The 56772-nt window shown below is 60.8% G+C and carries 56 protein-coding genes (1 of these 56 only partly in view); 36 read left to right on the top strand and 20 right to left on the bottom strand.

Annotated features, from left to right (window positions below):
* The 10 genes from rlmN to SOP85_RS09515 all read left to right on the top strand — a co-directional run.
* Positions 1-273: the 3' portion of a 23S rRNA (adenine(2503)-C(2))-methyltransferase RlmN gene (gene rlmN, locus SOP85_RS09560; protein ID WP_274077264.1), read on the top strand. 870 nt of this gene lie to the left of the window's left edge; the window shows 273 of its 1143 coding nt (coding positions 871-1143); its start codon lies beyond the left edge, outside the window; the stop codon is at positions 271-273.
* 16 nt (positions 274-289) lie between these two features.
* Complete coding sequence (gene pilW, locus SOP85_RS09555; protein ID WP_323605702.1) at positions 290-1048, top strand: type IV pilus biogenesis/stability protein PilW; 759 nt, start codon at positions 290-292, stop codon at positions 1046-1048.
* Positions 1048-2037, top strand: a complete 990-nt coding sequence (locus tag SOP85_RS09550; RefSeq protein WP_274077262.1) for a RodZ domain-containing protein — start codon at positions 1048-1050, stop codon at positions 2035-2037. Before pilW ends, SOP85_RS09550 begins: the two co-directional genes overlap by 1 nt.
* 3 nt (positions 2038-2040) lie before the next feature.
* Entirely contained in the window at positions 2041-3150 is a 1110-nt protein-coding gene (gene ispG / locus SOP85_RS09545) for a flavodoxin-dependent (E)-4-hydroxy-3-methylbut-2-enyl-diphosphate synthase (RefSeq protein WP_003185136.1), read from the top strand.
* A 34-nt stretch (positions 3151-3184) separates the two neighbouring features.
* Positions 3185-4474: a histidine--tRNA ligase gene (gene hisS / locus SOP85_RS09540; protein ID WP_110660895.1), complete on the top strand. Its 1290-nt coding sequence runs from the start codon at positions 3185-3187 to the stop codon at positions 4472-4474.
* Between the two features lie 41 nt (positions 4475-4515).
* Complete coding sequence (locus SOP85_RS09535) at positions 4516-5157, top strand: tetratricopeptide repeat protein (RefSeq protein ID WP_274077261.1); 642 nt, start codon at positions 4516-4518, stop codon at positions 5155-5157.
* Positions 5150-6301 carry an outer membrane protein assembly factor BamB gene (gene bamB / locus SOP85_RS09530; RefSeq protein ID WP_274077260.1) on the top strand — a complete coding sequence of 384 codons (1152 nt, stop codon included), beginning with the start codon at positions 5150-5152 and terminating at the stop codon, positions 6299-6301. Before SOP85_RS09535 ends, bamB begins: the two co-directional genes overlap by 8 nt.
* Before the next feature lie 241 nt (positions 6302-6542).
* The gene (gene der, locus SOP85_RS09525; RefSeq protein ID WP_274077259.1) at positions 6543-8012 is read left to right on the top strand and encodes a ribosome biogenesis GTPase Der; all 1470 of its coding nucleotides are present in this window, start codon (positions 6543-6545) and stop codon (positions 8010-8012) included.
* A gap of 123 nt (positions 8013-8135) precedes the next feature.
* On the top strand, positions 8136-9284 hold the full coding sequence (locus tag SOP85_RS09520) for a pyridoxal phosphate-dependent aminotransferase (RefSeq protein ID WP_323626777.1): 1149 nt from the start codon (positions 8136-8138) through the stop codon (positions 9282-9284).
* The gene (locus SOP85_RS09515; RefSeq protein ID WP_323626776.1) at positions 9272-10063 is read left to right on the top strand and encodes an amidohydrolase; all 792 of its coding nucleotides are present in this window, start codon (positions 9272-9274) and stop codon (positions 10061-10063) included. Before SOP85_RS09520 ends, SOP85_RS09515 begins: the two co-directional genes overlap by 13 nt.
* Positions 10064-10249: 186 nt before the next feature.
* Here SOP85_RS09515 and leuA read toward each other — a convergent pair whose 3' ends face one another.
* The gene (gene leuA, locus SOP85_RS09510; protein WP_274077256.1) at positions 10250-11929 is read right to left on the bottom strand and encodes a 2-isopropylmalate synthase; all 1680 of its coding nucleotides are present in this window, start codon (positions 11927-11929) and stop codon (positions 10250-10252) included.
* 389 nt (positions 11930-12318) lie between these two features.
* Here leuA and SOP85_RS09505 point away from each other — a divergent pair, with 389 nt between their 5' ends.
* Positions 12319-12675: a hypothetical protein gene (locus tag SOP85_RS09505; protein ID WP_274077255.1), complete on the top strand. Its 357-nt coding sequence runs from the start codon at positions 12319-12321 to the stop codon at positions 12673-12675.
* 109 nt (positions 12676-12784) lie between these two features.
* Here the strand turns inward: SOP85_RS09505 and SOP85_RS09500 are convergent, their stop codons facing one another.
* Both SOP85_RS09500 and xseA read right to left on the bottom strand, forming a co-directional pair.
* Positions 12785-13606 (bottom strand): peptidoglycan DD-metalloendopeptidase family protein, encoded by an 822-nt coding sequence (locus tag SOP85_RS09500; protein WP_323626775.1) that lies wholly within the window; start codon positions 13604-13606, stop codon positions 12785-12787.
* A gap of 3 nt (positions 13607-13609) precedes the next feature.
* Positions 13610-14989: an exodeoxyribonuclease VII large subunit gene (xseA, locus tag SOP85_RS09495; RefSeq protein WP_274077253.1), complete on the bottom strand. Its 1380-nt coding sequence runs from the start codon at positions 14987-14989 to the stop codon at positions 13610-13612.
* Positions 14990-15173: 184 nt separating this feature from the next.
* On the opposite strand from xseA, the gene SOP85_RS09490 reads away from it, so the two are divergent.
* From SOP85_RS09490 to tadA, 6 genes are all read left to right on the top strand, one after another.
* On the top strand, positions 15174-15941 hold the full coding sequence (locus SOP85_RS09490; protein WP_323626774.1) for a sulfite exporter TauE/SafE family protein: 768 nt from the start codon (positions 15174-15176) through the stop codon (positions 15939-15941).
* 61 nt (positions 15942-16002) lie between these two features.
* On the top strand, positions 16003-16551 hold the full coding sequence (locus tag SOP85_RS09485) for a sugar ABC transporter ATPase (RefSeq protein ID WP_323605716.1): 549 nt from the start codon (positions 16003-16005) through the stop codon (positions 16549-16551).
* Between the two features lie 207 nt (positions 16552-16758).
* A complete protein-coding gene (gene guaB, locus SOP85_RS09480) occupies positions 16759-18228 on the top strand; it encodes an IMP dehydrogenase (RefSeq protein ID WP_274077250.1) in 1470 nt (489 codons plus the stop codon).
* A 99-nt stretch (positions 18229-18327) separates the two neighbouring features.
* On the top strand, positions 18328-19905 hold the full coding sequence (guaA, locus tag SOP85_RS09475; protein WP_008053207.1) for a glutamine-hydrolyzing GMP synthase: 1578 nt from the start codon (positions 18328-18330) through the stop codon (positions 19903-19905).
* 200 nt (positions 19906-20105) lie between these two features.
* Positions 20106-21482 carry a multicopper oxidase family protein gene (locus SOP85_RS09470; RefSeq protein WP_274077249.1) on the top strand — a complete coding sequence of 459 codons (1377 nt, stop codon included), beginning with the start codon at positions 20106-20108 and terminating at the stop codon, positions 21480-21482.
* Positions 21482-21979: a tRNA adenosine(34) deaminase TadA gene (tadA, locus tag SOP85_RS09465; protein ID WP_103394327.1), complete on the top strand. Its 498-nt coding sequence runs from the start codon at positions 21482-21484 to the stop codon at positions 21977-21979. Before SOP85_RS09470 ends, tadA begins: the two co-directional genes overlap by 1 nt.
* Before the next feature lie 130 nt (positions 21980-22109).
* On the opposite strand, the gene cmoB is transcribed toward tadA, so the two are convergent.
* The 7 genes from cmoB to SOP85_RS09430 all read right to left on the bottom strand — a co-directional run bounded on the left by cmoB (position 22110) and on the right by SOP85_RS09430 (position 29036).
* Positions 22110-23066, bottom strand: coding sequence for a tRNA 5-methoxyuridine(34)/uridine 5-oxyacetic acid(34) synthase CmoB (gene cmoB, locus SOP85_RS09460; RefSeq protein ID WP_274077247.1), 957 nt, complete (start codon positions 23064-23066; stop codon positions 22110-22112).
* Entirely contained in the window at positions 23063-23842 is a 780-nt protein-coding gene (gene cmoA, locus SOP85_RS09455) for a carboxy-S-adenosyl-L-methionine synthase CmoA (protein ID WP_323626772.1), read from the bottom strand. The genes cmoB and cmoA overlap by 4 nt, the downstream gene beginning before the upstream one ends.
* A 165-nt stretch (positions 23843-24007) precedes the next feature.
* Entirely contained in the window at positions 24008-24643 is a 636-nt protein-coding gene (locus SOP85_RS09450) for a lysoplasmalogenase (protein WP_323626771.1), read from the bottom strand.
* 2 nt (positions 24644-24645) lie between these two features.
* Positions 24646-25038, bottom strand: coding sequence for a protease inhibitor I42 family protein (locus tag SOP85_RS09445; RefSeq protein WP_274077244.1), 393 nt, complete (start codon positions 25036-25038; stop codon positions 24646-24648).
* A 216-nt stretch (positions 25039-25254) separates the two neighbouring features.
* Entirely contained in the window at positions 25255-27672 is a 2418-nt protein-coding gene (lon, locus tag SOP85_RS09440) for an endopeptidase La (RefSeq protein ID WP_323626769.1), read from the bottom strand.
* A 184-nt stretch (positions 27673-27856) separates the two neighbouring features.
* Positions 27857-28360 (bottom strand): L,D-transpeptidase family protein, encoded by a 504-nt coding sequence (locus SOP85_RS09435; RefSeq protein ID WP_274077241.1) that lies wholly within the window; start codon positions 28358-28360, stop codon positions 27857-27859.
* Between the two features lie 124 nt (positions 28361-28484).
* Complete coding sequence (locus tag SOP85_RS09430; RefSeq protein WP_323605726.1) at positions 28485-29036, bottom strand: NUDIX hydrolase; 552 nt, start codon at positions 29034-29036, stop codon at positions 28485-28487.
* 147 nt (positions 29037-29183) lie between these two features.
* Here SOP85_RS09430 and SOP85_RS09425 point away from each other — a divergent pair, with 147 nt between their 5' ends.
* From SOP85_RS09425 to purT, 5 genes are all read left to right on the top strand, one after another.
* Positions 29184-29783, top strand: coding sequence for a CoA pyrophosphatase (locus SOP85_RS09425; RefSeq protein WP_274077239.1), 600 nt, complete (start codon positions 29184-29186; stop codon positions 29781-29783).
* 55 nt (positions 29784-29838) lie between these two features.
* The gene (locus SOP85_RS09420) at positions 29839-30363 is read left to right on the top strand and encodes a gamma carbonic anhydrase family protein (protein WP_323626767.1); all 525 of its coding nucleotides are present in this window, start codon (positions 29839-29841) and stop codon (positions 30361-30363) included.
* Complete coding sequence (locus tag SOP85_RS09415; RefSeq protein WP_323626765.1) at positions 30360-30575, top strand: DUF1289 domain-containing protein; 216 nt, start codon at positions 30360-30362, stop codon at positions 30573-30575. The genes SOP85_RS09420 and SOP85_RS09415 overlap by 4 nt, the downstream gene beginning before the upstream one ends.
* Positions 30576-30742: 167 nt before the next feature.
* Positions 30743-31210 carry a preQ0 transporter gene (locus SOP85_RS09410; RefSeq protein ID WP_274077236.1) on the top strand — a complete coding sequence of 156 codons (468 nt, stop codon included), beginning with the start codon at positions 30743-30745 and terminating at the stop codon, positions 31208-31210.
* A gap of 98 nt (positions 31211-31308) precedes the next feature.
* Complete coding sequence (purT, locus tag SOP85_RS09405) at positions 31309-32490, top strand: formate-dependent phosphoribosylglycinamide formyltransferase (RefSeq protein WP_046820365.1); 1182 nt, start codon at positions 31309-31311, stop codon at positions 32488-32490.
* A 119-nt stretch (positions 32491-32609) separates the two neighbouring features.
* Here the strand turns inward: purT and SOP85_RS09400 are convergent, their stop codons facing one another.
* The 3 genes from SOP85_RS09400 to SOP85_RS09390 all read right to left on the bottom strand — a co-directional run bounded on the left by SOP85_RS09400 (position 32610) and on the right by SOP85_RS09390 (position 36308).
* The gene (locus SOP85_RS09400; RefSeq protein WP_323626764.1) at positions 32610-33926 is read right to left on the bottom strand and encodes an MFS transporter; all 1317 of its coding nucleotides are present in this window, start codon (positions 33924-33926) and stop codon (positions 32610-32612) included.
* A gap of 312 nt (positions 33927-34238) precedes the next feature.
* Positions 34239-35483: a transporter associated domain-containing protein gene (locus tag SOP85_RS09395; protein WP_323626763.1), complete on the bottom strand. Its 1245-nt coding sequence runs from the start codon at positions 35481-35483 to the stop codon at positions 34239-34241.
* 12 nt (positions 35484-35495) lie between these two features.
* Positions 35496-36308 carry a cytochrome C assembly family protein gene (locus tag SOP85_RS09390; protein WP_274077232.1) on the bottom strand — a complete coding sequence of 271 codons (813 nt, stop codon included), beginning with the start codon at positions 36306-36308 and terminating at the stop codon, positions 35496-35498.
* Positions 36309-36503: 195 nt separating this feature from the next.
* Here SOP85_RS09390 and ffh point away from each other — a divergent pair, with 195 nt between their 5' ends.
* The 10 genes from ffh to SOP85_RS09340 all read left to right on the top strand — a co-directional run bounded on the left by ffh (position 36504) and on the right by SOP85_RS09340 (position 45547).
* A complete protein-coding gene (gene ffh / locus SOP85_RS09385; protein ID WP_056726162.1) occupies positions 36504-37880 on the top strand; it encodes a signal recognition particle protein in 1377 nt (458 codons plus the stop codon).
* Between the two features lie 250 nt (positions 37881-38130).
* Positions 38131-38382 (top strand): 30S ribosomal protein S16, encoded by a 252-nt coding sequence (gene rpsP / locus SOP85_RS09380; protein ID WP_003198088.1) that lies wholly within the window; start codon positions 38131-38133, stop codon positions 38380-38382.
* A gap of 5 nt (positions 38383-38387) precedes the next feature.
* Complete coding sequence (rimM, locus tag SOP85_RS09375; protein WP_046820360.1) at positions 38388-38924, top strand: ribosome maturation factor RimM; 537 nt, start codon at positions 38388-38390, stop codon at positions 38922-38924.
* Between the two features lie 2 nt (positions 38925-38926).
* Positions 38927-39679 carry a tRNA (guanosine(37)-N1)-methyltransferase TrmD gene (trmD, locus tag SOP85_RS09370; protein ID WP_046820359.1) on the top strand — a complete coding sequence of 251 codons (753 nt, stop codon included), beginning with the start codon at positions 38927-38929 and terminating at the stop codon, positions 39677-39679.
* Positions 39680-39724: 45 nt separating this feature from the next.
* Positions 39725-40075 carry a 50S ribosomal protein L19 gene (gene rplS, locus SOP85_RS09365; protein ID WP_003175895.1) on the top strand — a complete coding sequence of 117 codons (351 nt, stop codon included), beginning with the start codon at positions 39725-39727 and terminating at the stop codon, positions 40073-40075.
* A gap of 99 nt (positions 40076-40174) precedes the next feature.
* Positions 40175-41071: a site-specific tyrosine recombinase XerD gene (xerD, locus tag SOP85_RS09360; RefSeq protein ID WP_323626761.1), complete on the top strand. Its 897-nt coding sequence runs from the start codon at positions 40175-40177 to the stop codon at positions 41069-41071.
* A gap of 237 nt (positions 41072-41308) precedes the next feature.
* On the top strand, positions 41309-42040 hold the full coding sequence (dsbC, locus tag SOP85_RS09355; RefSeq protein WP_008057812.1) for a bifunctional protein-disulfide isomerase/oxidoreductase DsbC: 732 nt from the start codon (positions 41309-41311) through the stop codon (positions 42038-42040).
* Between the two features lie 133 nt (positions 42041-42173).
* Entirely contained in the window at positions 42174-43478 is a 1305-nt protein-coding gene (locus tag SOP85_RS09350) for a homoserine dehydrogenase (protein WP_323609418.1), read from the top strand.
* 104 nt (positions 43479-43582) lie between these two features.
* Complete coding sequence (thrC, locus tag SOP85_RS09345; protein ID WP_274077229.1) at positions 43583-44992, top strand: threonine synthase; 1410 nt, start codon at positions 43583-43585, stop codon at positions 44990-44992.
* Between the two features lie 267 nt (positions 44993-45259).
* A complete protein-coding gene (locus SOP85_RS09340; protein WP_274077228.1) occupies positions 45260-45547 on the top strand; it encodes a DUF3509 domain-containing protein in 288 nt (95 codons plus the stop codon).
* Between the two features lie 169 nt (positions 45548-45716).
* Here SOP85_RS09340 and SOP85_RS09335 read toward each other — a convergent pair whose 3' ends face one another.
* On the bottom strand, positions 45717-46685 hold the full coding sequence (locus tag SOP85_RS09335; protein WP_274077227.1) for a TIGR02285 family protein: 969 nt from the start codon (positions 46683-46685) through the stop codon (positions 45717-45719).
* On the bottom strand, positions 46639-47838 hold the full coding sequence (locus SOP85_RS09330; RefSeq protein ID WP_274077226.1) for a CaiB/BaiF CoA transferase family protein: 1200 nt from the start codon (positions 47836-47838) through the stop codon (positions 46639-46641). The genes SOP85_RS09335 and SOP85_RS09330 overlap by 47 nt, the downstream gene beginning before the upstream one ends.
* A gap of 147 nt (positions 47839-47985) precedes the next feature.
* Between SOP85_RS09330 and SOP85_RS09325 the strand changes: the two genes are divergently transcribed.
* The 3 genes from SOP85_RS09325 (at position 47986) to SOP85_RS09315 (ending at position 51657) form a co-directional block, all read left to right on the top strand.
* Entirely contained in the window at positions 47986-48528 is a 543-nt protein-coding gene (locus SOP85_RS09325) for a YaeQ family protein (protein WP_008057823.1), read from the top strand.
* 57 nt (positions 48529-48585) lie between these two features.
* A complete protein-coding gene (gene recJ, locus SOP85_RS09320) occupies positions 48586-50295 on the top strand; it encodes a single-stranded-DNA-specific exonuclease RecJ (protein ID WP_323626760.1) in 1710 nt (569 codons plus the stop codon).
* Positions 50296-50550: 255 nt separating this feature from the next.
* Positions 50551-51657 (top strand): NADH:flavin oxidoreductase/NADH oxidase, encoded by a 1107-nt coding sequence (locus tag SOP85_RS09315; RefSeq protein WP_274077224.1) that lies wholly within the window; start codon positions 50551-50553, stop codon positions 51655-51657.
* Between the two features lie 102 nt (positions 51658-51759).
* Here the strand turns inward: SOP85_RS09315 and SOP85_RS09310 are convergent, their stop codons facing one another.
* Positions 51760-53385 carry a glucan biosynthesis protein D gene (locus SOP85_RS09310; protein WP_323626759.1) on the bottom strand — a complete coding sequence of 542 codons (1626 nt, stop codon included), beginning with the start codon at positions 53383-53385 and terminating at the stop codon, positions 51760-51762.
* Between the two features lie 412 nt (positions 53386-53797).
* Here SOP85_RS09310 and SOP85_RS09305 point away from each other — a divergent pair, with 412 nt between their 5' ends.
* On the top strand, positions 53798-53983 hold the full coding sequence (locus tag SOP85_RS09305) for a hypothetical protein (RefSeq protein ID WP_274077222.1): 186 nt from the start codon (positions 53798-53800) through the stop codon (positions 53981-53983).
* Positions 53984-54036: 53 nt separating this feature from the next.
* On the opposite strand, the gene SOP85_RS09300 is transcribed toward SOP85_RS09305, so the two are convergent.
* The 4 genes from SOP85_RS09300 to SOP85_RS09285 form a co-directional block, all read right to left on the bottom strand.
* The gene (locus tag SOP85_RS09300; RefSeq protein WP_274077221.1) at positions 54037-54327 is read right to left on the bottom strand and encodes a type II toxin-antitoxin system RelE/ParE family toxin; all 291 of its coding nucleotides are present in this window, start codon (positions 54325-54327) and stop codon (positions 54037-54039) included.
* Positions 54305-54553, bottom strand: coding sequence for a CopG family ribbon-helix-helix protein (locus SOP85_RS09295; RefSeq protein ID WP_274077220.1), 249 nt, complete (start codon positions 54551-54553; stop codon positions 54305-54307). Before SOP85_RS09295 ends, SOP85_RS09300 begins: the two co-directional genes overlap by 23 nt.
* 203 nt (positions 54554-54756) lie before the next feature.
* A complete protein-coding gene (locus SOP85_RS09290; RefSeq protein WP_274077219.1) occupies positions 54757-56241 on the bottom strand; it encodes an APC family permease in 1485 nt (494 codons plus the stop codon).
* Positions 56242-56467: 226 nt separating this feature from the next.
* A partial coding sequence (locus SOP85_RS09285) for an aldehyde dehydrogenase family protein (protein WP_323626758.1) occupies positions 56468-56772 on the bottom strand: 305 nt, incomplete at its 5' end.

Genomic DNA, 56772 nt, shown 5'->3' with positions numbered 1-56772 from the left:
AACATCCCGTGCAAGATCAACCTGATCCCGTTCAACCCGTTCCCGCATTCCGGGTACGAGCGGCCGAGCAACAACGCCATTCGCCGGTTCCAGGATCAGCTTCATCATGCCGGTTTCAACGTCACTGTTCGCACCACCCGTGGTGAAGACATCGACGCGGCCTGTGGTCAATTGGTAGGGCAGGTGCTGGATCGCACCCGTCGCAGCGAACGTTATATCGCCGTGCGTGAACTCAACGCCGACAACGATATGGCGTCGAACGCTGCGAAGTAATCAAGAGAGGATCTCCATGTCCCTGCGCTTTGCGCTGCTTTTGCTACTGGCCAGCCTCTGTGCTGGCTGTGTGCTTTCGGGCGACTACAACCCGATGAAGACGAGCAAAGGCCGTGACGAGGCGCGCGATGCCTACGTGCAACTGGGCATTGGTTATTTGCAACAAGGCATGACTGAGCGCGCCAAGGTGCCCTTGAAAAAGGCACTGGAACTGGACGCCGCCGACCCGGACGCCAATGCGGCGCTGGGGCTGGTATTCCAGGCCGAAATGGAGCCCGACCTGGCTGACCGGCATTTTCGCAAGGCGCTGTCTTCCCGCCCCACCGATGCGCGAATCCTCAACAACTACGGCAGTTTTCTCTTCGAGCAGAAACGTTACAAGGAAGCCTACGAGCGCTTCGAACAGGCCGCCGCCGATACCCTGTATCCTGAGCGTTCACGCGTGTTCGAGAACCTGGGCATGACGGCCTCGATGCTCGGCCAGCGCGAGTTGGCCCAGCAACAACTGGAAAAAGCACTGCGCTTGAATCGACAACAGCCTCGTGCATTGCTGGAAATGGCTGAGTTGTCTTACGAAGACAGGCATTATGTGCCCGCGCGTGACTATTACGATCGTTTTAGCCTGCTTACCGAGCAAAATGCACGTAGTCTATTGCTCGGCATTCGCCTGGCCAAAGTGTTTGATGATCGCGACAAGGCCGCCAGTGCTGGCCTGCAATTAAAACGACTCTATCCCGGTACACCGGAATATCAGCAATACCTGTCGGAGCAATGATGAAAGCGGCGCATCCTGAAGTTGTAGCAGCGAATCGCGTTAACCCCGGTGAGACCTTGCGCCAGGCCCGCGAAAGCAATGGCTGGTCGCTGGCCGAAGTGGCCCTCAAGCTCAACCTGACCGTCAGCTCCCTGAGCAATCTGGAAGCCGGTGCTTTCGACAAGCTGCCGGGGCACACCTTTGCCCGCGGTTACATTCGCGCCTATGCCAAATTGCTCGGCATGGACCAGGCCGTCCTGGTCCAGCAGTTCGACCAGTCCACCGGTACCGATTCCAAGGGCAGCAACGTGCACAGCCTGGGCCGTATCGAAGAGCCGGTGCGTGTGTCCCATACCATTCTGCGCATTGTCAGCCTGTTGCTGCTGGTGGCCGTGGTGGGTGGCGGTTTTGCCTGGTGGCAGGACCAGACTTCGCAGCGCACCAAGGATGTGGTCAGCCTGACCCCGGAACACGTTGAAGTAGAAGGCGCCGACGGCACCACCCAGATTCATCCGCTGGATGAGCCGGAAGACCAGGCTGTCGCGGAAGGTCAGACGGATAATGCAACGGCCCTGGCGTTGCCACAGGCCGAAACCGCGACCCCGGCACCGGCTGAAACGCCAGCGCCTGTTGCGCCAGTTACTGCTCCGATCGTCGCCACACCTGCAACACCAGCGCCGGCTGCTCCTGTCGCTGCAGCACCGGCTGCTCCAGCTGTGCCAGCGCCAACCGCTGCCGCTCCGGCGCCAGCAGCGCCTGCGGTAGCAGGCCAGGGCCAGGTGCAATTGCAGTTCACCGCCGATTGCTGGACCCAGGTGACCGACGGCGCCGGCAAGGTGCTGTTGAGCGGTCTGAAGCGTAAAGGCGATAGCGTTTCCGTCAGTGGCAAGCCGCCGTTTTCCGTACGCCTGGGCTACGCCCGTGGCGCTCAGGTCAGCTACAACGGCCAGGCGGTCAATGTCGCTCCGTTCACCAGTGGCGAGACTGCTCGCCTGAAGTTGGGTCAATAAGTCATGCACGGCGAATCTCCAATCAAACGTCGCGAATCACGCAAGATCTGGGTCGGTAACGTTCCTGTTGGCGGCGATGCGCCCATCGCTGTGCAAAGCATGACCAACAGCGACACCAACGACGTCGCTGCGACCGTTGCCCAGATCAACCGTCTGGAAGCCGCGGGCGTCGATATCGTGCGGGTGTCCGTGCCGGACATGGACGCCGCCGAGGCTTTCGGCAAGATCAAGCAGCTGGTCAAAGTACCTTTGGTTGCCGACATTCACTTCGACTACCGCATCGCGTTGCGCGTAGCCGAACTGGGCGTCGACTGTCTGCGGATCAACCCGGGCAACATTGGTCGCGAAGACCGCGTGCGCGCGGTGGTCGATGCCGCCCGCGATCGCGGCATTCCGATCCGTATCGGCGTGAACGCCGGTTCCCTGGAAAAAGACCTGCAGAAGAAATACGGCGAGCCAACCCCGGCCGCGCTGGTCGAATCGGCTCTGCGTCACGTCGAACACCTTGAACGCCTGAACTTCCAGGACTTCAAGGTCAGCGTGAAGGCCTCCGACGTGTTCATGGCCGTCGAAGCCTACCGCTTGCTGGCCAAGGAAATCGTCCAGCCATTGCACCTGGGGATTACCGAAGCCGGTGGTTTGCGTTCAGGCACAGTGAAATCTGCCGTGGGCCTCGGTATGCTGCTCGCCGAAGGGATTGGCGATACCATTCGCATCTCGTTGGCGGCTGACCCGGTCGAGGAAGTGAAAGTCGGCTACGACATTCTCAAGTCCCTGCACCTGCGTTCCCGTGGCATCAACTTCATCGCCTGCCCGAGCTGCTCGCGGCAGAACTTCGATGTGGTGAAAACCATGAACGAGCTGGAAGGGCGCCTCGAAGACCTGCTGGTGCCGCTGGATGTCGCGGTCATCGGTTGCGTGGTCAACGGCCCCGGCGAAGCCAAGGAAGCCCATATCGGCTTGACCGGCGGCACGCCAAACCTGATTTACATCGACGGCAAGCCGTCGCAGAAACTGACGAATGACAATCTGGTGGATGAGCTTGAACGCTTGATCCGCCAGAAAGCGGCCGAGAAGGTCGAAGCTGACGCAGCGGTTATCGCGCGCGGCTGAGCCCGACTGAGCCGAACGAAATTAAGGATTTAATGTGAGCAAGTCTCTGCAAGCCATTCGTGGCATGAACGATATCCTGCCCGAACAGACCCCCCTGTGGCGTCATTTCGAAGGCACCGTTTCGCGTTTGCTGGATAACTACGGTTACAAGCAGATCCGCATGCCGATCGTCGAGTTCACCGAGCTGTTCAAGCGCTCCATCGGTGAAGTGACCGACATCGTCGAAAAAGAGATGTACACCTTCGACGACCGCAACGGCGACTCCCTGACCCTGCGCCCTGAAGGCACGGCGGCCTGCGTGCGTGCGGTGCTCGAGCACGGCATCACCGGCGGTGGCCAGGTGCAGAAACTCTGGTACATCGGCCCGATGTTCCGCCACGAGCGTCCGCAGAAAGGCCGTTATCGCCAGTTCCACCAGATCGGTGTCGAGGTGTTCAACCTCGACGGTCCGGACATCGACGCCGAGCTGATCGTGCTGACATGGCGCCTGTGGGGCGAGCTGGGCATCCGCGATGCGGTCAAGCTCGAACTCAACAGCCTGGGCACCAGCGAGTCCCGTGGTCGCTACCGTGAAGCGCTGGTCGAGTACCTCTCGGCGCATCTGGACAAGCTCGACGAAGACAGCCAGCGCCGCCTGAAAACCAACCCGCTGCGGGTTCTTGATACCAAGAACGCCGACACTCAAGCGGTACTGGTCGATGCGCCGAAAATGGCCGACTACCTCGACGAAGAATCCCGCGTGCACTTCGAGGGCCTCAAGGCTCGCCTGGACGCCGCCGGCATTCCTTACGTGATCAACCCGAAGCTGGTTCGCGGGCTGGATTACTACAGCAAGACCGTTTTCGAATGGGTCACCGACAAGCTCGGCGCCCAGGGTACCGTGTGTGCCGGTGGTCGTTACGACGGCCTGGTCGAGCAGATGGGCGGCAAGCCTACTGCCGGCGTCGGTTTCGCCATGGGCATCGAGCGCCTGGTGCTGCTGCTGGAAACACTTGAGCAGATCCCTGAAGAAATCTCCCGTCAGGTCGACGTCTATCTCTGCGCCTTTGGTGAGGCCGCCGAACTGGCCGGCCTGACCCTGGCCGAGCGCGTGCGCGACCAGTTGCCCAACCTGCGCCTGCAAGTCAATGCCGGCGCCGGCAGCTTCAAGAGCCAGTTCAAGAAAGCCGACAAGAGCGGTGCGCTGTACGCACTGATCCTCGGTGACGACGAGATGGCCCAGCAAGTGGTAGGTTTCAAACCCCTGCGTGGCCAGGGCGAACAACAAAGCATTGCCTGGGATGCGCTTGCCGCTCACCTGGCCACCTGCGTCGTGCAGGGTTGAAGCTGTCTTAACAGCCGAATTAGCGATTAAGGAGTATTGGGGTGTCGAGTACCGAAGACGAACAGCTGGCGGATTTTAAGGAATGGTGGTCACGCAACGGCAAGCCCCTGGTTACTGGCGGCCTGTTGGCGCTGGTCATCGTGTTCGGTTGGCAGGCGTTCCAGAAGTATCAGAGCAACCAGTCGCAAGGCGCCTCGATGCTCTATCAGCAATTGCTCGAAACCACGCTGACCCCTGACGGCAAGCCCGATGCGGCGCGTGTTTCGGACCTGGCTGGCAAGCTCAACAGCGAGTTCGGCGGCAGTGCCTACGCGCAATACGGCAGCCTGTTCGTGGCGAAAGTCGCGGTCGACAGCGGCAAGCTCGATGACGCAGCCACCGAACTGAAAGCCATCATCGCCAAGCCGGCCAACCCGGCACTGGGCGAAATCGCCCGTCAGCGCCTGGCGCAGGTACTGGCCGCGCAGGACAAGGCCGATGAAGCCCTGAAACTGCTGGAAGGCGATGCCGACAAGGCGTTCCTGGCCACTCGCGAAGAACTCAAGGGTGACCTGCTGGTGCAGCTGGGTCGTCCCGACGAAGCACACGCGGCGTATCAAAAAGCCAAGGCGGCACTGTCGGACGAAGCGGCGGTCGGTGGCCTGCAAATCAAGCTGGACGACCTGGCCAAAGGGGATGCGTGACGTGATTCGTTGGAAGCATGCAGCATTGCTGGCCCTGGCCATTTTGGCCGCGGGTTGCAGCAGCAACAGCAAGAAAGAATTGCCACCGGCCGAGTTGACCGACTTCAAGGAAGAAGTGGTCCTGCAAAAGCAGTGGAGTCGTTCGATCGGTGACGGTCAGGGCGAAACCTACAACATGCTGGTTCCGGCCATCGAAGGCGATACCATCTATGCCGCCGATGTCACCGGTGTGGTGATGGCGCTGGATCGCAGCAACGGCGACGTCAAGTGGAAGAAAGATCTCGAACTGCCTGTTTCCGGCGCCGTTGGCGTGGGTTACGGTCTGCTGCTGATCGGTACGATCAAGGGTGAAATCGTTGCCCTGGACGCCATCAACGGCGAAGAGAAATGGCGCGCTCGCGTGTCCAGCGAAGTCCTCGCTCCGCCGGCCAACAATGGCGATGTGGTCGTGGTCCAGACCCAGGACGACCGTTTGATCGGTCTGGATGCCGCCACCGGCAACCAGCGCTGGTTGTATGACAGCACCCCGGCGGTGCTGACCCTGCGCGGTACCAGCGCACCGATCGTGACCAACCGCCTCGCGGTGGCTGGCTTTTCGACCGGTAAAGTGGTCGCTCTCGACATTTCCAACGGCGTGCCGGTGTGGGAACAGCGTGTAGCAATCCCGCAAGGTCGTTCGGAACTGGAGCGCGTGGTCGACATCGACGGCGGCTTGCTGTTGTCCGGCGAGACCATCTATGTCGCCAGCTATCAGGGTCGCGTTGCGGCACTGGACCTGCAAAGCGGCCGTCAGCTGTGGCAGCGTGATGCTTCCAGCTACGCCGGTGTCGCCCAGGGTTTTGGCAGCGTCTACGTGAGTCTGTCTTCGGGCACCGTTGAAGGCGTCGACGAGCGTTCCACCACAGCCTTGTGGAGCAACGATTCGCTGGCCCGCCGCCAACTGTCGGCTCCGGAAGTGTTCTCCAGCTACGTTGCAGTGGGTGACCTGGAAGGTTACCTGCACCTGTTGAGTCAGGTGGACGGTCGCTTCGTCGGCCGTGAGCGCATCGACAGCGACGGCCTGCGCGCGCGTCCGCTGGTGGTGGGTGACACGATTTATGTGTATGGCAACAGTGGCAAGCTGGAAGCCCTGACCATCAAGTAAAGGTTTGACTATGCTTGGGGTTAATCCCCCAGGCTGCTTCACCGTTTGTAGGGCTGTAGGAGCAAGCTTGCTCGCGATGGACGTCAACGATTACGTTGGCGATCTGGAGAAACGCGGTGTCCTGGCGTTTTTCGCGAGCAGGCTCGCTCCCACAAAAAACACACACGGTGATTGCCCCGAGCACCAGCCGCTGCCTAGCAGCGGCTTTTGTATTTTCTGAAATAACGAAGTGGAGAGCCGCATGGTTCCCGTAATCGCCCTGGTGGGCCGACCGAACGTCGGCAAGTCCACCTTGTTCAACCGCCTGACCAGGACTCGCGACGCCATCGTCGGCGACTTGTCCGGTCTGACCCGTGATCGCCAATACGGTGAGGCCAAGTGGCAAGGGCGTTCCTACATTCTGGTCGACACCGGCGGTATCTCCGGTGACGAGCATGGTATGGACGAAAAAATGGCCGAGCAGTCGCTGCTGGCCATTGAAGAAGCAGATGTCGTTCTATTCCTGGTAGATGCCAAGGCTGGTTTCACCGCCGCCGACCAGATGATCGCCGAGCATTTGCGCAAACGTAACAAGCGTTCCTACGTGGTTGCCAACAAGGTCGACAATATCGACCCTGACATGGCCCGCGCCGAATTCGCCCCGTTGGGCATGGGCCACGCGATCCCGATCGCCGGTGCCCATGGCCGTGGCATCACGCAGATGCTGGAAATCGCCCTGAGCGAATTCCCGAAAGACGAAGAAGAGCCGGAAGAAGGCGAGGAAGAGATCGTTGCCGAAGGCGAGGAAGCCAAGCGCATTCCTGGCCCGAGCGAAAAAGACGGGATCAAGATCGCCATCATCGGCCGTCCGAACGTGGGCAAGTCGACCCTGGTCAACCGCATGCTCGGTGAAGACCGGGTGATCGTGTACGACCAACCCGGCACCACCCGCGACAGCATCTACATCCCGTTCGAGCGTAACGACGAGAAGTACACGCTGATCGACACCGCCGGTGTGCGCAAGCGCGGCAAGATCCACGAAGAAGTCGAAAAGTTCTCCGTGGTCAAGACCCTGCAGGCGATCAAAGACGCCAACGTGGTGATCTTCGTGATGGACGCCCGCGAAGGCGTGGTCGATCACGACCTCAACCTGCTGGGCTTCGCCATTGAATCGGGTCGTGCGCTGGTTATCGCGATCAACAAGTGGGACGGCATGACGCCGAGCGAGCGCGACTTCGTGAAGGTCGAGCTGCAACGTCGGCTGTTCTTCGTCGACTACGCCGACATCCACTTCATCTCGGCATTGCACGGCACTGGCGTGGGCAACCTGTACGCCTCCGTACAGAACTCGTTCAAGTCGGCTGTTACTCGCTGGCCAACCAACCGCCTGACCCAGATCCTGGAAGATGCGGTTGGCGAACACGCGCCGCCGATGGTCAACAACCGCCGGATCAAGCTGCGTTACGCTCACCTGGGTGGCGCGAACCCGCCGATCATCGTGATCCACGGTAACCAGATCGAAAAAGTGCCGAAGTCGTACGTGCGCTATCTGGAGAACACTTACCGCCGTGTGCTGAAGCTGGTCGGTACGCCGATCCGCATCGAGTTCAAGGGCGGCGAGAACCCGTACGAAGGCAACAAGAACTCGCTGACAGACCGCCAGGTCAACAAGAAGCGTCGCTTGATGTCGCACCACAAGAAGGCCGACAAGAAGCGCCGCGACAAGCGTTGATTCAGGTTTTTCCCGTGGGATCGAAAGGGCGCCGATGGCGCCCTTTTTCATGCCTGCCGTTTGGGCTATCCTCGGGCTCTCCCGCGCCGCCGTTAGAGCCGGGTGCAGAGCAGGGATTCCTCGATGATCACCAGTAAGCTGCCGAATGTCGGCATCACCATCTTCACCCAGATGTCTCAGCTCGCGGCGCAAACCGGGGCGCTCAACCTGTCCCAGGGCTTCCCCGATTTCGATGCCCCGCAAGCCCTGTGCGATGCGGTCGGTCGGCATATTGCCAGTGGCCACAACCAGTATTCGCCGATGACCGGCCTGCTGGCGCTGCGTCAGCAGATTTCGGCAAAGATTGCTCGTAGCTATGGCGTGAACGTCGATGCCGACAACGAGATTACGGTCACTCCAGGCGCGACCCAGGCGATCTTCTGCGCGATCCAGGCGGTTATCCGCAGCGGCGACGAAGTGATCGTCTTCGATCCGTGCTACGACAGCTACGAGCCCTCGGTGGAACTGGCCGGCGGTCGTTGCGTGCATGTGCAGCTCGGGCTCAATGATTTCTCCATCGACTTCCAGAAACTGGCCGAGGCGCTTACCCCGCGCACGCGAATGATCGTGCTGAACTCTCCGCACAACCCAAGCGGGGCGCTGATCAGCCGCGCCGAGCTGGATCAGTTGGCGGACCTGATTCGTGATCGCGATATCTACCTGGTCAGCGACGAAGTCTACGAACACCTGGTGTTCGACTGCGTGGCCCACGCCAGCGTACTCAATCACGAAGAGCTGTATCAGCGCGCCTTTGTGGTCAGCTCGTTCGGCAAGACTTATCACGTCACGGGTTGGAAAACCGGCTACGTGGTGGCGCCACCGGCTCTCACGGCTGAGCTGCGCAAGGTGCACCAGTACGTGAGTTTCTGCGGCGTGACGCCGCTGCAATACGCCTTGGCCGACTTCATGGCCGAGCATCCGGAACACGTCGAAGAATTGCCGGCGTTCTACCAGGCCAAGCGCGATCTGTTCTGCGATCTGCTGGCGCCTTCGCGCTTCAGTTTCACCCGGGCTACCGGTACCTATTTCCAGCTGGTTGACTATTCACAGATCCGCCCCGACCTCAATGACGTCGAAATGGCCCTGTGGATGACCCGCGAACATGGCGTGGCGAGTATTCCGATCTCGGTGTTCTACCAGACGCCACCGGTCGGCCAGCGCCTGGTGCGCCTGTGCTTTGCCAAACGTGAGGAGACCCTGCGTGAAGCAGCGGAAAAACTATGCGTGATCTGAGTGCACTGCCGAACCTGACCGTTGCGCTGATCCAGACCACCCTGGCCTGGCACGACCGCCAGGCCAACCTCGAGCATTTCGAGCAGTTGCTGGAGCAGGCCCGCGGTGCTGACCTGATCATCCTGCCGGAGATGTTCACCACCGGTTTCTCCATGGAGTCCGAGACCCTCGCTGAAGCGGAAAACGGCCCCACCAGCAAATGGCTGCGGGCTCAATCAGCGAAGCTCGATGCGGTGATCACCGGCAGCGTGATTGTGCAGGCCGCCGATGGCAGTCATCGCAACCGCCTGTTGTGGGCACGGCCGGACGGCGAAGTGTGGCACTACGACAAACGCCACCTGTTCCGCATGGCCGGTGAACATAACCACTACACCCCCGGCGAGCGCCAGGTGCAGTTCGAGCTCAAGGGCTGGCGAGTACGGCCGCTGATTTGCTACGACCTGCGCTTCCCGGTGTGGAGTCGCGATGCCCAGGACACGGACCTGTTGCTGTACACCGCCAACTGGCCGGGCGCGCGGCGCCAGCACTGGAACCGGTTGCTGCCGGCGCGGGCGATCGAGAACTTGTGTTATGTGGCGGCGGTGAATCGCGTCGGCTCCGACGGCAAGGGCTTTGCTTATACCGGTGACAGCCAGGTGCTGGATTTCCAGGGTGAGACCTTGCTCAGTGCTGGGGAGGCGGATGGGGTGTTCAAGGTGACGCTGGATGCGGCGGAGCTGGCGGCTTATCGCACGCGGTTTCCGGCGAATCTGGATGCCGATACCTTCGAGTTCACCTGATATTTTCGGTGCCTGACAGGACCCTATCGCCAGCAGGCTGGCTCCCACAGTGGACCGTGTTCACAACACAATTCCCCTGTGGGAGCTAGCCTGCTGGCGATGGCGCCAAAACAGGCAACACAAAATCATCAGGCAAAAAAAGGCCCCGAGGTTCTCACCTAGGGGCCTTTTGCTTTTCAGCATCGCTTAGGCAGCTTTCGCTTCCGGCTGGCTCAACGAGCGGTTCAACGCGCTAAACAGGGCCTTGAAGCTGGCAGTAGTGATGTTTTCATCAATACCCACCCCATGAACCGCACGTTCACCATTCACACGCAGCTCGATGTAGGCCGCCGCCTTGGCATTGGTGCCCGCGCCGATGGCGTGTTCGTTGTAGTCCATGATTTCCACCGGAATCGGCAGACCGGCCACCAGTGCTTCCAGGGCGCCGTTGCCCTTGCCGCGCCAGTGCAGGTTGGTTTCGCCTTGGCCCTTGCTCGCCACTTCCACTTCGACGGCGCTGTTGCCGTTTTCTTCCTGCAGGCGATGGCTGACCAGCGCGTACGGGGTGTTGGCTTGCAGGTACTCGCTGATCAACAGCGAGTGGATCTGCTTGGCGGTCATTTCCAGGCCCAGGCGATCGGTTTCACGCTGCACAACCTGGCTGAACTCGATCTGCATGCGACGCGGCAGGCTGATGCCGTATTCCTGCTCCAGCAGGTAGGCGATACCGCCCTTGCCCGACTGGCTGTTGACGCGGATGACCGCCTCATAGCTGCGGCCGATGTCGGCCGGGTCGATCGGCAGGTATGGCACTTCCCACAATGCATCGGATTTCTGCTGGGCGAAGCCCTTGCGGATCGCATCCTGGTGCGAGCCGGAGAACGCGGTGTGCACCAGGTCGCCGACGTACGGGTGACGTGGGTGCACCTGGATCTGGTTGCACTCTTCGACGACCTTGCGCACGCCGTCGATGTCGGAGAAGTCCAGCTGCGGGTCGAGACCCTGGGTGTACATGTTCAGGGCGACGGTCACCAGGTCGACGTTGCCGGTACGCTCGCCGTTGCCGAACAGGCAGCCTTCGACGCGGTCGGCGCCGGCCATCAGGCCCAGTTCGGTGGCTGCAACGCCAGTACCACGGTCGTTGTGGGTGTGCAGGCTGATGATCACGCTGTCACGACGGTTGATGTGACGGCCGAACCATTCAATCTGGTCGGCATAGATGTTCGGGGTCGCGCATTCGACGGTGGCCGGCAGGTTGAGGATCATCTTGTGCTCGGGCGTCGGGTTCCAGACCTCGATCACCGCGTCGCAGACTTCCTTGGCGAACTCCAGTTCGGTGGCGCTGAAGGTTTCCGGCGAGTACTCGAAGGTCCACTCGGTGTCCGGCTGCATGGCCGCGTACTTGACGAACAGCTTGGCCGCGCTGACGGCGATTTCCTTGATCCCGTCCTTGTCCTGGTTGAAGACAATGCGGCGGAAGGAAGGGGAGGTCGCGTTGTACAGGTGAACGATGGCTTTCTTCGCCCCGCGCAGGGATTCGAAGGTGCGCTCGATCAGGTCTTCACGGCCCTGGGTCAGCACCTGGATGGTGGTGTCGTCCGGGATGTGGCCGCCTTCGATCAGGGTGCGCACGAAGTCGAAGTCGGTTTGCGAAGCGGCCGGGAACGACGCTTCGATTTCCTTCACGCCGACCTGCACCAGGGTTTTCCAGAAGCGCAGTTTCTTGACCGCGTCCATCGGCTCGATCAGCGACTGGTTGCCATCACGCAGGTCGGAGCTGCACCAGATCGGCGCGGCGGTGATGGTCTTCGACGGCCAGGTGCGGTCCGGGATATCGATGGTCGGGAACGCGCGGTATTTCGAAGACGGGTCTTTGAGCATGCTCATCGGGAAATCCTTATTGTGTGGGCCGAAAAAAGGCGGCCTGCCGGTGGATCAATATGTTCTTGGAGTAACGCTGGGATGAGGCGCCGCGATTCAGCCCGGCAGTCGTGCGCTGACAAGGCACAAACTGCGATGCTGACGAAGCTGAATGAGGGTGTGAGAGGTTTTCATGCCTTCAACCCTAACCGCGGGGGGGAAGGATGGCAAGCAGTCGAAAAAAATTGAGAGGAATCCTCTTCAGGGCATCTGTAACGAGATTTTATTGCGGTGAATCCGGGTGATCATCAGGTTGCTTGCGCGAGGTTTGAGCGATGCGCAATTGAAGGTTTCAGCGCCGGCTGTTGGTGGCGGGGCTATTCTTAAAGCCTCGACTGGCAAACAAGGAGTCGGCAATGAACGAGTACGATTGGAAGCTATACAGCGTATTGCGACCGCTGGCCCATGAGCGGATGTGCACCCGGATCATGTCCGACGTCGAAAAGATCGTGCTGGACAAGAGCGTCGCACCCTATGAACGGATCGATGCCAGTGAGGAGTTGCTCAAGGCTGGGCAAAAAGAGCTGTATTGGGCGTTTGGTGTGTTCAGGTTTTCACGGCATGAAGCGCGGTCGCATTTGCTGGGGTTGTGCGCGCGGGAGTTGATCACGGCCGAGGAGCTGAGCGGGTTTTCACCGGAAACACAGGAGTGGGTGAGGCACTGCCTGGCGGACCGGGAGGCTCATGGGATTGAGGATCTGGATGCGGAATAAATGGTTGCCTGTGACGCCGCCTTCGCGAGCAAGCCCGCTCCCACATTAGAATGCATTTCAATGTGGGAGCGGGCTTGCTCGCGAAGAGGCCGGTCGCCTCACCGTACTGTTAAGGCTGAAACGCGCCGATAAAGATCGCCGGATCCACCCGCGCATCATTCAAGCTGACATTCCAATGCATGTGCGGCCCAGTCGCCCGGCCAGTCGCTCCGACTTTACCCACCACGCCACCGCGAGCCAGCTGCTGGCCGACCTTCACGTCAATCTTCGACATGTGGCAGAACATGCTGATGAAGCCTTGGCCATGGTCGACAAACACCGTGTTGCCATTAAAGAAGTAGTTACCAATCAGGATCACCTTGCCCGCCGCCGGGGTCTTGATCGGCGTGCCGGCTGGCACGGCAAAATCCAGGCCCGAGTGCGGATTGCGCTCTTCACCGTTGAAGAACCGGCGCACGCCGAACTTGCTCGACAGCGGGCCGTTGACCGGCTTGTCCAGCAGCAGGTTGCTCGGTGTATTCGGGCTAAAGGTGCGGTAGGCCGCGATCTGCTCGGCCAGCTCACGCTCGATGCGTTTGAGGTTGTCCTGGTCAGGATTGACCTGTTGGGTGTTCTTGAGGGTGATGCGCTGTTCCGGGTACTTCTTGTTGCCAACGGTGAAAACCAGGTTGCGCCCGCCGCTGCTGATCGACTGTGCACCCGGCTTGACGGTCAGCGGCACGCCAACGATGGCCAGCCAGTTGTTCTGTTCCTTGACCACCAGCACCGGTTTGCCCTGGTAGCTGGCTTTAGGCGCTTGCGCGGAACTGCCCAGATCGACCACCGCCACACCGCCCGGCACCGGTTTGTTCAACAGGCGGGTGATGTAGCTGTCGGCGTGGGCGTTGAGGGTCAGGCACAGCAACAACAATGGAGCTAAAAAGCGCGGCATGGATCAATCCAGTAGAGAAAGTGTGACGGGCGTCAGGTGATTGTCTTCGACCCGCACGTGCAGTTCGCCTTCACCCAGTTTGGCCTTCAGGCGCTGGCCCGTGTGGGTCTGAGCGGCGCTGCGGATCGCCTGGCCACGCTCGTCGAGCAAAATGCTGTAGCCACGGCCGAGGGTCGCCAGGGGGCTGACCACATGCAGCGTCTGCATCTGGCTCTGCAGTTGCAGGCGACGGCTTTTCAGGCCCTCGCGGATGGCCCGGGGCAGGCGTTCGGCGAGGCTGTCGAGACGTTGGCGCAGCATCGCCAATTGCCGGCCCGGATGCTGCCCGGCCAGGCGGGTTTCCAGGCGGATCAGCCGTTCGCGGCGGGTGTTGAGGCTGCGTTCGAAGGCGCGGCGCATGCGCATGTCGAGGTCATCCAGGCGTTGCGCTTGCTGGCGCAGGCGTTCGCCGGGATGGCGCAGGCGCCGGGAAATACCTTCCAGGCGCAGCCGGTCGCGCATCAGGCGATCGCGCATGCGCATCACCAGGCGTCGATGCAGGCTTTCGACGCGGCGCACCAGGTCGCTGGAGTCCGGTGCGAGCAATTCGGCGGCGGCCGATGGCGTGGGTGCGCGCACGTCAGCGACGAAGTCACTGATGGAGACGTCGGTTTCATGCCCGACGGCGCTGACGATCGGCGTCACGCAGGCATCCACGGCGCGGGCCACGGCTTCTTCGTTGAAGCACCAGAGGTCTTCCAGCGAACCGCCGCCGCGGGCCAGGATCAACGCGTCGAAGCCGCGCGCATCCGCCAGTTTCAGGGCGCGGACAATCTGCGCGGTGGCTTCGCGCCCCTGCACGGCGGTGGGGATCAGGGTCAGTTGCACCTGCGGCGCGCGGCGGCGGAACACGCTGATGATGTCGCGGATGACGGCGCCTGTGGGCGAGCTGATGATGCCGATGCGCTGCGGATGCGCCGGCAGCGGTACTTTGCGCTCGGCGCTGAACAGGCCTTCGGCGCTGAGTTTTTCCTTCAAGGCATCGAAGGCCAGGCGCAACGCGCCATCACCGGCCGGCTCCACGGTATCGAGGATCAGCTGGTAATCGCCGCGTCCTTCGAACAGCGAGACCTTGCCCCGTACCTTGACGGCCAGGCCATCCTTCAAGGCTTGCCGCACCCGCGCGGCGTTTTGCCGGAACAGTGCGCAACGCACTTGGGCGCCGCTGTCCTTGAGGGTGAAATACACATGGCCCGACGCTGGACGGGCGAGGTTGGAGATTTCGCCTTCGACCCAGATGTTGCTGAAGACGTCTTCAAGCAACACCCGCGCGCGGCCGTTGAGCTGGCTGACGGTGAGGACTTCGCGGTCCAGGCCGAGTCTTGCAAAGGGATCTTTAATCATGGGGCGCAGTTTAAAGGCATTCGATGGGCAATCTCCATGACCTGGCATAAATCCCTTGTGGGAGCGGGCTTGCTCGCGAATACGGTTTAACATTCAGCATCTTAATCGACTGACACACCGCTTTCGCGAGCAAGCCCGCTCCCACAGGGTCGGGTTCCGCTCTGAAATTCAAGGAAGATTCGCAATGAATGTATTAGAGCTGTTAAACCAATGGCACTTCGGTGCCACTGACTGGCTGGTAATCGGGTTGGGCATCGCCCTGGCCTACATCGTGTTCGGCATCGCGGGCTTCGGCACCGCGCTGGTGGCCGGGCCGATGCTGATCCTGTTCATGCCGCTGTCGAAGATCGTGCCCTTGCTGGTGCTGCTGGATTTTGTCGCGGCCTTCGGCAATCTGTTGCCTTCACGGCGCGATGTGGCAAAACCGGAGCTGCTGCGATTACTGCCTTGCATGGCTGTGGGCTGCACCCTGGGCGTGATCTTTCTGTTGAACCTCAAGTCCGATCTGTTGCTGCTGTTGATGGGGCTGTTCATCAGTGCCTATGCCATCTACAGCCTGTGGATCAAAGCGCGTCCGGCGCAATTGTCTGCCGCCTGGGCAGTGCCGATGGGCACCGTGGGCGGGATGTTCGGGGCGTTGTTTGGCAGTGGCGGCTTTCTCTACGCGATCTATTTGAACAGCCGCTTGCCCAAGGAAGCGGCCCGTGCGACCCAGAGTGCGCTGATCAGTTGCAGCACGGTGGTGCGTCTGAGCCTGTTCATTGTCGCGGGCGTCTATGCCGAGCTACCCTTGTTGGTGCTGGCGCTGTGTTTGTTGCCGGCCATGGCCCTGGGCCTGTGGATCGGTCGACGGTTGACCATGAAGTTGTCGCGCGAAGCGTTCGTGCGGCTGGTGACCTGGCTGGTGCTGGCCAGTGGCATCGCCTTGATCGGGCGTTACTTGAGTACTTGACCTGTGAATCCCCGGGCTTAAGCTGCCGGGCTTCTTTCAAAGCGTTGCAGCAGGCCGCCCCATGAATTCCCAAAGCATCATTGTCCCGAAAATCTCCACGCTGCCGGTGCACGAGCCCCGGGCCCGGGCGATCGTGCGTTGGCTGGTGCGCAAGAACATCATCAACGAAGAGCTGACCACCTGCGGCCGCACCGGCAATCGCATGGCCCATGCCATCGGCGAGGGTGCCCGGGATGTGGTCCTGCACCCGCAAGCCCTGCCGTTCGGCGAGCCGGTCAATGGCCTGGAGATCGTCACCAAGCGCTGCATCTATACGCCGGCCAAGGGATTTCTTGGCGAGGCCGGTTGTGCCGAGTGTCGCAAGGAGATCGGGGAAGCGCTGTTCGAAAGTCTCGAAGACTGGATGCCCGGGCGTACCGACAACTTCACTTGCCCGGAATGCGGGCACGAAGACGACATCAACGGCTTTCTGTACCTGCAGGAGTGCGGCTTTTCCAACCTGGGCTTCATCTTCAATAACTGGGCCGAGGCGGGGTTCAAGCAGAGCTTTCTTGATGAGTTTGCCGATTGGCTGGATCAACCGGTGAGTTGGGTGAAAGTGGAGTTGTGACAGGTCTGATGGACCGCGTTATCGTTCATCGCTGGCAAGCCAGCTCCTACAGGATCGCGTCGAATTTGTAGGAGCCGGCTTGCTGGCGATGCTCTTCAAATGTCCCGTCGATCACCGTATCGATAATAGACAGAGTTTTACATTGAACCCGAGGGGGTGTCTGACTATAATGGCGCGCTTCCATTTTCCCGCTCGGGAGCCCCCGCGATGCTGCGTATCAGCCAAGAAGCTCTGACATTCGACGACATTCTCCTAGTGCCCGGTTATTCCGAGGTGCTTCCTAACGAAGTCAGTCTCAAGACCCGCCTTACCCGTGGCATCGAGCTGAATATTCCACTGGTTTCCGCCGCCATGGACACCGTCACTGAAGCCCGTCTGGCAATTGCCATGGCTCAGGAAGGTGGTATCGGTATCATCCACAAGAACATGACCATCGAGCAGCAAGCTGCCGAAGTGCGCAAGGTCAAGCGTTACGAAGCCGGTGTGGTCAAGGACCCGATCACCATCGACGCCGACGCCACCGTGCGCGAATTGTTCGAACTGACCCGCATGCACAACATCTCCGGCGTTCCGGTGCTGCACAATGGCGACCTCGTCGGCATCGTGACCTCCCGTGACGTGCGTTTCGAGAACCGTCTGGAAGCCACTGTCCGTGAAGTGATGACGCCTAAAGAGCGTCTGGTCACGGTCAAGGAAGGCGCCGACAAGAACGATGTGCGTGAACTGCTGCACAAGCACCGCATCGAGCGCGTGCTGATCGTCGACGACAAATTTGCCCTCAAAGGCATGATGACCGTCAACGACATCGAAAAAGCCAAGGCTTACCCGCTGGCCAGCAAGGACGATCAAGGTCGTCTGCGCGTGGGTGCTGCGGTCGGTACCGGTAAAGACACCGGTGACCGCGTTACCGCGCTGGTCGCTGCCGGCGTTGACGTGGTGGTGGTCGACACCGCCCACGGTCACTCCAAAGGCGTGATCGACCGCGTTCGCTGGGTCAAGCAGAACTTCCCTGAAGTGCAGGTGATTGGCGGCAACATCGCCACCGGCGCTGCCGCCAAGGCCCTGGCCGAAGCGGGCGCTGACGCAGTCAAGGTCGGTATCGGCCCAGGTTCGATCTGCACCACCCGTATCGTCGCCGGTGTCGGCGTCCCGCAAATCAGTGCCATCGCCAACGTCGCCGCTGCCCTTGAAGGCACTGGCGTACCGTTGATCGCCGACGGCGGCATCCGTTTCTCCGGTGACCTGTCCAAGGCCATCGTAGCCGGTGCCTCCTGCGTGATGATGGGCTCGATGTTCGCCGGTACCGAAGAAGCGCCGGGCGAGATCGAACTGTTCCAGGGTCGTTCGTACAAGGCTTACCGCGGCATGGGTTCGCTGGGCGCCATGTCCCAGGCCCAAGGCTCCTCCGACCGTTACTTCCAGGACTCCTCGGCAGGCGCCGAGAAACTGGTTCCGGAAGGCATCGAAGGCCGTGTGCCGTACAAAGGCACCCTGAGCGCCATCATCCATCAACTGATGGGTGGCCTGCGCTCCTCGATGGGCTACACCGGCAGTGCCGACATCGAAGAGATGCGCACCAAGCCTGAGTTCGTGCGGATCACCGGCGCTGGCATGGCCGAGTCCCACGTCCACGACGTGCAGATCACCAAGGAAGCGCCAAACTACCGCGTAGGTTGAGCCTTCAAGCAATACATCAAGCAACCGGGGCTGTTTTATTCAGCCCCGAGTTGTTTCTGAATCACGACTGTGTCCGAATTTTTTAGACGAGACTGAATCATGGCCCTCGACATTCACGCCCACCGCATCCTGATCCTCGACTTCGGTTCCCAGTACACCCAACTGATCGCCCGCCGCGTGCGTGAAATCGGCGTGTACTGCGAACTGCACCCGTTCGACATGGACGAAGATGCGATCCGCGAATTCGCTCCTAAAGGCGTCATCCTCGCCGGTGGCCCAGAGTCGGTGCACGAAGCCAACAGCCCTCGCTGCCCGCAAGCCGTTTTCGACCTGGGCGTGCCGGTCTTCGGTATCTGCTACGGCATGCAGACCATGGCCGAGCAACTGGGCGGCAAGGTTGAAGGTTCCGAGCTGCGTGAGTTCGGTTACGCCCGCGTCGACGTGGTCGGCAAGAGCCGCCTGCTCGACGGCATCGAAGACCACATCGACGCCGACGGCCTGTTCGGCCTCGACGTGTGGATGAGCCACGGTGACAAAGTTACCCGCATGCCGGAAGACTTCCATATCCTGGCCAGCACCCCGAGCTGCCCGATCGCCGGCATGTTCAGCGACGAGCGTCGTTACTACGGCGTGCAGTTCCACCCGGAAGTGACCCACACCAAGCAGGGCGGTCGCATCCTGTCGCGTTTCATCCTCGACATCTGCGAGTGTGAAGCCCTGTGGACCCCTTCGAAGATCGCTGAAGACGCCATCGCCCAGGTTCGCGCCCAGGTCGGCACCGACAACGTCCTGCTCGGCCTGTCCGGCGGTGTGGACTCGTCCGTGGTTGCCGCGCTGCTGCACAAGGCCATCGGCGACCAGCTGACCTGCGTATTCGTCGACAACGGCCTGCTGCGCCTGCACGAAGGCGAGCAAGTGATGGCCATGTTCGCCGAGAACATGGGCGTCAAGGTGATCCGCGCCAACGCCGAGGAGCAGTTCCTCGGTAACCTGGCCGGCGAAGCCGACCCGGAGAAGAAGCGCAAGATCATCGGCCGTACCTTCATCGACGTGTTCGATGCCGAATCCTGCAAGCTGGACAACATCAAGTACCTGGCCCAGGGCACCATCTACCCGGACGTGATCGAGTCGGCTGGCGCGAAAAGCGGCAAGGCCCACGTGATCAAGTCGCACCACAACGTGGGCGGCCTGCCGGAAGAGATGAACCTGAAGCTGGTCGAGCCACTGCGCGAACTGTTCAAGGACGAAGTCCGTCGTCTGGGCCTGGAACTGGGCCTGCCGTACGACATGGTCTACCGTCACCCGTTCCCGGGCCCGGGCCTGGGCGTGCGCATCCTCGGTGAAGTGAAGAAGGAATACGCCGACCTGCTGCGTCGTGCCGACCACATCTTCATCGAAGAACTGCGCAAGGCCGACTGGTACCACAAGGTCAGCCAGGCGTTCGTGGTGTTCCAGCCGGTGAAATCGGTTGGCGTGGTGGGCGATGGCCGTCGTTACGCCTGGGTCGTGGCCCTGCGTGCCGTGGAAACCATCGACTTCATGACCGCGCGTTGGGCACACCTGCCTTACGAACTGCTGGAAACCGTTTCCGGCCGTATCATCAATGAAATCGAAGGCATCTCCCGCGTCACCTACGACGTGTCGAGCAAGCCGCCGGCGACCATTGAGTGGGAGTGATCCCGCACCAGCCTTGAAGGGTTGATCGCAGGATAAAAAGCCGTGTGAACGAGAGTTCACGCGGCTTTTTGCATTGGAGCCGGCCGTACCTGCGGCCCGTCGTCACGTCCGCTTTGCTGTTTCTTTCGCAACTGCGGGTGTATCGTATTCGCCTTTTGCGGCCCCCGGGCCTGTCGTTGAAACGTGAGGTAGTTGAGTTCATGTCCTTTACCCGTCGTCAAATCCTCGGTGGCCTGGCCGGTCTTGTAGTCGTTGGTGTCGGTGCGGGGGGCGCGTCGCGTTACTGGCTGGGCAAGATGGCTGACGCGGATGCCGGTCACGACTATGAACTGATTGCGGCACCGCTGGACGTCGAGCTGGTGGCCGGGCACAAGACCCCGGCCTGGGCGTTCGGCCCGTCGGCGCCAGGCACCGAATTGCGCGTGCGCCAGGGTGAATGGCTGCGGGTGCGATTCATCAACCATCTGCCGGTTGCCACCACGATTCACTGGCACGGCATCCGCCTGCCGCTGGAAATGGACGGCGTGCCTTACGTGTCGCAGTTGCCAGTGTTGCCGGGTGAATACTTCGATTACAAATTCCGTGTGCCGGATGCCGGCAGCTACTGGTATCACCCGCACGTGAACAGTAGCGAAGAGCTCGGTCGTGGCCTGGTCGGCCCGCTGATCATCGAGGAGCGCGAGCCCACCGGTTTCAAGTATGAAAAGACCTTGAGCCTGAAAAGCTGGCACGTCGACGACGTCGGCAATTTCGTCGAGTTCAGCATTCCCCGGGAAGCCGCCCGTGGCGGTACGGCGGGGCGCCTGGCGACCATCAATGGCGTGCCGCAGGCGGTGATCGACTTGCCCGCCGGACAGATTACCCGGGTGCGCCTGCTCAACCTCGACAACACCCTGACCTATCGCCTGAACATCCCCGGCGTCGAAGCGCAGATCTATGCGCTGGATGGCAATCCCATCGAGCCGCGGCCGCTGGGCAAGGAATACTGGCTGGGCCCCGGCATGCGCATTTGCCTGGCGATCAAGGCGCCACCGGCCGGTGAAGAGTTGTCGTTGCGCAATGGCCCTGTACGCCTGGGCACGTTCCGCTCGGTGGCCAATACCGACGCGCCGACCCAATGGCCACCGGCGCTGCCCGCCAACCCGATTGCCGAGCCGGACCTGGCCAATGCCGAGAAACTCAACTTCAATTTCGAATGGGTCGGTTCGGTCTCGGTGAACGTCGACAACGGCAGGCCGCCGAGCCTGTGGCAGATCAACGGCAAGGCCTGGGACATCACCGACAAGACCTGCGCCGACCGCCCGATCGCCAAGCTCGAGAAGGGCAAGAGCTACATTTTCGAATTGAAAAACATGACTCAGTATCAGCACCCGATTCACCTGCACGGCATGAGCTTCAAGGTGATTGCCTCGAACCGGCACAAGGTCATCCCGTATTTCACCGACACTTACCTGTTGGGTAAGAACGAGCGGGCGCAGGTGGCGCTGGTGGCGGATAATCCTGGCGTGTGGATGTTCCATTGCCATGTGATCGACCACATGGAAACCGGCCTGATGGCCGCTATCGAGGTGGCGTGATGCGTCAGATTCGTCCCGCCGCCATCATCGACCGCAGCCGTGACCGCGACTTCATGCGTGAAGCCCTGGCGCTGGCGGCCCAAGGCGCCGCCCTGGGCGAAGTGCCGGTGGGCGCCGTGCTGGTGCAGGACGGTGAAATCATCGGCCGTGGCTTCAACTGCCCGATCAGCGGCAGCGATCCCAGTGCCCACGCCGAGATGGTGGCGATCCGCGCTGCCGCCCAGGCCGTGAGCAACTATCGCCTGCCGGGCAGCACGCTGTACGTGACGCTGGAGCCGTGCAGCATGTGCGCCGGGTTGATCGTGCATTCAAGGATTGCACGGGTGGTGTATGGCGCGCTGGAGCCCAAAGCCGGGATTGTTCAGAGCCAGGGGCAGTTTTTTACCCAGGGATTTTTGAATCACCGGGTGTTGTATGAGGGTGGGGTGTTGGCAGAGGAGTGTGGGGCTGTTTTAAGTGAGTTCTTCAAGGCCCGCAGAGCCAAACCTTCAGACTGAACACTGAACTAATGTGGGAGCGGGCTTGCTCGCGAAGAGGTGTGTCAGTCGACATGGTTGTTGTCTGACACACCGCTTTCGCGAGCAAGCCCGCTCCCACATTTTGATCTCCATTGATCTGGAGAATGGCTTACTTGCGAGCGACGATCACCGCCCGCATCGGCGCCGGCAGCCCTTCAATGGTCTTGCTGTGATCTTGCGGATCAAGGAAATCACTCAGCGACTGATACTTCATCCACTCGGTGCCGCGCTGTTCCTCGACAGTGGTCACACTCACGTCCACGCATTTCACATCGCTGAACCCGGCACGCCGCAGCCACAACTCCAGGGCCGGCACCGACGGCAGGAACCAAACGTTGCGCATCTGCGCGTAGCGGTCTTCCGGCACCAGCACTTGGTGTTTGTCGCCTTCGACCACCAGGGTTTCCAGCACCAGTTCACCACCCTTGACCAGGCAATCCTTCAGCGCCAGCAAATGCTCGATCGGCGAGCGGCGGTGGTAGAACACGCCCATGGAAAACACCGTGTCGAACCCTTCGAGGTTCGGCGGCAGGTCCTCGAACGGGAAGGGCAGGTGCCAGGCATTCGGCTCTGACAAGTAACGTTGAACCGCCTGGAACTGGCAGAAGAACAACCAGTTCGGATCGACGCCGATCACGCTGTCGGCGCCAGCACCGAGCATGCGCCACATGTAATAGCCGTTGCCGCAGCCGACATCGAGGATGCGCTTGCCCTTGAGCTCCAGGTGCGGTGAGACCCGCGACCATTTCCAGTCCGAGCGCCATTCGGTGTCGACGTGCACGCCAAACAGGTCGAACGGCCCTTTGCGCCATGGTGACAAGCCCATCAGCGCGGTGCGCATTTGTGCGCGGGTTTCATCGTCGCAATCGGTGTCGAGCTTCAAGCCGTTGAGCAAATCAACTTCACTCGGCTGGATCTTCGGTAGGGCGTCCAGTGCGCTCTGCCAGCGTTCCAGGTCACCGTGGCCCTTCTCCATTTTCTTGTCGAGTTGCTGCTGCAGGGTGTTGGCCCAATCAGCCAGCGGCGTGCCGGCCAGACGACGGGCGAGGGGGGACAGATCTATCATGGCAAGGCAATCAACGAGGCAAAGTTAAGACACTGGAACCACGGCACGACTTTCGAGAACCCGGCGGCCAACAGGCGTTCGCGGTGTTCTTCGAGGCTGTCGGGCTTCATGACGTTTTCGATGGCGCTGCGCTTCTGGGCGATTTCCAGTTCGCTGTAGCCGTTGGCGCGCTTGAAGGCGACGTGCAGGTCGGTGAGCAATGCGTGCTCCTTCTCGTCTTCAAAGCGCAGTTTTTCCGAGAGAATCAATGCGCCACCGGGCAATAGCGATTGGCGGATGCGCGACAGCAACGCGGTACGCTGATCTGGCGCGATGAATTGCAGGGTGAAGTTCAAAGCCACCACCGAGGCAGGTTTGAATTCCAGGGCGAGGATGTCGCCTTCGATCACTTCCACCGGCAGCAACTCCTGGAACATCGAGTCCTGGCCGTTCAGATATTCACGGCACCGCTCGACCATCGCCGCGGAGTTATCCACAGCGATAACGCGACAACCCTCGGTGCGCACATGGCGACGCAGCGCCTGGGTTACCGCGCCCAGGGACGAACCGAGGTCGTAGAGCACACTGTTGGGCTGGGCGAACTGCGCGGCGAGCACACCGAGGTTTTCGACGATGGTCGGGTAACCCGGCACCGAGCGCTTGATCATGTCCGGGAACACCCGCACCACGTCCTCGTTGAAGGCGAAGTCAGGCACTTGGGCCAAAGGCTGGGCGAATAGGCGATCGGATTCTTTGCTCACGGCGGTTCCGGCGGTGGATGTGGAAAAGGCCGGCATTTTAGCCAAGTTGGCGCGGGGATGCGCGGGTTGTCTGATAAACCGAAGGGGGCAGTTCTGAAATCTGCGTGTCCAGTCCGACCGCCTTCGCGAGCAAGCCCGCTCCCACAGTGGTTTTGTGTGCGACACAGATTCAATGTGGGAGCGGGCTTGCTCGCGAAGGGGTCAACGCGGTTTCTGATCGAACGCCGATGCCGTGATACCCCATTGGCCAAGCCAATAGCTGAGGATGATCACGTAGGGCGCCGCATCAAACGGAATCACAAACCGACTGATACCAATTACGCTATCCGAAAACACAAACGCCACGGCGCCAGCAGCGGCCAGCAGCGCCGAACGCTTGGGCACGTCAGTACCGAGTCGGGCCAGCGCACGCCAGAGCATGGCGCTGATCGCCAGGCCGTAGACGATCACCGGAATCAGCAAGGGCCCCAGCCCGTGAGAGATCAGTATTCCCAGCAACACCACGCCAACGCCGAGGGCCAGCATCAGTGGCAACAGGGCCAGCCGCTTGCAGTCACTCAAGTAAGCCTTCAGATACGCCAGATGCGCGACCAAAAACGCCCCAAGGCCGAACACGAACAAATCCCCCGGCCAAGCCAGCAACACGTCGCCGACCAGGGAGAAAATCAAGCCAAGGCTGATCCAGCGCCGATACTCGCTGGGCGGTGCGTCGTGCAGCCAGCCGAGCAGGGCCAGGACCGGCAGCGGCTTGACCAGCAGGCAAAGCAGGGAGGCGTGAACGCTCAGGCCATAAATAAAGGTCACCGCGCCCATCAGCGCCAGAATCAGCCAGCCCACGGTCAGTTGACCGAAATGGCGCAGTCGAAGGCATCCGCCGGCAGCACTTCCGGTGCCCAGGGTTGTTGCGAAGTCAGGCGCAAACGTCCCGTTCCCGAGGCGAAGGCCTGGAACCGCCAGGTCGAAACACCGGCAGCGCCGACGACGCCGGCATCTTCCGGGTTGCTGTAGACCTCGGGGCTAAGCGCGTGCAGCACGCCACCGGCAGAATCCTGGATGGACCAGCGATAACCCGTGGTCGGATTGCTCGGCAGGGTCAGGATCAGGTTTTGCCCGCTGGTGAGTTTTACCGGGCATTCGCTTTGTTTTTCCACAGTCACGTTGTGCGCAGGTTGCGTGGCGCAGGCGGCCAGCAAGGCGAGTGCGAGGGGGATTAACAGGCGAGTGGGGGACATAGGTTTGGTGGCTCCGGCGTTCACGACGAACGGCGAGCATAACCGAGATGAGACAAATTGTGACAGTCGCCGAAGGTAGCGGTGGCAGGGCTGACGCCATCGCTGGCGAGCCAGCTCCTACAGGGTTTTGCGGTGGACACACCTTTAGTGAGCACCGCCGGCCACTGTAGGAGCTGGCTTGCCAGCGATAGCGGTAGCGCAGTCGCTACAGCAACATCAGAAAAGCACCTTCGCCACATCCGCAAACCGCTTGGCGAAATGCACGGTAATGCCCTCCTTCAGATACTCCGGCAACTCCTCGAAATTGCCCCGGTTCGCCTCCGGCAATATCAGCTCGAAAATCTTCTGCCGCCGCGCCGCAATCACCTTCTCACGCACCCCGCCAATCGGCAGTACATGCCCGGTCAGCGTCAGTTCGCCGGTCATGGCCACGCCTTTTTTCGGTGGCTGGTTGCGGGCCAGGGACAGCAGGGCGCTGGCCATGGTCACACCGGCGCTCGGGCCGTCTTTCGGCGTGGCGCCTTCCGGGACGTGCAGGTGGACGAACGCTTCGTCGAAGAATTTCGGATCACCGCCAAACGACTTCAGGTTGGAGCTGACGTAGCTGTAGGCAATTTCCGCCGATTCCTTCATCACTTCACCCAGTTGCCCGGTGAGTTTGAAGCCGCGGTTGAGCGTGTGGATGCGCGTCGCTTCGATCGGCAGGGTGGCGCCACCCATGCTGGTCCAGGCCAGGCCAGTGATCACGCCGGTGCCGGAAAGCACTTGCTCGTTACGGAACACCGGTTTGCCCAAGGACGATTCGAGGTCTTTCGGGCCAATCTTGATTGTTGCTTGCGGATCTTCGAGCAGCTTCACCACGGCTTTGCGCACCAGTTTGCCGAGGTTTTTTTCCAGCTGACGGACCCCTGCTTCACGGGCATAACCGTCGATCAGCGCCTTGAGGGCGTTGTCGCTGATGCTCAGGCTGCCTTTCGATACGCCGGCCTTCTCAAGCTGTTTCGGCCACAGGTGACGCTTGGCGATGGCGACTTTTTCTTCGGTGATGTAACCCGACAGGCGGATCACTTCCATCCGGTCCAGCAAGGGGCCGGGAATCGAATCCAGGGTGTTGGCGGTGCAGACAAACAGCACTTTCGACAGGTCCATGCGCAGATCGAGGTAGTGGTCGAGGAATTCGACGTTCTGTTCCGGATCCAGGGTTTCCAGCAGCGCCGAGGCCGGGTCACCCTGATAGCTTTGGCCCATCTTGTCGATTTCGTCGAGCATGATCACCGGGTTCATCACTTCGACGTCTTTGAGCGCCTGCACCAGTTTGCCCGGTTGTGCGCCGATGTAGGTGCGGCGATGGCCCTTGATCTCGGCCTCGTCACGCATGCCACCCACGCTGAAGCGGTAGAACGGTCGGCCGAGGGATTCGGCGATGGATTTGCCGACGCTGGTCTTGCCCACGCCCGGCGGCCCCACCAGCAGCACGATGGAACCGCTGATTTCGCCCTTGTAGGCACCGACCGCGAGAAACTCGAGGATGCGGTCCTTGATGTCGTCGAGGCCTGCGTGGTGGTTGTCCAGCACCTTGCGCGCGTGCTTGAGGTCGAGTTTGTCTTCGCCGTAAACACCCCACGGCACCGAGGTCGCCCAGTCGATGTAGTTGCGGGTGACCGCATATTCCGGCGAGCCGGTTTCGAGGATCGACAGCTTGTTCATTTCTTCTTCGAGGCGTTTCTGCACCTGCGCTGGCAGGACCTTGCCCACCAGTCGCTGTTCGAACTGTTCGAGGTCAGCGCTGCGGTCGTCCTTGGTCAGGCCCAGCTCCTGCTGTATGACCTTGAGTTGTTCCTTGAGGAAGAACTCGCGCTGATGCTCGCCGATCTTGCGATTAACTTCAGCGGAAATCTCTTTTTGCAGGCGCGCGACCTCGACTTCCTTGCGCAGCATCGGCAGGACTTTTTCCATGCGCTTGAGCATGGGCACGCAGTCGAGCACTTCCTGCAGTTCGCTGCCGGTTGCCGAAGTCAGGGCAGCGGCGAAGTCGGTCAGCGGGGATGGATCGTTGGGGCTGAAGCGGTTGAGGTAGTTCTTCAGCTCTTCGCTGTACAGCGGGTTGAGCGGCAGCAGTTCCTTGATCGCATTGATCAGCGCCATGCCGTAGGCCTTGACCTCGTCGGTCGGCTCGGTGGGCTGGTGCGGGTATTCGACTTCCACCAGGTACGGCGGGCGATGGTGCTTGAGCCAGGTCTTGAGGCGCACACGGGTCAGGCCCTGGGCAACAAATTGCAGTTTGCCGTTTTCGCGACTGGCGTGGTGCACTTTGACCAGAGTGCCGTACAGCGGCAGGGCCGAGGTATCGAAATGGCGCGGATCTTCCTGGGGGGTGTCCATGTAGAACAGGGCCAGGGAGTGATGATCGGATTTGGCGACCAGGTCGAGGGTTTCAGCCCAGGGTTCTTCATTGACGATGACCGGCAGGACCTGGGCCGGGAAGAAGGGGCGATTGTGAATCGGAATGATGTAGACCTTGTCCGGCAGGTTCTGGCCGGGCAGGGCCAGGCCCTTGCCGGCGGTGTGGTGTTCGGTGTTTTCCGGGTCGGCGTATTCGCTGGGGTCTTCGGGGAAGGCTTGCTGGTCGCTCATGGGGCACCTGCGCAATGGGGTATGGGTCTTAGATGGGGCAGGCCTTGGGTGGTTTCAATGGGGGAGGGGATATTCGGGGAGCGTTCAGGATCTGGACAGGTCCTGGCCATTTGCCCGTTGCAGGCATGGCGCGCCGATCAGAACGGACAGCGTTCCCACGGCATGGGAACGCTTCTGCGGGATGTCAGGGGCGAATCTCGATCATCGTGCCGTCCGGCACCAGGTTCCAGATCTCGCGCATGTCCATGTTGCGCATGGCGATGCAACCGTCGGTCCAGTCCAGAGTGTGGAACAGGTGCTCGGGGTTTTCTTCGGTGTCTGGGGTGCCGTGGATCATGATCATGCCGCCGGGATCGACACCTTCGCGTCGCGAGCGGGCGGAATCGCTGATGTTCGGGTAGGAGATGTGCATGGCCAGGTTGAAGCGGTCGCTGACCTTGCGCCAGTCGATCCAGTAGAAACCTTCGGGCGTGCGTTTGTCGCCTTCCATCAGTTTCGGTCCCTGAGGACGTTTGCCCAGGGAAATGCGATAGGTCTTGAATGGCTTGCCGTCGTTGATCAATTGCAATTGATGGGCAGACTTGAGAACCAGGATTTTCTCGATGACCTTGCCGTTCATGGGCTCCATGGCAGTAGCCTGGGACACCGTGACGAACGACAAGAAGAACAGGGCAAGCAACCAGCGCATTGAAACGATTCCCCAAGAGGTGTCGCGACTATATATCTATTTATAGGTGTTTTTGCAGGCGCTGCCGAGGGTTCGGCCGAGTTCGGACGATCTGTGCGCGCCTAACGATGATACCAAGATGACATCAACTGATGACAGGCTGGGCCAGCGGCGGGATCGATTCGGACCGCACGGGGTAGACCTCGGTCCGCCGGTCAGCGAAGAAGCATTCTAAGGTACGGCCCACCGTGCGGAAAGCCAGCTCGTCCCAAGGAATGTCGGCTTCGTCGAATAGTTGCACTTCCAGGCTCTCGGGACCGGCAGCAAAATCCAGGTCCGCAAGCTCGGCGCGGAAGAACACATGCACCTGGCTGATATGCGGCACGTCGATCAGCGTATAGATGCTCAGGTTGCGCACCCGCGCGCAGGCTTCCTCGGCGGTCTCGCGAATGGCCGCCTGCTCGATGGTCTCACCGTTTTCCATGAAGCCGGCAGGCAGGGTCCAGTAGCCCCGGCGCGGCTCGATGGCGCGGCGGCACAACAGCACCTGGGTGCCCCAGGTCGCCACGCAACCGGCGACGATGTTGGGGTTCTGGTAATGGATGGTGTGACAGCTGTCGCAGACAAAACGCAGGCGTGAATCGCCTTCGGGAATGCGCTGGGTCACCGGGTTGCCGCACTGACTGCAAAATTTCATGCTTGGGTTCCTGAATGCTGCGCCTATCTTGGCGTGCGGCGGTGGCTGTCGGCAAGTTGTCGTTTCGCGACATGCCACTGTCCGGGGGGTTGGGCGACCTAAGCGATTAGTGCATGATGCAGGGTAAGGCACTGATCGAGAACACTCATGCTGGACGAGCTACTGCATCGGGTAAGTCACCACACACCGCGCACGCTGGAGACTGACCGACGTTTCCCCGAGGCCGCCGTCCTGGTGCCGATTACCCGCAGTGACGAGCCGGAGCTGGTGTTGACCCTGCGCGCCAGCGGGCTGTCGACCCATGGTGGCGAAGTCGCTTTCCCCGGTGGTCGACGCGACCCCGAAGACCCCGACCTTGTTTTTACCGCCCTGCGCGAAGCCGAGGAAGAGATCGGCCTGCCACCGGGACTGGTCGAAGTGATCGGCCCGCTGAGCCCGTTGATCTCCCTGCACGGCATCAAGGTCACACCTTATGTCGGGGTGATTCCGGACTTCGTCCAATACCGCGCCAACGATGCCGAGATCGCCGCCGTGTTCAGTGTGCCCCTGGAGTTCTTCCGCGAGGACCCGCGCGAGCACACCCATCGCATCGACTACCAGGGCCACAGTTGGTACGTACCGAGTTATCGCTACGGCGAATTCAAGATCTGGGGTTTGACGGCAATCATGATCGTCGAGTTGATCAATCTGCTCTATGACGCGAAAATCAGCCTGCACTCACCGCCTAAAAGCTTTATCAATACCTGAAGCCATCATTCGAATGGCCTGAACACGCCGCTGCCTGAGCCTTGAGGACAACACGATGAAATACCGCCTGGGCGACGCCCGTGTCGAGACCCACCCACAGAGCTGGGTCGCTCCCAATGCCGTGCTGGTGGGCAAGGTCAAGCTGGAAGAGGGCGCCAACGTCTGGTTCAACGCCGTGCTGCGGGGCGACAACGAACTGATCCTGATCGGCAAGAACAGCAACGTCCAGGACGGCACTGTGATGCATACCGACATGGGCTACCCGCTGACCATCGGTACCGGCGTGACCATCGGCCACAACGCCATGCTGCACGGCTGCACCGTGGGTGACTACAGCCTGATCGGCATTAATGCGGTGATCCTCAATGGCGCGAAAATCGGCAAGAACTGCATCATCGGCGCCAATTCGTTGATCGGTGAAGGCAAGGAGATTCCCGACGGTTCGCTGGTCATGGGCTCACCCGGCAAGGTGGTGCGCGAACTGACCGAGGCGCAGAAGAAGATGCTGGAAGCCAGCGCCGCTCACTACGTGCATAACTCGCAACGTTATGCCCGCGACCTGGCTGAGCAGGAAGAATGACCACGACCGAACGACCAGTGCCATCGCCCTGCGTGAACATTTGCGCGCTGGACGACGATGACATCTGCACGGGGTGCCAGCGCACGGTGGAAGAGATCACCCGTTGGAGCCGGATGGACAACGAAGAACGGCGCAAGGTGTTGGGGTTGTGCCATGAACGGGCCAAGTCCAGCGGGTTGGTGTGGATGATTGGGGCAAGGCCCGAAAAATGAGGCGAGGCCTTCGCGAGCAAGCCCGCTCCCACATTTGACTAGTGTTGCTCATACATGTTGTGACCGATCCTGAACAATGTGGGAGCGGGCTTGCTCGCGAAGGCGTCAGCACTGTCACCACCGCCTCCTGTGAAGTACCCTGTGCGCCAAATTGACAGGTGTCCCCCATGTTCTTCCTGATCGCCTACATCGGCAGCGTCGTGCTGACCAACTACGCCTTCTCCACCGCCCCGCACCTGGACATCATCTGGTCGGCGTGGGGTGGCCTGGTGTTCGTGTTGCGCGACATGGTGCAAACCCGCTTCGGGCACGGCGCGATTGCGGCAATGCTGGCGGCGCTGGTGCTGTCCTACATCACCTCCGATCCCTCCATCGCCCTGGCCAGCGCCACGGCGTTCGCGGTATCGGAGTGCATCGACTGGCTGGTGTTCAGCATCACTCGGCGTCCGTTGCACGACCGCCTGTGGATAAGTTCGGCCCTGAGCATCCCGCTCGATACCTTTATCTTCTTCGGCATGATCGACGCGCTGACCCCCGGTGTGATTCTCACCGCCCTGGGTTCGAAGTTCGCCGGCGTCACGGCCGTCTGGCTGATCATGGCCTGGCGCTTGCGCAAACAGGCGCTCGTCAGCTGAGCCAAACCCTGCGGTTCATGTAAAATGCCGCGCTTTCTCCCCATGGGAAGCGCGCCAGGCGCCGCATCCCTCGATGATCCGCTTCTTGAGGACTTGAGATGACCCGTATCGGAACTCCATTGTCGCCCACCGCGACCCGCGTATTGATGTGTGGCTGTGGCGAACTGGGCAAGGAAGTGGTGATCGAGCTGCAACGCCTGGGCGTTGAAGTGATTGCCGTGGATCGCTACGCCAATGCCCCGGCCATGCAGGTGGCGCATCGCAGCCACGTGATCAACATGCTCGATGGTGCGGCCCTGCGCGCGGTGATCGAAGCCGAAAAGCCGCACTTCATCGTGCCGGAAATCGAAGCCATTGCCACCGCCACCCTGGTGGAACTGGAGGCCGAAGGCTTCACCGTCATCCCGACCGCGCGTGCCGCACAGCTGACCATGAACCGCGAAGGCATCCGTCGCCTGGCTGCCGAAGAGCTGGACCTGCCGACTTCGCCTTACCACTTCGCCGACACCTTCGAGGACTACAGCAAGGCCGTCGAGGACCTGGGCTTCCCATGCGTGGTCAAGCCGGTCATGAGCTCGTCGGGCAAGGGCCAGAGCCTGCTGCGCAGCGTCGATGACGTGAAGACGGCCTGGGATTACGCCCAGGAAGGCGGGCGTGCTGGCAAAGGCCGGGTGATCGTCGAAGGTTTTATCGATTTCGATTATGAAATCACCCTGCTGACCGTGCGTCACGTCGGCGGTACCACCTTCTGCGCGCCGGTCGGCCATCGCCAGGAGAAGGGCGACTACCAGGAAAGCTGGCAGCCTCAGGCCATGAGCCCGGTGGCCCTGGCTGAATCCGAACGCGTGGCCAAGGCCGTGACCGAGGCCCTGGGTGGCCGTGGCCTGTTTGGCGTCGAGCTGTTCATCAAGGGTGATCAGGTGTGGTTCAGCGAAGTGTCGCCGCGTCCGCACGACACTGGCCTGGTCACGTTGATCTCCCAGGACCTGTCGCAATTCGCCCTGCATGCACGGGCGATTCTGGGCCTGCCGATTCCGTTGATCCGTCAGTTCGGCCCATCGGCTTCGGCGGTGATCCTGGTGGAAGGGCAGTCGACCCAGACTGCTTTCGCCAATCTGGGCGCGGCATTGAGCGAGCCGGATACGGCGTTGCGCCTGTTTGGCAAACCTGAAGTGAATGGCCAGCGGCGGATGGGTGTTGCCTTGGCTCGTGACGAGTCGATCGAAGCGGCTCGTGCCAAGGCGACCCGTGCATCCCAGGCTGTTGTGGTAGAGCTCTAAACCGAGTCGAAGCCATTCGCGAGCAAGCCCGCTCCCACATTTTGACCGCGTTCTATCAGACAGAGTGCGTCCAAATGTGGGAGCGGGCTTGCTCGCGAAGCTTTGGCTTTTGCCTTTCTTCAGGCAACCCGATTCAAGTCGTTATTACGCGTCTCCTTCAGGCACAGCACAGCAATCAGGCTGAGCACCGCCGCCCCCGACACATACCCGCCGACATAACTCAATCCGCCCATCGCCACCAGTTTCTGCGCGAAGAACGGTGCTGCCGAGGCCCCGACGATCCCGCCCAGGTTGTAGGCCGCCGATGCGCCGGTATAGCGCACGTGGGTCGGAAACAGCTCTGGCAGCAGCGCACCCATGGGCGCAAAGGTCACGCCCATCAGGAACAGCTCGATGCACAGGAACAGCGCCACGCCCCAGGTCGAACCCTGGGTCAGCAGCGGTTCCATCAGGAAACCGGACAGGACCGCCAGCACACCCCCGATGATCAGCACCGGTTTACGCCCGTAACGGTCGCTGGCCAGGGCTGACAGTGGTGTGGCCGCGGCCATGAACAACACCGCGAAACACAGCAGGCCGAGGAAGGTTTCACGGCTATAGCCGAGCGTCGCCACGCCGTAACTCAGCGAGAACACGGTCGAGATGTAGAACAGCGCATAACACACCACCATCGAGCCGGCGCCCAGCAGCACTGGCATCCAGTATTGGCTGAACAGCTCCACCAGCGGCATCTTCACCCGCTCCTGGCGCGCCATGGCGTTGGCGAACACCGGTGTTTCGTGGAGCTTGAGGCGCACATACAGACCAACCATCACCAGCGCGGCGCTGAGCAGGAAGGGAATCCGCCAGCCCCAGGCGCGGAACTGTTCATCATCCAGGCCCATGGCCAGGGTCAGGAACAGGCCGTTGGCCGCGAGAAAGCCGATGGAGGGGCCCAGTTGCGGGAACATGCCGAACCAGGCGCGCTTGCCCTTGGGCGCATTCTCGGTGGCGAGCAAGGCGGCTCCGCCCCATTCGCCGCCCAGCCCCAGGCCCTGGCCGAAGCGCAATACACACAGCAGGATCGGCGCCCAGGCCCCGATGCTGTCGTAACCCGGGAGTACGCCGATCAGCGTGGTGCACACGCCCATCAGCAAGAGGGACGCGACCAGGGTCGATTTACGTCCGATGCGGTCGCCAAAGTGCCCGAACAAGGCCGACCCCAGGGGGCGTGCAAGGAATGCGATGCCGAACGTGAGGAAGGCCGAGAGCATCTGGGCCGTGCCGGATGTCTGTGGGAAGAACACAGGGCCAATCACCAGCGCGGCGGCGGTGGCATAGACGTAGAAGTCGTAGAACTCGATGGCCGTGCCGATGAAACTCGCCGTGGCCACGCGGCTGGCGGAGTTCACCGGTTGCGCGGGGGTGGAGTCGTTATAGGTTGTGCTGGTCGTCATGCGGTTATCCCTGACAGTCATGGGCCCCAGTGGAGCGAATTATTATGGTCGATTACCCAGGGATGTGGGTGGAGGCGCGGTCGCTGTTCCAGGTAGGAACGGGCGTCGGTGTGTAGCGGACGTTTCTGGTGGTCAGGCCGGAACTTGCGGTGTGCGGGGTAAGCACGGGGCGGCGAGGCTTGGGTAAGCGACTCGATTATAGGAAGGTGGCTAACGATTCAACAAGTGCAAAAAGATCGCAGCCTTCGGCAGCTCCTACAGGAGAGCGCGTTCCAATGTAGGAGCTGCCGAAGGCTGCGATCTTTTAACAATCTAGAGGGTGGGTAGAGCAGCGGGAGCCGGGTTGATATGCCAGATCAACACCCGAGTCACCCGATTGTCCTCAGTCTCAAGAATTTCCAGCCGATAACGACCGATTTTCAAGCACACAGGACAGTCCGGGATGGTTTCCAGCGCTTCGGTCACCAGCCCGTTCAGGGTTTTCGGGCCGTCGCTGGGCAGGTGCCAGCCGAGGCTCTTGTTCAGCTCGCGGATCGAGGCGGCGCCGTCGATCACCAGGCGGCCATCGGCCTGGGGGTGGATATGCGGGTTGTCCAGGCTTTGCTGGCTTTCGAATTCGCCGACGATTTCTTCGAGAATGTCTTCCAGGGTGACGATGCCCAGAACCTCGCCGTATTCGTCGACCACCATGCCCAGGCGCCGCTGCTGCTTGTGGAAGTTCAGCAGTTGCAGTTGCAGTGGGGTGCTCTCGGGGACGAAATAGGGTTCGCGACAGGCCGCCAGCAGCGCTTCCAGGGTCAGGCTGCCGTCGGGGAGCAAATGGCCGATTTGCCGGGTATTGAGCACCGCTTCGACCTGGTTGATGTCACTGTGGAACACCGGCAGACGCGTGCGCTGGTTGTGGCGCAGTTGCTCGATGATGTCTTCGATCGGGTCGTCGAGGTTGATCCCTTCGACCTCGCTGCGCGGTACCAGAATGTCGTTGACCGTGATGTTGTCCAGCGCATGGATGCCCGGCAGCGGGTGCGGGCGGCTGGCGGCTTGCTCGTGATGGTCGTGGCGCTCCAGCGCCGGCTCGTCTTCGCTCTGTTGCACGACATTGGCCTTGCGGGCGAACGGGCGCATCAGCAACTGGCTGATGGCATTGAGCAGCCAGGCCGCCGGGTAGATGAGCTTCAGTGGTATGGCCAGCAGGTTGTTGCCCAGTGCCAGGATCGCGTCCGGATGCCGGGCGGCGAGGGCGCGGGGCAGGTAGTCGGCGAGGATCAACAGCAGCGCGCCCGCGCCGAGACAGGCCAGCCACGGGCCGTTTTCGGCCCAGGTGAAAATCGCCAGCAAGGTACAGATGACCATCACCAGGGCGCGGCACAGGGTATTGCAGAAAATCAGGCTGACGAGGGGAAAGCTCAACCGGGCCAGCGGTTTGTCGCTGGCGCGCGAGGCGTTGCGCTGGGCCAGCAAATGCTGCTGCGCCGCTTCTATGGCAGTGAACAGCCCTGACCATAAAATCAGCAAGGCCACTACTGCAAGCATCGGCCCTATGGGCAAGTCGTCCATTATTGCCGCCCGTCAGATGTGCAGGATGTATTCGCGAACCAGCTTGCTGCCGAAATACGCCAGCATCAGCAGGCAGAAACCGGCCAGGGTCCAGCGGATGGCCTTGTGGCCGCGCCAGCCAAGGCGGTTACGGCCCCACAGCAGCACGCTGAAGACGATCCAGGCCAGGCAGGCCAGCAAGGTCTTGTGCACCAGGTGCTGGGCGAACAGGTTATCGACGAACAGCCAGCCGGAGATCAGCGAGAGCGACAGCAGCGTCCAGCCGGCCCAGAGGAAGCCGAACAGCAGGCTTTCCATGGTTTGCAGCGGCGGGAAGTTCTTGATCAGCCCGGACGGGTGCTTGTGCTTGAGCTGGTGATCCTGGACTAGCAGCAGCAACGACTGGAACACCGCGATGGTGAACATGCCGTAGGCGAGGATCGACAACAGGATGTGGGCGAGAATGCCTGGCGCTTCGTCGATGATCTGCACGGTGCCGGCGGGGGCGAACTGCGCCAGTAGCGCGGTCAAGGCGCCCAGGGGGAACAGCAGGACCAGCAGGTTCTCCACCGGTATTCGTGAGCAGGCCAGTAGCGTCAGGGCGATGACCGCGGCGGCAATCAGGCTGGCGGCACTGAAAAAGTCCAGGCCCAGGCCAATCGGGGTCAGCAGGTGGGTCACCAGGCTGGCGCTGTGGGCCAGCACCGCCAGCACGCCGAGCGTAACCAGCAGGCGCTTGTTGGCCTTGGCGCCAGTGGCCAGGCGAGTGCCTTGATAGAAAGTCGCAGCGGCATACAAGCAGGCGGCGGCGAGGGTAGTAAGCAAACTGGGTGACAAGGGGAGCATAAGTCCTGTTAGGCAAGCCCGAAAGGCGCTGAGTTTGGCATAGAACCCACGCGACACGAAAGTGCGAGGTGTCCGCCAGACGCAGTCTTCGCTATAATCCGCGACCTGCCCACGCCGCAGGCTCGCCGAGCACACGTTTAGTCCGGTCTGGGCCGCCATTATCCCGGTCTACACAGGGCCTGAAAGGATCGCGCAATGTTTGAAAACTTAACCGACCGTCTCTCGCAGACGCTGCGCCATGTCACCGGCAAGGCCAAGCTGACCGAGGACAACATCAAAGACACCCTGCGCGAAGTGCGCATGGCGTTGCTCGAAGCCGACGTCGCCTTGCCGGTGGTGAAAGACTTCGTCAATTCGGTCAAGGAACGCGCTGTCGGCACCGAGGTGTCGCGCAGCCTGACGCCGGGCCAGGCCTTCGTGAAGATCGTCCAGGCCGAACTCGAAAGCCTGATGGGCGCGGCCAACGAAGATTTGAACCTGAGCGCCGTGCCGCCAGCGGTCATCCTGATGGCCGGTCTGCAGGGCGCGGGTAAGACCACCACCGCCGGCAAGCTGGCGCGCTTCCTTAAAGAGCGCAAGAAGAAGTCGGTCATGGTCGTGTCCGCGGACGTTTATCGTCCGGCGGCGATCAAGCAGCTGGAAATGCTCGCCGGTGAAGTGGGTGTGACCTTCTTCCCGTCCGACCTGAGCCAGAAGCCGGTCGAGATCGCCCAGGCAGCTATTAAAGAAGCAAAACTCAAGTTCATCGACGTGGTCATCGTCGATACCGCCGGTCGCCTGCACATCGATGAAGAGATGATGGGCGAGATCAAGGCGCTGCATGCCGCGATCAACCCGGTCGAGACCCTGTTCGTGGTCGACGCCATGACCGGCCAGGACGCCGCCAACACGGCCAAGGCCTTTGGCGACGCGCTGCCACTGACCGGTGTGATCCTGACCAAGGTCGACGGCGATGCCCGGGGCGGTGCCGCCCTGTCGGTGCGAGCCATCACCGGCAAGCCGATCAAGTTCATCGGTATGGGCGAGAAGAGCGAAGCGCTCGACCCGTTCCACCCTGAGCGTATCGCCTCGCGCATCCTCGGCATGGGCGACGTGCTCAGCCTGATCGAGCAGGCGGAAGCGACCCTCGACAAGGACAAGGCCGACAAGCTGGCCAAGAAGCTGAAGAAGGGCAAGGGCTTCGACCTCGAAGACTTCCGTGACCAGCTGCAACAGATGAAGAACATGGGCGGCCTCGGCGGCCTCATGGACAAGCTGCCGAACATGGGCGGTGTGAACCTGGCGCAGATGGGCAATGCCCAGGGTGCGGCAGAGAAACAATTCAAGCAGATGGAAGCCATCATCAACTCCATGACGCCGGCCGAGCGCCGTGACCCTGAGATGATCAGCGGTTCGCGCAAACGTCGTATCGCCATGGGGTCCGGCACCCAGGTGCAGGACATCGGTCGCTTGATCAAGCAGCACAAGCAGATGCAGAAGATGATGAAGAAATTCTCCGCGAAAGGCGGAATGGCCAAGATGATGCGCGGCATGGGCGGTATGTTGCCCGGCGGCGGGATGCCCAAGATGTAAAGAATCCGCGCCGGTCATCGCACCGGCGCAGACCCGCAAGGACGCGGGATCTACAGCAAACCCGCACTTGGCGGGAGCTGACTGGCCGTTTTAAACGACGGCTCTATAGCAAATCTGGATGGCGTCCGATAGGCCGCCGGAAAAAGTCATTTGCAAAAGTCCGGATATTCCTTAGAATATGCGGCCTTTCGGGCACCTATGCCCGCTGTGCCTTTAGATTTGCAGCACCGACTACAGGAACGATGTTCACATGCTAACAATCCGTCTTGCCCTTGGCGGCTCCAAAAAGCGCCCGTTTTACCACCTGACCGTAACCGACAGCCGCAACCCGCGCGACGGTTCGCACAAGGAACAGGTTGGTTTCTTCAACCCTGTTGCTCGTGGCCAGGAAGTTCGTCTGTCCGTGAACCAAGAGCGCGTAGCCTACTGGCTGAGCGTTGGTGCACAACCTTCTGAGCGCGTTGCTCAGTTGTTGAAGGAATCTGCCAAGGCTGCGGCCTGAGCAATATGAACGCGACGCCAGCTGTTGCTGATGATTTGATCGTTATCGGCAAGATTTATTCGGTTCACGGCGTTCGCGGCGAAGTGAAGGTGTATTCCTTTACTGATCCGATCAAGAACCTGCTGGAATACAAAACCTGGACGCTCAAGCGTGACGGCAATGTAAAGCAGGTAGAGCTGGTCAGCGGACGCGGGAACGACAAGTTCCTGGTCGCAAAGCTCAAGGGTCTCGATGATCGTGAAGAAGCTCGTCTTCTGGCCGGTTATGAGATCTGCGTGCCGCGCAACCTGTTCCCTGAACTGACCGACGGCGAGTACTACTGGTACCAGCTGGAAGGTCTCAAGGTCATCGACACCCTCGGGCAACTGTTCGGGAAGATCGATCACCTGCTGGAGACCGGCTCGAACGATGTAATGGTGGTCAAGCCTTGCGCTGGCAGCCTGGATGATCGCGAACGCCTGTTGCCCTATACCGAGCAATGCGTGTTGGCCGTCGACCTGGTCGCAGGCGAGATGAAGGTGGATTGGGATGCGGACTTCTAAGCGTGGCTAACTTGCGCGTAGAAGTGATCAGTTTGTTTCCCGAGATGTTCTCCGCCATCAGCGAGTACGGCATCACCAGTCGGGCGGTGAAACAGGGGCTGTTGCAGCTCACCTGTTGGAATCCGCGAGACTACACGACGGATCGACATCACACTGTGGATGATCGCCCTTTTGGCGGTGGTCCGGGCATGGTGATGAAGATCAAGCCCCTGGAAGATGCTCTGGTTCAGGCCAAGGCAGTCGCCGGGGAGGGTGCGAAGGTGATTTACCTGTCGCCCCAAGGCCGTCAACTGACTCAGTCGGCGGTACGCGAGTTGGCGAATCTGGATGCATTGATCCTGATTGCCGGCCGCTATGAAGGCATTGACGAGCGTTTTATTGATGCTCATGTCGATGAAGAGTGGTCGATTGGCGACTATGTACTGTCTGGCGGCGAGCTGCCGGCGATGGTCCTGATCGATGCGGTTACACGACTGCTGCCTGGAGCTTTAGGGCATGCGGACTCCGCCGAGGAAGATTCCTTTACGGATGGTTTGCTGGATTGCCCGCACTACACCCGACCGGAGGTGTATGCGGATCAGCGTGTTCCCGACGTATTGCTAAGTGGCAATCACGCGCACATCCGGCGTTGGCGTTTACAGCAGTCCCTTGGTCGGACCTATGAACGACGCGCCGATCTTCTGGAAAGCCGCTCGCTTTCTGGAGAAGAGAAGAAGCTGCTCGAGGAATACATCCGCGAGCGGGACGATAGTTAACAACGTATCGATGGTAGATCCGACGATTTACCTTAGGAGCACAGCATGACTAACAAAATCATCCTTGCACTCGAAGCAGAGCAGATGACCAAAGAGATCCCTACCTTTGCCCCGGGCGACACCATTGTCGTTCAGGTGAAAGTGAAGGAAGGCGACCGTTCGCGTCTGCAAGCGTTCGAAGGCGTTGTAATCGCCAAGCGTAACCGCGGCGTAAACAGTGCATTCACCGTGCGCAAGATCTCCAACGGTGTTGGCGTAGAGCGTACTTTCCAGACCTACTCCCCGCAAATCGACAGCATGGCTGTCAAGCGTCGCGGTGACGTACGTAAAGCCAAGCTGTACTACCTGCGCGACCTGTCGGGTAAAGCAGCTCGCATCAAGGAAAAACTGGCTTAAGTCCAGCTTCCGATGCAGAAAAAAGCAGCCTACGGGCTGCTTTTTTGTTGCCTGCGATTTATCTTCCCTGGCCGTACTGTCGGCCTTGCCTGAGTCTTTATGCCTGCCATCGATCATCCCTTGATTGACCAGTTTCTCGACGCGCTGTGGCTTGAGAAAGGTCTTTCCGATAACACCCGCGATGCCTATCGAAGCGATCTGGCCCTGTTCAATGGCTGGCTGCAGGAAAAAGGCCTGGAGCTGCTCAACGCCGGGCGCGAATTGATCCTCGATCACCTGGCCTGGCGCCTGGAGCAAAACTACAAGCCCCGTTCAACGGCCAGATTTCTCTCTGGTGTGCGCGGCTTCTATCGCTATCTGCTGCGGGAAAAGCTGATCGCTGTCGATCCGACGTTGCGCATCGATATGCCGCAACTGGGCAGGCCGTTGCCCAAGTCCTTGTCGGAAGCTGATGTGGAAGCGCTGCTGAAAGCACCGGACCTGAGCGAAGCCATCGGCCAGCGCGACCGCGCCATGCTCGAGGTGCTTTATGCCTGTGGCCTGCGGGTGACGGAGCTGATCAGCCTGACGCTGGAGCAGGTCAACCTGCGCCAGGGCGTGCTGCGGGTGATGGGCAAGGGCAGCAAGGAGCGGCTGGTGCCGATGGGCGAGGAGGCGATCGTCTGGGTCGAGCGTTATTTGCGCGATGGTCGTGGCGAGCTGCTGGGCGGGCGGCCCAGCGATGTGTTGTTCCCCAGCCAGCGCGGCGAGCAGATGACCCGCCAGACGTTCTGGCATCGGATCAAGCACCAGGCCAAGGTCGCCGGCATCGCCAAGTCGCTGTCACCGCATACATTGCGCCACGCGTTCGCCACGCATCTGCTCAACCACGGCGCGGATCTGCGGGTGGTGCAGATGCTGCTCGGTCATAGTGACTTGTCGACTACGCAGATCTACACCCACGTCGCCCGCGCACGCTTGCAGGACCTTCACGCCAAACACCACCCCCGTGGTTGACGCCGTCCCCCTGTAGGAGCTGCCGCAGGCTGCGATCTTTTGATCTTAAAGATCAAAGTCAAAAGATCGCAGCCTGCGGCAGCTCCTACAGGGGGGGTGTGATGTCTTGTATCAGGTGCATTCGGCCACACGAACCTTATGTGGTAGGCTTTGCCAGTTTGCACGATGGGCGTTTATGACCCGGTGTTTCGGCACTGGCGTTCTGAGCGTCCCATTTGTCCGCCTTCAGGAGTTCTCATGCGTTTGACCCAGATTTTCGCCGCCGCCGCCATCGCGTTGGTCAGCACCTTTGCTGTCGCCGATGACGCGGCCGATAAAGCCATTCGTAAAAGCCTGGAAAACCTCCAGCTCGAAGTACCGGTAGAAAGCATTTCCGCCAGCCCTCTGCCAGGCCTGTACGAAGTCAAGCTGCAAGGCAGCCGCGTACTCTATGCCAGCGCCGACGGCCAGTACGTGGTCCAGGGCTACATGTTCCAGCTCAAGGACGGCAAGCCGGTCAACCTGACCGAGAAGACCGAGCGCCTGGGTGTTTCCAAACTGGTCAACGCCATCCCCGTCGCGGAAACCGTGGTGTACCCAGCCATTGGCGAAACCAAGTCGCACATCACCGTGTTCACCGACACCACCTGCCCGTACTGCCACAAACTGCACGCCGAAGTGCCGGAGCTGAACAAGCGTGGCATCGAAGTGCGTTACGTGGCGTTCCCACGCCAGGGCCTGGGTTCGCCGGGTGACGAGCAACTGCAGGCGGTCTGGTGTTCGAAAGACAAGAAGGCGGCCATGGACAAGATGGTCGACGGCAAGGAAATCAAGGCCGCCAAGTGCGATAACCCGGTATCCAAGCAATTCGCCCTCGGCCAGTCGATTGGCGTGAACGGCACGCCGGCCATCGTTTTGGCCGACGGTCAGGTCATTCCGGGCTACCAGCCGGCGCCACAAGTCGCCAAACTGGCGCTCAGTGCCAAGTAATTCGTATCGTCACGGTCAGCCGTTGACGAGCGTGGCCCGGCGGCAGTTCCAGCCGGGCCATCAATAGAGAGCCGCGAGTTTGCGGCTGTTTTCACGGCCGGCCTCGAGTCGGCCGTTTTATGGGGAGTTCACAGTGAAACCGGTCAAAGTAGGCATCTGTGGGTTAGGGACCGTCGGTGGCGGTACCTTCAACGTACTTCAGCGCAACGCCGAGGAAATTGCTCGTCGTGCCGGGCGTGGAATCGAAGTGGCACAAATTGCCATGCGCACGCCAAAGCCTCAGTTCCAAACGACCGGTATTGCGATTACCACCGATGTCTTCGAAGTGGCCACGAACCCTGAGATCGACATCGTCATAGAGCTGATGGGCGGCTACACCGTTGCCCGCGAGCTGGTACTCAAGGCCATCGAGAATGGCAAGCATGTGGTCACCGCGAACAAGGCGCTTATCGCCGTTCACGGTAATGAAATTTTCGCCAAGGCACGCGAGAAGGGCGTGATCGTCGCGTTCGAAGCGGCCGTGGCCGGTGGCATTCCGGTGATCAAGGCGATCCGTGAAGGCCTGTCCGCCAACCGTATCAACTGGGTGGCCGGCATCATCAACGGCACCGGCAACTTCATTCTCACCGAGATGCGCGAGAAAGGCCGGACCTTCGAAGACGTGTTGGCCGAAGCGCAAGCCCTGGGCTATGCCGAAGCCGACCCGACCTTTGACGTTGAAGGCATCGATGCGGCGCACAAGCTGACGATCCTGGCGTCCATCGCATTCGGCATTCCGCTGCAGTTCGACAAGGCCTACACCGAAGGCATCACCAAGCTGACCACCGCCGACGTGAACTACGCCGAAGCGCTGGGTTATCGCATCAAGCACCTGGGCGTGGCGCGCAGCACCGCCGCGGGTATCGAGTTGCGCGTGCACCCGACGCTGATCCCGGCCGATCGCCTGATCGCCAACGTCAACGGCGTGATGAACGCGGTGATGGTCAACGGCGACGCCGCCGGTTCGACGCTGTTCTACGGTGCCGGCGCCGGCATGGAGCCGACCGCTTCGTCGGTGATCGCCGACCTGGTGGACGTGGTTCGCGCCATGACCTCGGACCCGGAAAACCGCGTACCGCACCTGGCCTTCCAGCCGGATTCGCTGTCGGCGCACCCGATCCTGCCGATCGACGCCTGCGAAAGCGCGTACTACCTGCGGATCCAGGCCAAGGACCATCCGGGCGTTCTGGCCCAGGTGGCCAGCATCCTGTCCGAGCGTGGCATCAACATCGAGTCGATCATGCAGAAGGAAGCCGAGGAGCACGACGGCCTGGTTCCGATGATCCTGCTGACCCACCGTGTGGTGGAGCAGCGCATCAACGATGCCATTCAGGCACTGGAAGCTCTGCAGGGCGTGGTTGGCCCGGTAGTCCGGATTCGCGTCGAACATTTGAATTAACACAGCGGCAAGCGGCAAGCGGCAAGCTACAAGTGAAAAGCGGCTCTGCTTTTACTTGCAGCTTGAAGCTTGCAGCTTGAAGCCCAAACCGAAGGTTTGCCCCTATGCGCTACATCAGTACCCGCGGCCAGGCACCGGCCCTGAATTTCGAAGACGTCCTGCTGGCAGGCCTTGCCACCGACGGCGGTCTGTACGTCCCGGAAAACCTGCCACGCTTCACCCAGGAAGAAATCGCTTCCTGGGCCGGCCTGCCGTATCACGAGCTGGCCTTCCGGGTGATGCGCCCGTTCGTGACCGGCAGCATTCCGGATGCCGATTTCAAAAAAATTCTTGAAGAAACGTACGGTGTGTTTTCCCACAACGCCGTGGCACCGCTGCGCCAGTTGAACGGCAATGAGTGGGTGCTGGAACTGTTCCACGGCCCGACCCTGGCGTTCAAGGACTTCGCCCTGCAACTGCTCGGTCGCCTGCTCGACTACGTGCTGGAAAAGCGCGGCGAGCGCGTGGTGATCGTCGGCGCCACTTCCGGCGATACCGGCTCGGCTGCGATTGAAGGCTGCAAGCACTGCGAAAACGTCGACATCTTCATCCTGCACCCGCACAACCGTGTCTCCGAAGTGCAGCGTCGGCAGATGACCACCATTTTCGGTGAGAACATCCACAACATCGCCATCGAAGGCAACTTCGATGACTGCCAGGAAATGGTCAAGGCGAGCTTCGCCGACCAGGGCTTCCTCAAGGGCACTCGCCTGGTGGCGGTGAACTCGATCAACTGGGCGCGCATCATGGCCCAGATCGTCTACTACTTCCACGCGGCCCTGCAGCTGGGCGGTCCGGCGCGTTCGGTGGCGTTCTCGGTGCCAACCGGTAACTTCGGCGACATCTTCGCCGGTTACCTGGCACGCAACATGGGCCTGCCGATCAACCAGTTGATCGTCGCCACCAACCGCAATGACATCCTGCACCGCTTCATGAGCGGCAACCAGTACGTCAAGGAAACCCTGCACGCGACCCTGTCGCCGTCGATGGACATCATGGTGTCCTCGAACTTCGAACGCCTGCTGTTCGACCTGCATGGTCGCAACGGCGCGGCGATTGCCGGGCTGATGGACAGCTTCAAGCAGGGCGGCGGTTTCAGCGTCGAGCAGGAGCGCTGGACTGAGGCGCGCAAGCTGTTCGACTCGCTGGCTGTGGACGATGCGCAAACCTGCGAAACCATCGCCGAGGTCTTCGAGCAGACCGGCGAAGTACTGGACCCGCACACCGCGATCGGCGTCAAGGCCGCACGGGAATGCCGTCGCAGCCTGGATATCCCGATGGTGATCCTGGGCACGGCCCATCCGGTCAAGTTCCCGGACGCCGTGTTGAAAGCTGGCGTAGGAAAAGCCCTTGAGCTTCCTGTGCATCTTTCTGATCTGTTCGAAAGAGACGAGCGTTGCACCGTATTGCCGAATGACCTCAAGGCCGTGCAGGCCTTTGTCAGCCAGCATGGCAACCGCGGTAAGCCTTTGTAACAGGCAAACCTTGTCACACAAGAAAGCCCGTCTCCTGACGGGCTTTTCTGTTGGTGCATTCCAAATTGCCGGCAGTCGTCGCGGATGAATACGGGGCAGGCTTGACGCTGTTGTTTTTTCTCTGTCATCTTCAGCGTGCATGCTCTATCGACCAGAGGCGCAGGTTCACCTGCACTCGGTCTTCAGAACTTTCTACCCGGGCCAGCGGTCATTTACTGTACACACGCCCCCAGGCACTTTGTTTTCGGACTATTGAGTGGTGATCGGATGGAAAGTATCAGTCTCTTGCTCGGTGAGGCTCTGAGCCCGTACCAGGTGACGTTGACCCCGTCGGGCATTCACGGTGAATGCCGGGTGACATTGAAGAACGCAATCGGCGCCATAGTGGTCGATCGGGCGTTCAACCAGGCACAGTTGAGCGACAAGCGCCAGCTGACGGATGTGGTCGACGGCTTGCACCGCGACGTGCTGATTGCTGAAGGACGCCTGGAACCCTGTGTGATCGCGGCGTTGCGCAATGCGGCACAGGACAAGCTGCTGGCCAGCCGAAATTGAATTGTCGGATGTGGGAACCTTCCTGCATCCCCATCGTCAGACCTAGTAACAGCAAGATCAAGCATTGTGCTCCGGTGCTTGCCGCTTGCCGTTACGGGTCCTTGAAAAGACCACGTTTAACCCCGAGTCGTCTCCCCACTTCTCGGGGTTTCTTTTTGCCCGGAAATTGTCAGTAGCCGCTCTGGTGCTCGAAAAAATCCCTGGCCGCTTGCAGGTAGTCGCTGCGACTTTGCGGGTCGAGCCAACCGGCGTACGCCTCGCTCAAGTGATCCCGGGGCAGGGCACGCAGCAGCTGGTTGATCTCGACGATCGCCTGGCGGCCCTGGGGCGTGTTGGTGCAGCCTATGTAGCCGGACAGGTACTTGCCGGTGCCACGAATCGGGAAGAACTCCAGTTCATCTTCAGCGATGCCTTGTTGCTGCGCCTGATAACGAATTTCCGGGCGATAGCCCAAGAGCAATTGCAGGCGACCCAGGCGTTGCATCTGCAACAGGCTGCCCAAGGCGTCGTTGCCGTAGTGCGAGGTCAGCACCTTGCCCGGCGCCTGCTTGAGCAAGGTGTCGAGAAAGTCGCCGTAGTTGCGTTCGGCAACAATGCCCAGCGTCACGCTGCCGGTGGCCAATAGAGCCGCCAGGTCCACCTCGCCATCCTTGAGAAAAGGCGTCAGTACTTCCCGATCGTTACGCCGTATGGCCAGGCCATTGCTCATGGCGCGAAAAACCGGGAGGGAAAAGGCGATCCAGCTTTCGCGCTCCTTGCTCCAATTCAGCGCCGCATCGCAGGTGAGGGCCGGTTCGTGGAGCATCTGCAAGCCACGGGCTCGATTGACCTTCAGCACACTGTGCTGGTACTGCGGCATGCCGGCGATCAGTTGGCGGAGCAGTTGGTCGATGACCCCCTGGCCTTTTTGCGGGCCGTCGAAAATGAACAGCGGCGGTAGATCGCGTTTCAGCCAGACCAGGGAATCCTTGGCCTGCGCCGATACCGGCGCGGCCAGGGTGATGATCAGCAACAGGCTCGCCAATGCGCCCAGGCGCCGGCCGTCCAGCAACAGGCAGGGTTTGATGAGTCGCGCAAACAGACGCTTGAGCTCAGATGGCTCCGTCTTTGCGCAGCTGTGCAATCTGCGACGCGTCATAGCCAAGTTCCTGGAGTACCTGGGTATTGTGCTCGCCCAGTTGTGGCCCGACCCATTCACAATCACCGGGTGTCTCTGAGAGTTTCGGCACGATCCCCGGCATCTTGAAGTCCTTGCCATCGGGTAGCTTGGCCTGCAGGAACATTTCCCGGGCGAGGTACTGTGGATCGCTGAACATGTCTTCGGCGCTGAAGATTCGGCTGGCCGGTACATCGGCCTGGTTCAACAACTCGATGACGCTGTCCAGGGGCAACGAATTGACCCAGCGATCGATCACCCCGTAGATTTCGTCGCGACGGCTGTCGCGGCCGTCGTTACTGGCCAACTGCGGGTCGTTGGCCAGGTCTTCCCGGCCGATGATCAACATGAAACGCTTGAAGATCGCGTCGCCATTGGCGCCGATCTGTACATGTTTGCCATCGGCACTGGTGTGGATCGAGGAGGGTGTGATGCCCGGCATGATGTTGCCGGTGCGTTCGCGAATGAAGCCGAACACGTCGAACTCCGGCACCATGCTTTCCATCATGGCGAAGATCGCCTCGTAGAGCGCCACGTCCACCACTTGCCCCGCACCGCCATTGACCTCGCGATGACGCAGGGCCATCAGGGCTCCGATCACGCCCCACAGCGCAGCAATCGAGTCACCGATGGAAATCCCGGTGCGTACTGGCGGCCGGTCCTCGAACCCGGTGATGTAGCGCAGGCCGCCCATGGATTCGCCGACCGCGCCAAACCCGGGTTGGTCCTTCATCGGGCCGGTCTGGCCGAAACCCGAGAGGCGCACCATGACCAGCTTGGGGTTCAGCGCATGCAGCACATCCCAGCCCAGTCCAAGCTTTTCCAGCACGCCGGGGCGGAAGTTTTCGATCAGGATGTCCGCTTCACTGAGCAGTTTTTTCAGGATCGCCAGGCCGTCCGGGTGCTTGAGGTTCAGTGTCAGCGATTTTTTATTGCGTGCCTGGACGAACCACCACAGCGAGGTGCCCTCGTACAACTTGCGCCATTTGCGCAATGGATCGCCGCCGTCCGGCGATTCGACCTTGACCACATCGGCACCGAATTCAGCGCAGATGCGCGAGGCAAACGGGCCGGCGATCAAGGTACCCAGTTCGATGACTTTCAGACCTGAGAGCGGTTTGGCAGAAGACGGCATGCGGGTTCCTGTAGGACAAAGATTGAGCGAGTACAGAGTTTTAACATAGCCGACTGTCAGGCGCCCAAGGGAGATCTGCTTCTATTCGTTGATTGGCGGCTGCATCGGTTAGACTTGCCGCCTTTCCCCGTATCAAGAAGCCCGTTCATGGCCCAGCCGTCCACGACCTACAAGTTTGAACTGAACCTCACCGACCTCGATCGCAGCGTCTACGAGTCCGTCAAGCAGACCATCGCCCGCCACCCTTCGGAAACCGAAGAGCGCATGACCGTGCGCCTGTTGGCCTACGCCCTCTGGTACAACGAGCAGTTGTCGTTCGGCCGTGGTCTGTCAGACGTGGATGAACCGGCCCTGTGGGAAAAGAGCCTGGACGACCGTGTCCTGCACTGGATCGAAGTCGGCCAGCCGGACGCCGATCGCCTGACCTGGTGCTCGCGCCGCACCGAACGCACCAGCCTGCTGGCCTACGGCAGCCTGCGGGTCTGGGAAGGCAAAGTGATCCCGGCGATCAAGAACCTGAAAAACGTCAACATCGCGGCGGTTCCCCAGGAAGTCCTGGAAACCCTGGCCAAGGACATGCCCCGCGTCATCAAGTGGGACGTGATGATCAGCGAAGGGACGATTTTCGTCACCGACGACCGCGGTCAGCATGAAGTCCAGTTGCAGTGGCTGTTGGGCGAACGCGGCTGATCAGTCGCGACCTCACCGGTTTTATCCTACGTATTGAAGAGAAGCCCCTGTCACCCCATGCGCATCGAACCTCGCCTGCTGCCCGACACCCTGCCATTTCTCGGTGATATCCCGCCGCTGCTGACCCGGCTGTACGCCGCGCGGGGCGTGTTATCCGAAGCCGAACTGGACAAAAGCCTGGCGCGGCTGATTCCGTTCCAGCAGCTCAAGGGGATCGAGGCGGCGGTGGACTTGCTGGTGACCGCGCTTGAACAGCGTCAGCGGATCCTGATCGTGGGCGACTTCGATGCCGATGGCGCCACAGCCAGTACCGTGGGCACCCTGGGCTTGCGCCTGTTGGGTGCGGCGCACGTCGACTATCTGGTGCCCAACCGGTTCGACTACGGCTACGGCCTGACCCCGGAAATCGTCGCGGTGGCGCTGGAGCGCGAGCCTCAGTTGCTGATTACCGTGGACAACGGCATTTCCAGTGTCGAAGGCGTGGCTGCGGCGAAAAAGGCCGGGCTCAACGTGCTGGTCACCGATCACCACTTGCCCGGCGATGAACTGCCGCTGGCCGATGCCATCGTCAATCCGAACCAGCCCGGTTGTACCTTCCCGAGCAAGGCGCTGGCCGGAGTCGGGGTGATCTTCTATGTGCTGATGGCCTTGCGCGCGCGTTTGCGCGAGCTCGGCTGGTACACCAGCAAGCCGCAGCCGAACATCGGCGAGTTGCTCGACCTGGTGGCGCTGGGCAGCGTGGCCGACGTGGTGCCGCTGGATGCCAACAACCGGATCCTGGTGCATCAGGGCCTCGAACGGATTCGCGCCGGACGTGCCCGACCGGGGATCAAGGCGATTCTCGAAGTGGCCAAGCGTGATCATGCGCGCATCACCTCCACCGACCTGGGGTTTATTGTCGGCCCGCGCCTCAACGCCGCCGGACGACTGGATGACATGAGCCTGGGCATCGAATGCCTGCTGACCGACGACGCGGCGCTGGCCCGTGAGATGGCGGCGCAGCTGGACGGGATGAACCAGGACCGTAAATCCATCGAGCAGGGCATGCAGCGTGAAGCGCTGGCCCAGCTCAAGGATCTGCCGGTGGAATCGATGCCGTTTGGCTTGTGCCTGTTCGATCCCGAGTGGCACCAGGGTGTCATCGGTATCCTCGCGTCGCGCATGAAAGAGCGTTATTTCCGCCCGACCATCGCCTTTGCCGATGCCGGCGACGGCTTGCTCAAGGGCTCCGGGCGTTCGGTCCAGGGCTTTCATATCCGCGACGCCCTGAGCGTGGTGGCGGCTCAGCATCCGAACCTGATCACCAAATACGGTGGCCACGCCATGGCCGCTGGCCTGACGCTGCCGGAGGCGAATTTTCCGCTGTTCTCCGAGGCCTTCGATGCCGAGGTTCGTCGTCAATTGCGCGACGAAGACCTGACCGGGCGCCTGTTGTCGGACGGCACCCTGGCGGTCGAGGAGTTTCACCTGGAACTGGCCCGTGCCTTGCGCCATGCCGGCCCTTGGGGGCAACACTTCCCGGAGCCGCTGTTTCATGGGGTGTTTCAGTTGGTCGAGCAGCGTGTCGTCGGTGAAAGGCACCTCAAGGTGGTGCTTCGCAGCGAGTGCGGTTCGGTCAAGCTTGACGGCATTGCATTCGGGATCGACCGTGAGGTGTGGCCGAATCCGACCATCAAGTGGGTGGAATTGGCTTACAAACTCGACGTCAACGAGTTCCGCGGCAATGAGACCGTTCAACTGATGATTGCCCACATCGAACCGCGTTGACCCCTCGTTCCCACAGGATTTGAGCGAACCCTGTGGGAGCGAGCTTGCTCGCGATGGCAATCTTTGCGACACCGAATCTCTCTGAATCCTCCCTCATCTCCCGATGTCGACTAGGCTCTAAGCACTGCTTGATTATCCTTGTGACGTCTTGTCAATTTTTTTGCCCGCGGGGGCGGGTGCTGCATCCTTTTCCTGTCACTCGTCGACTATTCAAACAGAACCCTGGAGCCTGACCACTGATTTGAGAGGTGCCCCATGAGTCTGCTGCTTGAACCCTACACCCTTCGTCAATTGACCCTGCTCAACCGCATCGCGGTATCGCCGATGTGCCAGTATTCGAGTGTCGACGGCCTGGCCAATGACTGGCACCTGGTCCATCTCGGCAGCCGCGCGGTCGGCGGCGCGGGCCTGGTATTTACCGAAGCCACGGCGGTTACCGCCGACGGGCGCATCACCGACCAGGATCTTGGTCTATGGAACGATGAACAGATCGAACCCCTGCAACGCATCACTCGCTTCATCGCCGCTCAGGGCGCTGTCGCCGGCATCCAGCTGGCCCATGCCGGCCGCAAGGCCAGTACCTATCGACCCTGGCTCGGCAAGCATGGCAGCGTGAAAATCGACGAGGGCGGCTGGCAGCCGGTGGGCCCGTCACCGATCGCCTTTGACCCGCAGCACACACAACCCAAGCAGCTCGACGAAGGCGAGATCGCTGACGTCATCCAGGCCTTTGTCGACGCGGCGAAACGCGCGTTGACCGCCGGTTTCAAGGTGGTCGAAGTGCACGCGGCCCATGGCTATCTGCTGCACCAGTTTCTGTCGCCCCTGAGTAATCAGCGGCGTGACCAGTATGGCGGATCCTTCGAAAATCGTATTCGGCTGGTGTTGCAAGTGACCGAAGCGGTGCGGGCAGTCTGGCCGGAAGAATTACCGCTGTTCGTGCGGGTGTCGGCCACCGACTGGGTGGAGGATGGCTGGAACCCGGATGAAACCGTCGAGCTGGCGCGGCGCCTGAAAGACCTCGGCGTGGACCTGATCGATGTGTCGTCAGGCGGAACGGCGGTCAACGCGGAAATCCCCACGGGCCCGGGTTATCAAACCCGGTTTGCCGAACGTGTGCGCAAGGAGTCGGGCATTGCCACCGGTACTGTAGGCATGATCACCGAGCCCGCACAGGCCGAGCATATTCTGCGCACCTGTCAGGCGGACATCATCTTCCTCGCTCGCGAGCTGTTGCGTGATCCTTATTGGGCGCTGCATGCCGACGATGACCTCGGTGGGCGCAAGGCCATATGGCCAGCGCAGTATCACCGGGCGACCCATCGCGACCAACCGATTCATGAGTCGGATTTGCGTGATTAATTGAGGATTTTCAAGATCAAAAGATCGCAGCCTTCGGCAGCTCCTACAGAGGAATACGATCCCCTGTAGGAGCTGCCGAAGGCTGCGATCTTTTGCTTTTCCTCAAGTATATTTGCGCTTGTCCGGTGCCGGCGGGAAGTACTGGTACAACCAGGTCTCACTCAGCGTCCGGTCATTGGTGCGAATGAACAGGCGCAGCTCCACCGGCTCGACACTGTCGTTGGTCGGGTACCAGTCAAAGGTGATGCGATAGCCCTTGATGTCATCGAGCACCAGCACGTTGAACTCCTTCACCTCGCCGTTGGAACAGGTGACCACCGGTTCGATGCCGGTCCCCGCCGGCAGACGATCCAGACCGCCTCCGTTGAAGTCCACGGCAAAACGGCGGGCCCAGACTTCCGGATAATGCTCGCCCGGTGCCCAACCTTCGGTGAAACCGCCCATACCCGACCGGGTCGCGTTGACCCGTGCCAGCGGCGTGCCGACGGGCGGCAGGGCGCTCCAGTAGAGTTTGTAGCCGTAGTTCAGCGAGTCGCCGGCCGCGACCGGTTTTTTCGGGGTCCAGAAGGCCACGATGTTATCGAGGGTCTCGCCGGTGGTAGGAATTTCCAGCAGATCGATAGAGCCCTCGCCCCACGCGGTCGTTGGTTCGACCCACAGGCTCGGGCGTCGGCTGTACCAGTCAACGGTGTCCTGATAGCTGGCGAACTCGTGATCGGTCTGCACCAGGCCGAAACCTTTCGGGTCCTTGTCGGTGAAGGCGTTGAATTGCAGGGTGGCCGGGTTGTTCAGCGGGCGGCAGATCCACTCGCCGTTGCCCCGCCACATCGCCAGGCGATCTGAGTCGTGGATCTGCGGGTGAATGGTGTCGCACATGCGGCGCTCGTGGGTGCCGCAACTGAACATGCTGGTCATCGGCGCGATGCCCAGTTGTTCGATGGCGGTGCGCGCGTTGACATGGGCGTCGACCTCCATCACCACGCGCTCGGCCTGGCAATCGATGTCAAAACGGTAGGCGCCGGTGGCGCTCGGCGAATCGAGCAGGGCGTAGACCACGAACCGCGTGCTGTCCTTGCCTGGCGTCTCGAACCAGAACTTGGTGAAGTCGGGGAATTCTTCGCGCTTTTTGGCATAGGTGTCGATGGCCAGGCCGCGGGCCGACAGACCGTACTGGCCGCTGGCGTCTACGGCGCGGAAATAGCTGGCGCCGAGGAAAGACACCACGTCGTGTTTGTCCAGTTCCGGCGCCTTGAACAGCTTGAACCCGGAAAAGCCCAGGTCGCCCTTGAGCTGTTGGGTATCGACCGAGGTATTTTCATAGTTGAACAACGAAGGGCGGAAATGCACTTCGCGGGCCATGCGGGTCTTGGTATCGACGCTGTACATGCGCACCGGCTGGCGGAAACCCATGCCGACATGGAAAAACTGCACATCCAGCTGACCGTTCAGGTCATTCCACAACGAATGCTTGCCGTCATAGCGAATGGCGTTGAAGTTCTGCGGGGTCATGGTCGCCAGGGTGGGCGGCAGCACCTGCTTGGTGTCCTGGTAGCGATTGCTGGCCAGTTGCTTGGCCTGGGCCTTCAGCGCTTCGAAGTCGAACGCCTGAGCCTCGCCATCCGCCGTGCCATTGCTTGCCCAGGCTTGGGCAGCGAGCAGGCCGGTGGCCGATAAACCGGTGTAGACCGCAATGGCCATGGAGGCTTTGAGCAAATTCCTGCGATGCATAAGTACAACCTGTCGTGAACGATCCCGCGCCGTTCCTGGCACTGCTGGATCAAGAATATCGGTTCGGACATGCCTTCGGCCAAACGCAACTGCCTTTAAACAGATAACGAATAGCTTAAACCGTTCGGTTGTGCAGAAAAAATGATTGATGGCGTGACGATGGCGCGGCAATGAAACAAGAGATGTCGGTTAACGTTTCCGACAGCAGATTCTGATTTAGAGGGCATTTCTGCTTTTTTTGACTAATTACTCTAAAAACCGCTTTTCAGCGCCCGGATAATTCCTATTCTATGGACATGACCGGTTTCTGCCCTTCGGGCCGGTGGCTTCAGCGGGCACAGGGTGGCCGCTGAAAAGGGGTAGGGCGATGCGGTTTCTGAAGTTTTCTTTGACGTAGAGAAGGACATCGTCCATGTCGAAAGTACAAGGCATCACCGAAATCCTGGGAATCTTTGCGTGCCTGTCTACTGGCCGGCGAAGACGTCGGCTCAATAGCGAGGAGATTAAGTTGGTGGAACGCTATCGGGAGTTGTCGGAGAGTGACCGCATTGCGATGCGTTATCTGGTGGATGCGATGCGCAGTGTTTCGCGGTTTTGAAGAAATAGAACCTTCAGTCGCGGCAACTTTGCCGCGGCTGGATGTTCTCCCCTCTACCAATCCTCAGAGCGTTCGGAGCGCTGATGCAGCACTCTCAACACCTGTATCTGGCCATTGGCAAATCGATACGGGGCAATGAAGGGATAACGGCCAAGCACTAACTCTCGGACATCAGGCATGACGGAAGGCCTGCCTGAACCGGGAAACTGCTCCAACTGCCGAAAAGATTGCAGCATGGTTGCAATGATTTCGATGGCACTACTCGCGCCTACGACCTCTCGGTAATGCTCATGGATGGCATTCAGGTCGCTTTCGGCTTTCTCAGTCAGTACTACGCTCGGCACGTTTTGCCCACTTAGCCTTCACGGCGTCCAGATCGGTCAGTTTTCCGGCATCGGCATCGGCTATGCCGTCGCTGATGGCTTGCAGATGCCAGGACTCGGCTTCCACGTATCGAACCAGTGCACGCTTGAGGTGGTACTGACGGTCGCGGTCAGTGGCCGCTGCCAGCTGATCCAGCTGTTGGGCCAGAAGTTCTTCGACACGAAAAGACAAAACGGGCGAGGCCATGGTGGCTCTCCTAAAAGTGTATACGCTGTAAACGACGTAAACACCCTAGGCTCTGTTGCGTCTATCGTCAACCGATACCGCGTGCGTGGTTGAGGAAACTCTAGCCGGGTAAACATTCGCAAGTAGCGAGGAACTGTTTCGAAATGCTTGCCTGTTGCAGGCTCGATGAACCCCGGTACCTGTTGGCACCGGGGCAACTTCCGTTAGCGACTGACTTTCCACGCATCCCCGGCAGGCGCCTTACCGTGGTCATACGGCTTGGCAATCCACATGTAGAGCAACCCCAGGCCGATGACGATGGCGGTACTCAGGACCATGGCGTAGTTGATGTACCACGCTGCGTCCGGGGTCCGTGGCCAGGCCATGTTGATGATCGCGCCGACGCCATAGACCAGCGCGCCGATGTTCACCGCCCAGCCCCAGGCGCCGAGGGTGAATTTGCCGCTGGGTTTCCAGCCTTTGAGGCGGGCGTACAGCGCCGCGAGCACGATCATCTGGAAAGCCAGGTAAATACCGATGGCGGCGAAGCTGACGATGGTGGCGACCGCGTCCTGCAGGAAGAAACCGAGAATGATGATCAGAGCCGGCAGGACGCCGGACACGAACAGTGCCGCAACCGGAACCTGGGTGGTAGGGGAAATCTTCTTCAGCAGTCGGCTGCCGATGACCATTTCGTCCCGGGCGTAGGAATACAGCAGGCGACTCGCCGCCGCTTGCAGGCTGATGACGCAGGAGATGAAGGAAATCATCACCACGCCCATCACCATTTTCGAACCGACCGGGCCGAAGGCATTGTTGAGGATGGTGCCGACCGGGTCCTTGTCGGTGCCATCGATCACCGCTTGCATGTCCGGTACGGCGAGGATCAGCGCCAGGCAGGCGAACATCGCCGCCACGCCGCCGATGTAGATGGTCATGCGCATGGCCACCGGGATCTGCTTGCTCGGGTTCGGGGTTTCTTCGGCTACGTCGCCGCAGGCCTCGAAGCCGTAGTACAGGAACATCCCCGCCAGCGATGCAGTGAGGAAGGCTGGCAGGTACGAGCCGTTGACGCTGATGTCGAAGGTGTTGAACAGCACGCTGATCGACTGATGGCGTTCGAAGACCAGCAGGTAGACACCGACGATCACCGCACCCACCAGTTCGCAGAGGAAGCCGAACATGGCAATGCGCGCCAGCACCTTGGTGCCGCTGAGGTTGACCAGGGTGGCGAACAGCGTCAGTACCAGGGCAATGATGATGTTGGTGTTGTTGCTCGGTTCAAAACCGAGCATGGCGGCCAGGTACGGGCCGGCGCCGACGGCTACGGCGGCAATGGTCACGCACAGGGCGATGGAGTAGATCCAGCCGACCATCCACGCCCAGCGCTTGCCCACCAGGCGACGCGCCCACGGGTACACGCCACCGGAAATCGGGAACTGTGAAACCACTTCGCCGAAGATCAGGCACACCAGCAACTGGCCGCACCCGACCAGCAGGTAGGCCCAGAACATCGGCGGCCCGCCGGCGGCGAGGCACAGGCCGAAGAGGGTATAGACCCCTACGACCGGAGAGAGATAGGTGAAGCCCAGGGCGAAGTTTTCCCACAGGCTCATGCTGCGATTGAAGTTGGACGTGTAGCCCAGTTTTCGCAGCTGCTCGGCGTCGCTGTCGGCGATGGCGGACGAGAGATCGGGTGATGCACTCATGTGTGTTTCTCCGGAAAATCGGCAGATTTCGGATGCCCGAGACCGTGACGGGGCTTGGAGGCGCCGCCCGGGTCGGTGGTTATTGTTTTGTTTTTCCAGCGTTGAAACCTGGTGGTGCCTAATGCCGGTTTCGACCTTGAAACCGAGGTGACGCAATCGCCAGCAGGCTGGCTCCCACAGGGAAATGCATTCCCAAATGTGGGAGCCAGCCTGCTGGCGATGCTTTTTAGTGCTTGAACATCACATGCCGCACGACGGTGTAATCCTCCAGCCCATACATCGACATGTCCTTGCCATACCCGGACAGCTTCTGCCCGCCGTGGGGCATTTCGCTGACCAGCATGAAATGCGTGTTCACCCAGGTGCAGCCGTACTGCAAGCGCGCCGACAGGCGATGCGCACGGCCGACGTCGGCGGTCCATACCGATGACGCCAGGCCGTAGTCCGAGTCGTTGGCCCAGCCCAGCACCTGCGCCTCATCGGTGAATCTGGTCACCGACACCACTGGCCCGAACACTTCGCGCCGCACGA

This window comes from Pseudomonas sp. YuFO20 (assembly GCF_035064975.1).
GTDB classification, from domain to species: Bacteria; Pseudomonadota; Gammaproteobacteria; order Pseudomonadales; family Pseudomonadaceae; genus Aquipseudomonas; species Aquipseudomonas putida_AE.
This window is presented reverse-complemented; position numbering and strand designations above follow the sequence as displayed.

Bases quoted from the DNA above. Each gene is read 5' to 3' on its own strand.
- SOP85_RS09415 (WP_323626765.1), top strand. From the start codon at position 30,360: ATGACCACGACCGAACGACCAGTGCCATCGCCCTGCGTGAACATTTGC.
- SOP85_RS09520 (WP_323626777.1), top strand. From the start codon at position 8,136: ATGATCACCAGTAAGCTGCCGAATGTCGGCATCACCATCTTCACCCAG.
- leuA (WP_274077256.1), bottom strand. From the start codon at position 11,929: ATGAGCATGCTCAAAGACCCGTCTTCGAAATACCGCGCGTTCCCGACC.
- cmoA (WP_323626772.1), bottom strand. From the start codon at position 23,842: ATGCCGGCCTTTTCCACATCCACCGCCGGAACCGCCGTGAGCAAAGAA.
- SOP85_RS09420 (WP_323626767.1), top strand. From the start codon at position 29,839: ATGAAATACCGCCTGGGCGACGCCCGTGTCGAGACCCACCCACAGAGC.
- SOP85_RS09290 (WP_274077219.1), bottom strand. From the start codon at position 56,241: ATGAGTGCATCACCCGATCTCTCGTCCGCCATCGCCGACAGCGACGCC.
- SOP85_RS09430 (WP_323605726.1), bottom strand. From the start codon at position 29,036: ATGAAATTTTGCAGTCAGTGCGGCAACCCGGTGACCCAGCGCATTCCC.
- SOP85_RS09325 (WP_008057823.1), top strand. From the start codon at position 47,986: ATGGCCCAGCCGTCCACGACCTACAAGTTTGAACTGAACCTCACCGAC.
- der (WP_274077259.1), top strand. From the start codon at position 6,543: ATGGTTCCCGTAATCGCCCTGGTGGGCCGACCGAACGTCGGCAAGTCC.
- SOP85_RS09515 (WP_323626776.1), top strand. From the start codon at position 9,272: ATGCGTGATCTGAGTGCACTGCCGAACCTGACCGTTGCGCTGATCCAG.
- SOP85_RS09550 (WP_274077262.1), top strand. From the start codon at position 1,048: ATGAAAGCGGCGCATCCTGAAGTTGTAGCAGCGAATCGCGTTAACCCC.
- rpsP (WP_003198088.1), top strand. From the start codon at position 38,131: ATGCTAACAATCCGTCTTGCCCTTGGCGGCTCCAAAAAGCGCCCGTTT.
- SOP85_RS09435 (WP_274077241.1), bottom strand. From the start codon at position 28,360: ATGCGCTGGTTGCTTGCCCTGTTCTTCTTGTCGTTCGTCACGGTGTCC.
- SOP85_RS09305 (WP_274077222.1), top strand. From the start codon at position 53,798: ATGTCGAAAGTACAAGGCATCACCGAAATCCTGGGAATCTTTGCGTGC.
- dsbC (WP_008057812.1), top strand. From the start codon at position 41,309: ATGCGTTTGACCCAGATTTTCGCCGCCGCCGCCATCGCGTTGGTCAGC.
- tadA (WP_103394327.1), top strand. From the start codon at position 21,482: ATGCGTCAGATTCGTCCCGCCGCCATCATCGACCGCAGCCGTGACCGC.
- ffh (WP_056726162.1), top strand. From the start codon at position 36,504: ATGTTTGAAAACTTAACCGACCGTCTCTCGCAGACGCTGCGCCATGTC.
- SOP85_RS09400 (WP_323626764.1), bottom strand. From the start codon at position 33,926: ATGACGACCAGCACAACCTATAACGACTCCACCCCCGCGCAACCGGTG.
- lon (WP_323626769.1), bottom strand. From the start codon at position 27,672: ATGAGCGACCAGCAAGCCTTCCCCGAAGACCCCAGCGAATACGCCGAC.
- xerD (WP_323626761.1), top strand. From the start codon at position 40,175: ATGCCTGCCATCGATCATCCCTTGATTGACCAGTTTCTCGACGCGCTG.
- guaB (WP_274077250.1), top strand. From the start codon at position 16,759: ATGCTGCGTATCAGCCAAGAAGCTCTGACATTCGACGACATTCTCCTA.
- SOP85_RS09490 (WP_323626774.1), top strand. From the start codon at position 15,174: ATGAATGTATTAGAGCTGTTAAACCAATGGCACTTCGGTGCCACTGAC.
- pilW (WP_323605702.1), top strand. From the start codon at position 290: ATGTCCCTGCGCTTTGCGCTGCTTTTGCTACTGGCCAGCCTCTGTGCT.
- SOP85_RS09505 (WP_274077255.1), top strand. From the start codon at position 12,319: ATGAACGAGTACGATTGGAAGCTATACAGCGTATTGCGACCGCTGGCC.
- SOP85_RS09390 (WP_274077232.1), bottom strand. From the start codon at position 36,308: ATGCTCCCCTTGTCACCCAGTTTGCTTACTACCCTCGCCGCCGCCTGC.
- SOP85_RS09500 (WP_323626775.1), bottom strand. From the start codon at position 13,606: ATGCCGCGCTTTTTAGCTCCATTGTTGTTGCTGTGCCTGACCCTCAAC.
- SOP85_RS09340 (WP_274077228.1), top strand. From the start codon at position 45,260: ATGGAAAGTATCAGTCTCTTGCTCGGTGAGGCTCTGAGCCCGTACCAG.
- SOP85_RS09335 (WP_274077227.1), bottom strand. From the start codon at position 46,685: ATGACGCGTCGCAGATTGCACAGCTGCGCAAAGACGGAGCCATCTGAG.
- purT (WP_046820365.1), top strand. From the start codon at position 31,309: ATGACCCGTATCGGAACTCCATTGTCGCCCACCGCGACCCGCGTATTG.
- SOP85_RS09485 (WP_323605716.1), top strand. From the start codon at position 16,003: ATGAATTCCCAAAGCATCATTGTCCCGAAAATCTCCACGCTGCCGGTG.
- SOP85_RS09410 (WP_274077236.1), top strand. From the start codon at position 30,743: ATGTTCTTCCTGATCGCCTACATCGGCAGCGTCGTGCTGACCAACTAC.
- guaA (WP_008053207.1), top strand. From the start codon at position 18,328: ATGGCCCTCGACATTCACGCCCACCGCATCCTGATCCTCGACTTCGGT.
- SOP85_RS09445 (WP_274077244.1), bottom strand. From the start codon at position 25,038: ATGTCCCCCACTCGCCTGTTAATCCCCCTCGCACTCGCCTTGCTGGCC.
- rplS (WP_003175895.1), top strand. From the start codon at position 39,725: ATGACTAACAAAATCATCCTTGCACTCGAAGCAGAGCAGATGACCAAA.
- SOP85_RS09310 (WP_323626759.1), bottom strand. From the start codon at position 53,385: ATGCATCGCAGGAATTTGCTCAAAGCCTCCATGGCCATTGCGGTCTAC.
- SOP85_RS09395 (WP_323626763.1), bottom strand. From the start codon at position 35,483: ATGGACGACTTGCCCATAGGGCCGATGCTTGCAGTAGTGGCCTTGCTG.
- SOP85_RS09330 (WP_274077226.1), bottom strand. From the start codon at position 47,838: ATGCCGTCTTCTGCCAAACCGCTCTCAGGTCTGAAAGTCATCGAACTG.
- SOP85_RS09315 (WP_274077224.1), top strand. From the start codon at position 50,551: ATGAGTCTGCTGCTTGAACCCTACACCCTTCGTCAATTGACCCTGCTC.
- ispG (WP_003185136.1), top strand. From the start codon at position 2,041: ATGCACGGCGAATCTCCAATCAAACGTCGCGAATCACGCAAGATCTGG.
- recJ (WP_323626760.1), top strand. From the start codon at position 48,586: ATGCGCATCGAACCTCGCCTGCTGCCCGACACCCTGCCATTTCTCGGT.
- cmoB (WP_274077247.1), bottom strand. From the start codon at position 23,066: ATGATAGATCTGTCCCCCCTCGCCCGTCGTCTGGCCGGCACGCCGCTG.
- SOP85_RS09295 (WP_274077220.1), bottom strand. From the start codon at position 54,553: ATGGCCTCGCCCGTTTTGTCTTTTCGTGTCGAAGAACTTCTGGCCCAA.
- xseA (WP_274077253.1), bottom strand. From the start codon at position 14,989: ATGATTAAAGATCCCTTTGCAAGACTCGGCCTGGACCGCGAAGTCCTC.
- SOP85_RS09470 (WP_274077249.1), top strand. From the start codon at position 20,106: ATGTCCTTTACCCGTCGTCAAATCCTCGGTGGCCTGGCCGGTCTTGTA.
- bamB (WP_274077260.1), top strand. From the start codon at position 5,150: ATGCGTGACGTGATTCGTTGGAAGCATGCAGCATTGCTGGCCCTGGCC.
- SOP85_RS09425 (WP_274077239.1), top strand. From the start codon at position 29,184: ATGCTGGACGAGCTACTGCATCGGGTAAGTCACCACACACCGCGCACG.
- rimM (WP_046820360.1), top strand. From the start codon at position 38,388: ATGAACGCGACGCCAGCTGTTGCTGATGATTTGATCGTTATCGGCAAG.
- thrC (WP_274077229.1), top strand. From the start codon at position 43,583: ATGCGCTACATCAGTACCCGCGGCCAGGCACCGGCCCTGAATTTCGAA.